This window comes from Streptodolium elevatio (genome assembly GCF_040649515.1).
Classification (GTDB): Bacteria; Actinomycetota; Actinomycetes; order Streptomycetales; family Streptomycetaceae; genus Yinghuangia; species Yinghuangia elevatio.
The window spans coordinates 1-51,607 of the sequence record NZ_JBEZFP010000058.1 but is presented as its reverse complement, the minus strand read 5'-3'; the positions used below and the strand labels follow the sequence as shown (position 1 = coordinate 51,607).

Below are 51,607 nucleotides of genomic sequence, written 5' to 3'. Positions count from 1 at the left end.
GGGGCTGCGGCCTACCGGAGGCGTCGAGCCGGTTCCACCTCTGCAGGTTCACCGCGACCGCCATCTGCCGCTTGCCGTCGGCGCGGGTCATGGCAAGCGTTCCGCCGCCCCAGACCGTGCCGCCGTGACCCCAGAAAGTGCCCGGCCCCGGGCCCTCCATCGGATGCAGGCCGAGCCCGTAGTCGATCACCTTGCCCTCCTGGGAGATGACCGGGCCGGTACGTTGCATCTGCGCCAGCGACGAAGGGCTGACGATCTCTCCGGCCAGCAGCATGCCGTAGAAGCGGTTGATGTCCGCCACGGTGGATATCAGCGAGCCGGCCAGTCCCGCGTACGACATCTCGAAGACGCTGTAGTCGCGCGGCGGGTCGATCATGCCGAACCACGCCTCGTACAGCTGCGAGTGCGGCCCGTCGACGTACGGTCCGGTGGGGAGTTCGGTGTCCCGGAGTCCGGCGCGCTCGATGACGTTCCGGGTGATGTACTGCTCGGCCGGGGTGCCGGTCACGTGTTCCAGGAGCCGACCGAGGAGCAGGTAGTTGGTGTTGGAGTACACCCCCGGCGCGCCGCCCGGGGCGCAGACGGCAGGTGCGGTCACCCCCATCTCGATCAGTTCGTCGGGGTCGAACCGCGTGTGGCGGTGGTCGTCCAGGCTCTCGGGCCCGATCTCCGCGAGGACGGGGAACGCCTTCAGCGAGGGGTAGGCGTACGGGAGGAACTCGGCGAAGCCGCTGGTGTGGTTGATCAGCATCCGGACCGTGACCGCGTCACCGCGTTGTCCGGGGACCAGCTTCGGAAGGTACCGGCCGATCGGTGTGTCGAGACCGATTCGACCGCTCTCGACCTGCTGCAGGACCGCCGCCGCGGTGAAGGTCTTGGTGACGCTGCCGACCCGGTGCCGCATGTCGGCGGTGACGGGACGACCGGTGGCGACGTCGGCGACCCCGGCGGCGCCGCGCCAGACCCGGTCGCCGTCCCGGACCTCGGCGAACAGGCCCGGTATCCCGGCGCGGTGGACGTTCTCGAGGGCGGCGTCCAGCGCCGCGGAATCCAGTGCGTTCTTCATGTCATGCGTCCTTTCGATCTGCTCGGAGTGCGCTCCACGCCGGTCGCCCGACCCGGGTGACAGGCCGCGCGTGACACGTCGACCCCTTTGCCGCCGGGTCGCTCGGCACGCCCATGTCCTCATTATGCACGCACCGCGTGCAACGCAAAGTGCAATGCCAAGTGCATGGCCGGGCGCATGGGCTAGACTGAGACCGACGAGAGGGGCGAAATGGCAGGTCGAAGGCGTTGGTCGACCGAGGAGATCCTCGACGCGGCAGCGGAGTTGCTGCGCACGAGCGACACCGAGTCGTTCAGCGTGCGCAAGCTCGCCGCGACCCTCGGGACCGATTCCTCCAGCCTCTACCGGCACTTCCGCAGCAAGACCGAGCTAATGCGGGCGGTCGCCGACCGGATCCTCCTGGCCGCGATGGACGGCTACCGTCCCGAGGGCGACTGGAAGCAGCGCATCACGTCCCTTGCCCTGCGGGTGCGGGAGGCCTTCGGACGGCAGCCCCAGCTCGCCGCGATCTGGGGACGGTACGCGTCGGGCGGCGCCGGTTCCCGGCTGGTCGCCGAAGAGGTGTTGCAGGCCCTGCGCGCGTCGGGGCTGCCCGACGAGAAAGTCCCGGCGTACTACCACCGGCTCGCGGTCCTGGTCGCCGCGCTGGTCGCCTCCGAAGCCGGAGTCAGCGCCATCACCCCCGAAGAGTACGAACAGGGCATGGAGCTGTTCCGCGTCACGGTACTCGGCGCCGACCCCGAACACTTCCCCGCGCTGGCCCACTTCGGACGCGAAGTCCGCCCTCTCGGGGCGGACCGCCACGCCGCGTTCGAAGAGATCCTCGCCGCCCACCTCACCCACATCGAGGCAGCAATTCCCCCGGCTTAGCCGGCCCGCGCGCACGCCCCCTCCCGCGATCAGGGCAGCGGAACAAGCGTGGCGAGGCGGCCCCGTTACGTCAGTTCGGGGTACGGGCCCTGGCGCCAGTCGCCCGAGACGGCGCGGCGCACGATGCGCCAATCGCCGTCCACGAGCGCGACCTCGTCGTGGTAGCGCACCCCGACGACCAGGTTCTGCGGGTGGTCGGCGCCGGCCGGCTCGCCCTTGAAGTGATACGCGACGGCGTACGTTTCGACCCTCCCGGTCCGGGCTCCCGGGTCGATCTCGGCGAGCTGGTTACCCATGAAGTGCATGGTGACCGGGAAGAACTCGACGCCGGGTCGCAGGTGTTCCAGGTACGCGTCGATCGCGAGCGCGTCGCGGGAGCCGTCGACGAACGCGTCGTCGCCGAAGCACGAGCGGACCAGGGGCCAGTCGCGCCGGTCGATGCCCCGCGCGTACAGCTTCGGCAGGCGCAGCGCGCAGCGTTCGGCCCACAGCAGTTCGGCGAGGTCGCTCATCGTCGGGTGGCCTCCAGCCAGTCGAGGGTGCGGCGCAGGGCCTCGTCCAGCCGCAGCGGGGTGTGCCCGAAGCGCGCCCGGGTCACGGTGTCGGTGTAGTAGGGCGTGGGGAACGTGCGGTTGGCGAGGGCGACGAGGCTCGGACCGGACTGACGCTGCAGTTCCGGGTCGTCGGCGAGAAGATCGGCGGTGATGTCCCGTACCCGGTGTGCGGATCCCGCGAGTTCGCCTGCGCGATTGAGGAACTCGGCCATGCTGCACACGTCTTCCGGATGCGCGAAGGCCAGGTACTTCTGTCCCGCTTGGCCGCGGTCGAGGGCGGCGACAGTGACGGCCGCGACGTCGTCGGCGTACGACCACGGGATCGGGAAGTGCACCGTGGAGTCGATCTCGCCCTTGAGGGCCATGAGGATGCGCAAATTGTAGCTGGGGGCTTCCAGCGCGCGGCCCGGCACCGGCGACGGTCCGAACGTGCCGCCGGGGATGACCACGCATGCGTCGAGCCCTGCCGCCGCCCGGCGCATGACCTCGACGAACGCGGCACGCTTGGACACCGAGTAGGGATCTCCCGGCGGTGTGTCGAGCAGCGGCGAATCCTCGCTGAGCGGGCGGTCGGTGTAGTCGAAGTACGTGGTCGTCCCCAAGGCCACGGTACGCCGCGCGCCGATGGTCTCGGCGGCGTCCAGGACGTGCCCGAGCCCTCCGGTGTTGACGCGTGCGTGCTCGTCGGCATCCTGCGACGCGCCGCCGAGCACCGCCGCGGAGTGCACGACGAACTCGGCGCCGTCCGCGGCGGCCAGCACACTCGCGCCGTCGGTGATGTCGCCTTCCACCAGCGCGACGCCGAGTTCGCGCAACGGGACGCTCTCACTGCCCGGGCGGACCAGCGCCCGGACATCGTCGCCGCGTTCGCGCAGGCGACGGCAGATGTTGGCACCGATGAGGCCGGTGGCGCCGGTGACGAAGACGGTTGGCACTGGTGCTTCCCCTTCGGGCGGCTCGAATGACCGGGTGTCGCGGGCCGTCGTCCTTCACCATGATCTCTACCCGGGTTGATCCACAGGTTCAAGAGTCATACGTGGGTTCGCGCCCGCGAGGTGTTCGTCCGCGCGGGTCCGCGCGGCGCCGCGCAGGGCAACGCAGGCCGCGCGCAATATCGAGCGGCGTTGGTCCAGTTCGTTCGCAGCAGCGATCATCAGGCGTTTGGGGGTCGGTTCCCGGCTCCTGGTCTCACCGCGCGCGTGACGGACGCGCGGCCACCGCCCTCCGGGCCTCGTCGTCCTGTCGCCACGCGTGGTGCAGCGCCGTGTTGGCCGTTGCCACCACCCCGTACACGGCCGCGAGCAGCCAGTGACCCATCGCCGCGAGCCCGACAGCCGCGGTGCCGAAGAAGGCGACCTCGACAGCCACCCGGCCGGACAAGGGCAAGTATCGCGGCGCGCGCGGCGCCACGAAGTTGCCCCAGGCCACGGCCGCGAGGGCCGGGAACGCGATGCCCAGCGCCACGCTGCCGAGCCGTCCCGGCCCGACGTGCGCACCCCACCAGGCCAGAGCCGCCAGAGCACACAGTTCCAGCGCGAACCGCCCCAACGCGTTGAGACTCCGAATCGTCATGATCACCATCGTGGCAGCAGGCTCCCGGTGACCGACGGTCGCCTGCCGGAAGGCACGTCGACGAACGGGCCGTCCTGCCCCCCGGATCTCCGGTTGCCGGTTCCCCGAACCGACGCTTCCTTCGGCCGGCGGTCGCGCGGCGCCGGCAGGCTCGGCGCCGCGCGGTGCACCGCGTGGTTCGGGGGCGGGTCACGCCGTGACGCGCTCGGGCCGAACCGCGGGGGCCGGGACCGCGATCCGGTGGCGGCGGGACGGCATCATGTTGGTCGGATGCGTGAGGCTCCAGGTGGTGGCGGAGCAGATCATTTCCTTGACGCGGGCGGCGTTTCGTCCGGTCATCGCCTTGGGCTTGGCCCGGTCGTCGCGGGTGACGTGCTGGACGATCCCGTCACGGCGGCCGAGGCTGATGCACTGGAACTTGTAGCCGATCTCGGTCTCCGGGGCCTTGCGCCCGGTCAGGCGGGCGGCGAGTCCGTCGGCGGCGAGCCAGGCCATCGGGTTCGCCGCGGCGCAGGACATGCGCAGCGGCTTGCCGCCCGCGCCGATCGCGTACGCGGCGTCGCCCACCGCGTAGACGTCCGGGTGGGAGACCGAGCGCAGCGTCGCGTCGACGACGATCCGGCCGGTGTCGGAGACCTCCAAGGCGCTGGCGGCCGCGATCGGGTGTACGGCGAAACCGTTGGCCCACACGGTGACCCGGGCCGGGATCTCCCCGCCGGCGCCGGTCCGGACGCGGTCCGCCTCGACAGCGGTGACGTCGGTGTCCTCGTGGACCGTGATGCCGAACCGGGCGAACGCACCGCGCAGGTGGTGCCGGGCCTTCTCGCCGAGCCAGTCTCCGAGGCCGCCTCGGGTGGCGATGCCGACGCGCAGGTTCGGGTACGCCTCGGCGATCTCGGCGGCCGCCTCGATACCGGTCAGGCCGCCGCCCACGATCAGCACGCTCGCCCCCGGAGCCCGTTCGGCCGGATCGGCCGGCTCAGCTCGTTCGGCGGGCTCGGCCGGATCGGCCGACGCGGCCAGTTCCGCCAGCCTCGCCCGCAGACGCAGTGCGCCCTGCCTGCCGGCGACGTTGTGGGCGTACTCGGCCACACCGGGGACCTCGCTCGCGGCGGCGGTGCTGCCGAGGGCGTACACGAGGGTGTCGTAGCCGAGGGCCTCGGTGCCGTTCTCGTCGGTGAGTTCGACGGTCTTGTGGTCCGCGTCGACGGAGCCGACCCGCGCGATGCGGACCCGCACGCCGGTGCCCGCGTAGATGTCCCGCAGCGGGCGCAGGGGGAGGTCCTGGCCGCCGGCGAGCTGATGCATGCGGATGCGTTCGACGAAGTCGGGCTCGGCGTTGACCAGAGTGATCTCCACCTCGTCGTGGTGCACGCGCTTGGCGAGACGGCCGGCGGTGATGGCTCCCGCGTACCCCGCTCCGAGGACGAGGACGCGGTGCTTGCTGTTGGTGCGGCTGGTGCGGTTCATTTGGGCGCTCCTGTCCGGCTCCGGTTGCTTGCGCTCCCTGAACCGGACAGCGGCGCGATCCCTGACAGGAATCGAATGTGACCTGGGTCACCACTCCACGGCGAGCGGCGCATGCGGCCCGGTGGCCGCCCACTGGCGGGTGATGTGCCGCAGCTTGTCGGGGTTCACCTGGACGTGGATGGCCGAGATGCCGTCCGGCGTCACATCGAGGGAGAAGACGCCGAAGACCTGGTCGCGGACCTCGATCAGGACGGACGGGGCGCCGTTGACGACGGTGGCGTAGAAGACGGGGGCGACGCCGACGAAGGCCCGCTTGTGGTCGTTCGGCCGGAACAGTCCGCGCACGTAGCGGGCGATGGCGACCGCGCCGTGGACCGGAGTCCTGCGGGCCGCGATCCGGCCGCCGCCGTCCGGCACGGTGACCGCGTCGTCGGCGAGCAGCCTGATCAACGGCTCGGTGTCGCCGCTGAGGGCCGCGGCGAGGAACTGCTCGACGATCCGCGCCGCGGCGGCCGTGTCGATCTCGGTACGGGCCCGCCCGGCGCCGACGTGCAGCCGGGCGCGCCGGTAGATCTGCTGGCAATTCGCCTCGGTGAGGTCGAGCATCTCGGCGATCTCCCGATGCGTGTACCCGAACGCCTCGCGCAGCACGTACACCACACGCTCGTTGGGCGACAGGCGCTCCATGAGGGTCAGGATCGCGATGGAGACGGATTCGCGCTGCTCGAAGGTGTCGGCCGGACCCAGCATCGGGTCGCCGGCAAGGACCGGCTCGGGGAGCCACTGGCCGACGTACGTCTCACGCCGGGCGCGCGCCGAGGTGAGCTGGTTGAGGCACAGGTTGGTGAGCACCTTCGTCAGCCATGCCACAGGGGTCTCGATCTGCGACCGGTCCGCGGCGTGCCAGCGCAGGAAGGTGTCCTGCACCGCGTCCTCGGCATCGCCCGCCGACCCGAGGAGCCGGTAGGCGATGGCCTCCAACCGGCCCCGGGAGCTCTCGAACAGATCGACCTCGTATGAACTGAGCGACATGTGGCAATGTTCGGCCATAGGCCCGGGCCGCTCGCGACCGGGCCGGGTGAACAGGCCGACCACACGCTCAAGCGTCGTCGGCAGGCCTGTCGGTGGAGGAGCTGACAAGCCAGTCGTAGAAGTCGGCCGCGCCGGGGAACGGCGTGGACGCTCGGTGCGGTACGAGCCAGACCGCGGCCATCTCCAACTCGCCGTATGTGCCGAACTCCTCGCCCTGGGCCAGGACGAGCGCGCGGTCTGCGACCCGCCACGCGGCGAAACTCCACCCGTCCGGCCCGGTGTCGTGCGTGAACCGCACCTCGGGCGCGCCCAGCGTCGCGGCGAGCATCGCTTCGGCGTCGGCCCACGCCGCGGCGAAGGCGGACGCGCCGGCTTCCCCCGCGGGGGTTGCCGCCCAGTCGGGCCAGGGGAACTGGGCACCGAGCAAGTCCTCGCTGTACTCGTCGTCGGCGTCAGGGTGGTGGTAGGCGAACTCCAGCAGGAACCCGGGATGCTCGGCAGCCGCCAGGTCGGGGTCCAACGACTTCAGAGGGTGTCCGGTGTCGGTCAGCCGCGCTCCCGGGACGAGCCCGGTGCGCCGGCCGCACTCGTCCAGGAACCGCGAGACGGTGTCCGTGTCCCAGTCGGCACGGGCCAAATCGACGAGTCGGCCGACGAGCGCGACCGACAACGGCTTGCGACGCACGGCAATGGCCTGGGATTCGTCCAGAGAAGTCATGGCCGGACGTTAGCGCCCCCGACTGTCGCCGGAACCGCAAGAACGGCGCACGTTCCGGATCGCCGTGGGCCGTACGCCGGGCGCCGCCCGCACGTACGCCGACCGGGTTGTACGGTTGCGCGCCCGGTGCGCGGGTACCCGCCGACGATGACCGACTCCGCCATTGCCGTCCTCGACATCGACGGGACGCTCATCGACTCCAACTATCAGCATGCGCTCGCCTGGTACCGGGCGCTGCGCTCGGTGGGCGAGACCTACCCGGTGTGGCGGCTGCACCGGCTCATCGGGATGGGCGGGGACCAGCTGCTCACGGCTCTCGGCGGCGAGGAGTTGGAGCGGCGGGTGGGTGACCGGGCCCGGGAGCGGCAGGGCAAGGAGGTCGACGCGCTGCTGGAGGAGATGGCGCCGTTGCCCGGCGCCCGCGAACTCCTGCTGGCCGTCAAGGAGCGCGGCCACCGGCTGGTGCTGGCCAGCTCCGGTCAGCAGCGCCACGTGGACGCCTTCCTGGACAAGCTGGATGCGCGCGGCATCGTCGACGACTGGACCACGAGCGCCGACGTCGAGGCGTCCAAGCCGGCGCCGGACCTGCTGAAGGTGGCGCTGAAGAAGCTGGGCGAGCCGGCCGACGCGTCGAGCGTGGTGGTCGGCGACTCGGTGTGGGACGTCGAGGCGGCGAAACGGGCCGGGATGCCGGCGATTGTCGTGCGTTCCGGCGGCTTCGGGGACGACGAGCTCACGAGGGCCGGCGCGGTCGCCCTCTACGACACGCCGGGCGACCTCGCGCAGGCGCTGGACGAGACGCCGCTCGCCTGACGGCACCGCCGCCCGGCCCGCATACCCGACCCAGATGCCCGGTCTTCCGCGCCGCTGATGGCACGTGGCCGCCAGCCTGGGCGACGGATCACGCGAGGGGCGGCAAGAGCGAGCTTCGGCCGTTCTTCCAGGCGGTCATGACGTGCTCGGCGAAGCGTTCCTCGACCAGTTCCGTCGCCTGGACGCCGAAGACGATGTCAGGTTCGAGCGCAGGCTCTTCGGCGAGCATTGTCGCGACGACCTCCCGGCGCATGAGTTGTTCGTGTACGGCGTCGGCCTCGACGTGCTCGGTGTAGAAGAGCGCGCATGCCGGGTCCGCCACGCCGAGCCGGTCCAGTGCCCGGGCCAGCCGTGCCGCGCTCGGCGGGGTGCTGATCTCCGCGGCTGCGAAGTGGCCGACCATCATGCCGCGACGGCCGCGGTGCCAGCCGAACGTCGACATCAGGTTGACCACGGCGAGCATCGCCGCGGGAACCCTGTCGAGGTAGTGGCCGTAACCGTCGTCCAGGCCAAGCCCCCGCATGAGATCCGCGAACAGAGTGGCGTGCATACGCTCGGCGCGGCCTCCCCCGAATTCGTCGAATTCGACGGTGACCACGGCCGCTTTGGCGCGTCCGGTCAGCCGGGGGATCAGCAGGGCGTGCGGGTCGGCTTCCTTGAGGTGGTAGACGGAGCGGTGGATCACGTACTCGCGGAACTGGTCGAGGTCGCCGTCGCGGAGGAGGTGGTGGGAGATCCCCGACCCCTCGTCCGGCTCCGTCAACAGCGGTGCGAGGACTGCCTCCGCGTCCTCGTCCGCGCCGGTTCCGGCGCGGAGGACGTCGAGGAAGGCCTCCTCGAGAGCGGCGCGTACGCGGATCAGGCCGGGATCCCATTCCCAGGCCGGGTCGACGTCGGCGAAGCCGCGGTAATGCAGTTCGTAGCAGGCGTATAGGGCGAGTTGGGCGTCGTCCGACCATGGGTCGAACGAAGCGGGAGGCGGGGCGAGGGCGCTGCCCGCGGGCCGCCGCAGCGTGTCCAGCAGAGTCTGCGAGACGGCGCCGCGGGGGCGCGGCAAACGGGGATCGGTCACGACGCCTCCGGCAACGGGTCCGCACAGGTCGATTGGGGGAGGCCGGCCAGTTCGCAGACGGCGGCGATTCCGCCGGAAGCAGCCGCCGCGCGCTGCCGTTCCGCTCCCGTGCCGCGCTCCAGTATGTGCGACACGAGGCGGTGGACCTCGTCGCGGTCGCCGAACTCGTCGAGTGCGTCGCGGACATGTGCCAGCAGTGCGTGGACCATGACAGCGGCCGGCATCTGCCGCTCGCGAGCCGGGTCGACGGCGGGCCCCCGCAGTCCGTGGCGCGCGGCGGACCACATGGCCGCGGCGATGACCGCGTCGTCCACCGGGGCGGCCTGCCGGCCCGCGTCCAGGTCCATGCGGGCTCGCACCACCAGCGCACGCACCAAGGCGGCGTGCAGCACCGCCTCGTCCGCGGTGGGCACGGCGTCGGCGGCGCGTACCTCGACGGTGGGAGCGTGCTCGGACGGGCGTGCGGACCAGAACGTCATCTGCGGGTCCACGGTGGTCCCGAACGCGGCCTGCCGGCCCATCGCCCGGTCGTAGGCGGCTGCGTCCGCGCACCAGGGCGGTGCGCCGAACCCGGGGAAGCGGCTCTGGACGACAGTTCGCCAGCTTGCGAACCCGGTGTCCCGGCCGCGGCAGAAGGCGGAATTGCCGGTCAGCACCTGCAACGTCGCCAGCCATGGCCGCAAGTGATTGACCACCGCGACCGCCGTCTCGCGGTCGGCCACGCCGACGTGGACGTGGAGTCCGCACGCGGCGTAGTCGTCGACGACACCGCGGTAGAGGCGCTCGATCGCCAGGTAGCGTTCGCCGGGCGTGAGGGGCAGCGGCCCGTCGGCCATGACGGGCGCGAACCCGACGGACATCACGGCGACGCCCTGCGTATGCGCGGACGCCGCCAACGCCGCACGGGCCTGCGTCACCTGACCGCGGACGTCGCCCAGCGTGCGGCACACGCCGGTGGCCGCCTCGACCTGGCAGGCGAGCAACTCGGGCTTCAACTCCGCGGCCGCCGCGCCGGCCGGAACCCCGCCGAGGACCGCCGCCGCAGCCGGCACCGGCATCCCGGTGCCGGGGTCGACGGTGAGGAATTCCTCCTCGACCCCGAGCGTGGCGCCCCACGGCACCACGGCGGACCCGCTCACGGCCGCCCCTCCCGGACTCGACCGACGCCGCAGGACAACCCCCGGTACGGGGATCGGCGGCGGGACCGGCTCAGAGACCTGCTTCGGGACCGAGGCAAACGGCCCGGCGGCCGACGGCCACCGCGGAACGGCACAACACGCACACGATGCATGAGCGGCAGCTACCCGCGATCTTGCCGAACACGCGCAACCCGGCGGTCCGCGCCCCGGGCCCGTAGAGCCGCCGCCCTCCCGGCGTGGCGCGGGCGAGGCGCGGGGCAGAGCAGGCGAGGCGCAGCAGGCGGCGCGGAACCCGCGCGCGAGGGAATCGGTCCCGTTTGCGTTGATCGCCGTCGGGCAGCCGCCGATCATGAATCTGCTGCGCATGCCGGGGACGTACCGGCCCCAGGCCGACACGTGGCTCCTGCTGGACGCATACCGCGACCAGCACGACCTCCACCAGGCCACCGACGTCCTGGACGTGGGGACCGGGACCGGCGCGGTCGCCCTGGCGGTCGCGGAGGCCACAAATCGCCGTTGCAGGGTCACCGCGCTCGACATAGCCCGTTCCGCGGTCTGGGCGGCTCGTGCCAACAGCCTCCGGTTCCGCAGGCGCCTCCGGGTCCGCCGCAGCGACCTGTTCACCGCCGTGGCCGGGCAGCAATTCGACGTGGTGCTCGCCAACCCGCCGTACGTCCCCTCCCCCCACGCCCAGGTCCCCCGGCACGGCCGAGCACGGTCCTGGGACGCGGGCACCGACGGAAGGGCCGTGCTGGACCGTCTCTGCGCGGACCTCCCGCACATCCTGCGCCCGGGCGCCACCGCGCTGGTGGTGCACTCGGCGCTGTGCGGAGTGGACACGACCGTGCGGATGTTCACCGCGGCAGGGCTGCGGGCCCGGGTCGTGGCGCGCAGCATGGAGCCGTTCGGACCGGTACTCACCGAACGCGCCCTCTACCTGGAAGCAGTCGGGCTCATCGAACCGGGCTGCCGCGAAGAGGAACTGGTGGTCATCCGTGCCGACAAATGACGCCGACTCCCCCGCCGGGACACCTTCGGGTCCCGTGCCCCCTTCGGGTTCCGTGCCCGCGCTCTCCGCGCCCCCGGGTCCCGGCGCCGCGGCCGCCCGGCGGGTAGAGGTGGTCCCCGGCGGGCCCCTGCTGGTGGAGGGCCCGATAGAGGTCCCCCTTGCGGACGGTGGCGTGGCCCGGTCGGACCGTGTGGTCGTCGCCGTCTGCGCCTGTCGCCGCAGCCGTCGCTGGCCCTGGTGCGACACCAGCCACCGCACACGCCGAACACCGCCAAATGCCTAGTCCGAGCGCGACGTAGCGGTCCGCAGGAGGCACAGGAGTCGGCAGTCGGGAGGCAGGCTCAGGCGGGGTGGCCCGGGTGCAGGTTCCGGACGTCCGAGAACATCAGCGGCGAGCGGTCGCGTGACGCGATTCCGTCGTCCGTGTCAGGGGCGGGATCGGCGTCGGCGTCGGTCGGGGCGAGAACGAACCCGGTGTGGTCGCCCAGGTTGTCCAATCTTTCCACGACGGTCCCGGCGAAGCGCACCCGGCAGTCCGTCAGCAGCGGCACATCCGCCGGGCCGGGTTCCCAGCGGCAGCGGTCGAACTTGTCGATGTGGTCACCGGTCTGTTCCCCGAACAGCGCCGCAAGATCGCGCTGCCCGGCCTCCAGGGAGTGGACGGCCAGCACGGGCGAGGCGACCGCGATCCGGTGCGTGTGGTTGACGACCGACAGGCAGACCAGGAACCGGGCCGGGTCGAGGCTGCACTGCGACGCGAAACCCACCAGGCACCCGGACCGCTCACCGGTGCCGGGATGCACCGCGGTCACCACCAGCATGGGGTAGTCCAGCACATCCGCGAATTGCTCAAAGGGCACCGGTCATCCTCCGCACTGCTCGTTCTCCGCACTGCTCGTTCTCCGCACTGCGTTTACACACTGCGTTTACGCGATCCTGCAACCGCCACCGGGTACCCGCGCCGACCCGCGCCGATGCGCGGTGCGGGCGCGGCGGCGCCGTCCGGTGGAGCGGCCCGCCTTCCGACGCCGGCCCGGCGTCCGGCCTCCCGCGGGTGCTCAGCGCCGTGCGCGCGCCGTCCGGTACACCACCGCCGCGACGATCACGGCTGTGACCACGGCGGCTTGCACGCGACGGTCGCGTGCGGCGCCCGCGGCCTGGCGGGCTTTGTCGGCGACCGGCGGCGGGGTGTTTTCCTTGACCGTGTCGGCGACCGTCGAGGCGGTGTCGGTCACTTGGTGACCGAGGCGCGTAGCCGCGTCGAGAACCGGGTCGGGTGTCTTGTCCCGGATGGCGTGCATCGCATGGTCGGCGGTGTCCTTGACGGCGGCCGCGGCGTCGGAGGACTTCTCGCGCACCTGCCGCTTGGCGGCCGCGGTTGTGTCCTTGGCTCGCGCCTTGACGTCTGCCTTGGCGGCAAGTGCCTCCACTGTGGCGCCGAGTTGTTCGCGGGTGCCCTCGATGCGCTCGCGCAGTTCCTCGGGGGAGGGTGCGTCCTGGTGGCGCGGGTCCTGGGAGCTGGGGTCCTGGGTCATCGGTGTGCGTGCTCCTTGATCTGGGCCACATCGGTCTTTACGCCCTCGATGGCCTGTTCGGGTACGGGCGGCACGGCGCGGGCGATGCTGCGCTTGCCCGCAAGCGCGAGCACAGCGGTGACGCCGAGCAGGACGACCGTGGTGACGAGCGCCGCGGCCCACACCGGCAACGCGGTCGCCAGCGCGGCGATCACGGTCACGACAAGCGCCTGAGCCGTGATGAAGCCAAGGGTCCCGGCGCCGCCGAGCAGGCCGCCGCCGATGCCGAACCGCTTGCCCTTCTCGGTCATCTCGGCCTGGGCCAGCCGCATTTCGTCGCGCACCAACTGCGACAGCTGCGCCGACGCATCGCTGACCAACTGGCCCACGGAAGCGTCGGCGGGCGACGTCTCGGCCGGGCTGCGGGGCTCCGCGTCAGGCGCGGAACCGGGTGGGGTGGGGCGGTTCATGGAGGGCACTCCCGTCGAGTGGTCGGGTCGGAGACGGCGGACGGCGCGGACGGGGGCCGGGTCTCACCCGGGGGGATCCTGGGCGTGCCGGCGTTCTTCGGCGGACCAGGTACGGGTGTCGCGCGGCTCGACGTACGGTTCGTCGCCGGGCGGGTGACCTCCTGCGATGGCCCGCTGCCGGGACAACTCGGCGTCGAACTCCAGGCCGAGGAGGATCGCCAGGTTGGTCACCCACAACCACACCAGGAAGACGATTACCCCGGCGAACGTGCCGTACGTCTTGTTGTAGGTGGCGAAGTTCGCGACGTACAACGCGAAGCCACCGGACGCCAGCAGCCAGATGACCAGGGCGAGGAAGCTTCCCGGGGTCACCCAGCGGAATCCGCGGCCCTTCGCGTTCGGTGCCGCCCAGTACAGGATCGCGATCATCACGACCACGAGCACCACGAGGACGGGCCACTTGGCGATGTCCCACACCGTGACGGCCGTCCCGCCCACACCAAGGGCCTCACCGGCCTGGCGCGCGATGCCGCCGGTGAACACGACCATCAACGCGCTGACACAGGCCAGCACCATCAACACGACGGTGACCGCGATGCGCAACGGGGTCAGCTTCCACACCGGACGCCCCTCGGCGACGTCGTAGACGACATTGGAAGCCCGGATGAAAGCCGCCACGTACCCGGACGCGGACCACACCGCCATCACCAGGCCGACGACCGCCAGCACCGAGCCGACCCCGGCACCCGCCTGCAGTTCGCGCACGGCATTGGTGATCACGTCGCGCGCCGCGCCGGGGGCGAGCTGATCAACGTTGTCCAGGATCTCCCGGGTCGCCGACTCCCCCGCGATGCCCAGCAACGACACCAGCACCAGCAGTGCGGGGAACAGCGACAACACTCCGTAGTACGTCAACGCGGCGGCGCGGTCCGACAGTTCGTCTTCCTTGAACTCGGCCACGGTGCGCTTGAGCACGCGCCACCACGACCGCTTCGGAAGTTCCGAAGGCTCGTCCGGGGCCTCGCGCTCTACTTCCGGGTCCGGGCCGGGGCGCGGCTCCTCGCCTCTCCTTGGTACGTCTGGCATGACCCGCCGCTATCCGAAATCCCGCCGCCCATGCCCGGCAATCCCGCCAAAAGCCTCTCCGTCGATACCGGCCTGCGCCCGGTCGCGCCACGCGGGGGCCTGCCCGGTCGTGGCGGCGCGCCACAGCCGACATCCGCCGGTCACCGAGAGGTCGGGCGTACCGGGCGCTCAGTCGAGACCGGGGACGCCGAGCTCGGCGGCGTGGGCGTTGGTCTCCGCGCGCAGCGCGGCCGGCAAGGGGATGCCGGACTCTTCCCGTACGCGGCGGCGCTCGTGCTCCAACTGGCCTGGTACCAGGATGCGGTCGACACCCTCGGCGGTCTCGCCGGAGCGGAGGTCGCGGACGAGAGTGTCCACCCGGGCGGTGAACTCGGGCAGCGGCATGAAGCGCGCCGGGTCGACGGCGATGAAGACGAACCCCTTGGCGACCCGGTCTCGGCCGTGCGCGGGGGACGCCGTGTGCTCGGTCCGCCCGAAGCTGCTTCCGGCCAGCACCCCGCCGAGCAACTCGACCAGCAATGCCAGGCCGTAGCCCTTGTGTCCGCCGAACCACTGGAGGTGGTGGACCGACGCGGCCTCGGGGTCGGTGGTGGGGACGCCCCGCACGTCGTTGGCCCATCCGTCGGGAATCCGCGTGTCACCCCGCTTCTTCGCCAGCAGCAGCTTGTTGCCCGCGACCGCGGTGGTCGCCACGTCGTACACGACCGGCGGTTCCTCCCCGGCGGGCACGGCGTACGAGAGCGGGTTGGTCGAGAACATCTGGGTGATCCCGCCGTACGGCGGGACTATGGTCGGACCGTTCTGGAAGCAGAGGCAGATCCGGCCAGCGCGGGCGACGCGTTCCGTGTACGCGGCCAGGGCGCCCAGGTGGGTGCTCTCGCGGACGGCGACGACGGCGACACCGTGTTCCGCAGAGCGCTCGATCAGCAGGCGCGCGGCCTCGAGTCCGGCGATCTGCCCGAATCCCAGACCGCCGTCCAGGAGCAGCGTCGACCCTTGGTCGTCGAGGATCCGGGGGCGCGCGGTGGGGTTGATGTGTCCGGCGCGGAGGCGCGAGACGTACAGGCCCATCAGGTGCGTGCCGTGCGAGTCCACGCCACGCAGGTCGGCCTCGACGAGCAGTTCGGCCACGGTTGCGGCGTCGGCGGTGCCGGTGCCGAGTGCCTCGAGGATTCCGGCGAGCACCTTGCGCAGGTGGCCGGCGTCCACCGGTATCGGGCCGTCCGCTTCGACCAGGGGATCCGGCATGCGGTGCTCCTTTGGCTCATGAGTGCTCAGGTGCGCAGGTCCTCAGGTGCTCAGGTGCTCGGGGACCGGCCCGCGACGGTCGGCGAGACGTCACATGTGTCTCCCCGCCTCGCGGTCCCAGGTGGCCGCACCGACCCCCCGGTCACGTAGTACGTGCTTTTGCAGCCGCAGCGACGTGGTGTTGCGCGGCAATTCGGCGACGACGTCGACGTACCGCGGCACCATGTAGCCCGGCATGCGGCCGGTCAGGAACTCGACCAGCGCCGCCGGGTCCACGGCGCCCTCGTCATCGGGTACGACGGCGACCATCACCTCGTCGCCGCCCAGGGCGGCCGGGACGGCGAACGCGGCGCATTCGGCGACCGACGGGTGCTCCAGGACGAAGTTCTCCACCTCGAACGACGAGATGTTCTCGCCGCGGCGCCGGATGGCGTCCTTCATGCGGTCCACGAAGTAGAAGCGGCCCTCCTCGTCCTGCCGGAAGGCGTCCCCGGTGTGGAACCACCCGTTGCGCCACGCCGCGGCCGTGGCCTCGGGGTTGTTGTGGTACCCGGCGTTGAGGGTCCACGGCGCCGCCGTGCGCACCACCAGTTCCCCTGTCTCGCCGCAGGGCAGCGGCAGATCGTTCGCGTCGACGACGCGCGCCTCGGCTCCCAGCGGTCCGGGGCGGACCTTCCCACTGGTCTGCCAAGGGCCGTGGTCCCAGCCGGTGGCGATCACCGCGGGCACCTCGCTCATCCCGTAGCAGGTGGCCACCCGTACTCCGAAGCGCTTCTCGAAGGCCTCCATCTCCGGGATCATCGGCCCGAGGATCAGGCTCTGCAGCGGGTTCTCGGCGTCGTCCGGGGACGGTGGCCGCGCGGCCAGGATCGCCGTCATCGGCCCGGCGATCCCGGCGGCGACAGAGCCGGTGGCCCGGACGTCCGCCCAGAAGTCGGTGCCGCTGAAGCGGTCCCGGGTGACGAAGCGGGCGCCGCGCGCGGTGGCGTACTGCAATGCGCCGAGCCCCGAGACGTGGAAGAGCGGCACGGGGGCGAACAACCCTTCACCGCACACCACGGTGTCCTCGGGCACCCAGCCCCAGTGCCCCGCCATCGCGGCCCATGGCGTCAGGACTCCCTTGGACGGTCCGGTGGTCCCCGACGTGTAGATGACGGACGCGAGTTCGTACGGTTCCGGGCCGTGGAAGCCGGGGATTCCGTCGACGTCCGCGAACAGGGAGGCGGCGGTGCGCACGTACGCCGCGGACCCCTCGGGAGCCGGTGCCTCCCCGTCGGTCACCACCACCAGGCGCATCTTGGGCAGTTCCGGGAGGAGGGCCAGAACCCGGTCGGCGAGGTCCCCGGACACGACGAGGGCGACGCTGTCGGAGTCGCCGAGGATGTGCGCGAGCATGCGCCCGAAGTAGGCGGTGTTGACGGGTACGCACACATGGCCGCCGATCCCGCAGGCGAGCCACACGCGTGCCGCGTCGAGCGGGTCGGAGAGCAGGTACGCGATGTGCTCCCCGGGTGTGACCCCGGCCCGGTGCAGTGCGGCCGCCCACGACAGTACGTCCGCCTCGGCGTCGCGATAGGTGATCCGGCGGCCGTCGCGGTGTTCGAGGAAGACCGACTCCGGCGTGTCCCGCGCCCAACGGCGCAGCGCGTTGGGGGCCAGCTCGATGCGGTCGACGAGCCCGACCGGATCAGCCTTCCGCTCCGCGGTCGATGGGTCCTGGTCGGGACGGAGCACGGGCACCTCCAAGCTGATGGCGGCGGTGGTCGCCGTCCGCACGTCGACGACTCAGCCGATCGGGACGTACACGTTCTTCGAGCGCAGGAACTCGGCGATGCCCTCCCGGCCGCCTTCCTTGCCGTAGCCGCTGTCGCGGAATCCTCCGAACGGGGCGGCGGCGGGCAGTGCGGCGAAGCCGTTCACCGACACGTACCCGGCGTCGAGAGAGGCGGCCACGCGATGGGCCCGTTGCAGGTCACGGGTGTGGACATACCCCGCGAGGCCGTAGGGGGTGTCGTTGGCGAGGGCGACGGCCTCCGCCTCGTCGCGGAATGCGGTGACCGTCAGGACGGGACCGAAGACCTCGGTCCGCGCGATGGCCGACCGCGGGTCGACGCCGTCGAACACCGTCGGCTCCACGAAGTGCCCGTCGCGCAGGCCCTTATCGCCTACGCGCCCGCCCCCGAGGATTCGGCGGCCGGCCTCCTCCTCGTCGGCCTCCCGGATGAGGCGGAGGATGCGTTCGGCGTGCGGGCGGCTGACCACCGGGCCGATCTGGGTGCGGGGGTCGAGCGGATCGCCCAGCGGCATCGCGCCGATCGCGCGTACGGCCCGCTCCAGGACCTCGTCGTGGACATCCTCGTGGACCAGGAGCCGCGTCGGCATGACGCAGCCCTGCCCGCTGTTGCGCATGCAGACCCCGCCCGCGAAGAGGCCCGCCGCGTCGAGGTCGGCATCCGGGAAGACCAAGTTCCCCGACTTGCCGCCGAGTTCCAGCACGACCGGGGTGATGTTGCGGGCGGCGCCGACCAGGATCGCGCGGGCCGCGTCGATGCCGCCGGTGAAGCTCAGCTTGTCCACCCCGGGATGCGCGACCAGGGCCTCCCCGGCCGCGACTGCGCCCGGGACGATGTTGACGACGCCTTCGGGGAACCCTGCTTCCAGCGCGAGCCTGCCGAAGATCAGCGAGCTGAACGGGGCGAGTTCCATCGGCTTGACCACGACGGTGTTGCCGGCCGCGAGGGCGGCACCGGCCTTGCGGGCGACCGACGAAATGCCGCCGTTCCACGTGGAGATCACTCCGATGACGCCGTACGGCTCCGGCAGCGTGTAGTCGAACGCCTTCTCGGGGAAGATCGGCACGACCCGCCCCTCCAACTTGTCGGCCAGCCCCGCGTAGTACTCCAGGTAGTCGGCGGCCCGGCCGGGCATGGCCCGTGATCCGGTGATCGGCGAGCCGCACTCCAGGGTCAACACCTGTGCGATGGACTCCGTCTGACGGCGGATCAGCCCGGCCAGGCGCAGCAGCACGTTGCGCCGTTCGTCCGGCCGCCATCCGCGCCACACCGCGGACGCAGCGCGCGCGGCCTCCACCGCACGGTCGACCTCGTCGGCACCGGCGAGAGGCACGCGTGCCTGGACGCGCCCGGTGGCGGCGTTGACGTGCTCGAACTCTCCGTCCGAGCCGTGCTCGTGCTCCTCCGCCCCGATTAGGACGGTCATGCGCGGCAGGAACTCGGCTGCCGCGGCCCGGTGTCGCTCCTCGTCCACCGGGACGAGGACGTCCGCAGCCGTCGTGGTCATCGTGGTGCTCCTTGGTCTCCGTCCGGCCGCCGGGGAACCTCCGGTGACACTCAGAGCCGCTCGACCTTCTGGTTCACCGTCACCGACACACGTCCTCCCGACCGTTGCCCCGCGTCCGCCAGCCTCGCACCAGCCTGCATATTGTATATTCCACATCCTCCCCACGGCACTACCCACAAACCGCAAACCCCGGCGCCGATGACCGCTCACTTGAAGCGCGCCTACGCGAAACCCGAGGCAGGCGCCACAGCGGCAAACCGGACATTCACCGCCGCACGGCAGCGCTCAGCAGACATTCGCGGTCGCCCGGGCTGATCAGCCCGTCCGGGCGCCTGATCGAACAGGGCCGGAATGTCGGCAGTACACCCGGGAATCTGCGACCAGGCGACGTCGGCGCAGCCCAGCAGTGCGGGGTGGTCGTGGAAGGCTTGCCCCGCCTTCGGATACTTGCGACGGAACCGAGCGACAGCGGCTTCTTTGGCCGCCGCGTCCAGCACGCACATCTGTCCGCCCCTCTCCCGTGACATCGCCCCCAGTGGGCGTCGCCGGAAGCGAACTCTTCTCAGTGCGCGACATCGAACGCAAGCACATTCGTCCCATCCGGGCCGACCCTCGTTGCACCGGTCGGCGGCGGCCGCGGAACTCGGCTTCTACGGTGGCCTCTTCGCGGGCTTCGCCGCCCTCACGGCTGCGGCATCAGCCGAGTTCGGGTTGCCGGGTCCAGCGTGGACCACCTCCACTGAGCCGGGTTGCCGCATCGCGGCTAGGCGCCAGGCTCTGACTTCCCCCAAGCCCTGACGCCCCGTCGGAAACCGCCGGGCATTTCGCGTACGCGATCCACTATTTTTCCGGGCAGAGCGCGCCCCGCCACCGAAACGAGGGTGGCGACACAAGGCTCCGAGCTCCCCGCCGTCCCCTGGCGACGCCGCCCTGATGGTTGCGCAGACTGACGGACGTGGGTAATCTGCGCCCAGGTAGCGCGCGCTACCATCGCATCGGGTCGCTCGGGCCGATCACTGCCAGGTGGGGGCCACGGGGCACAACTCCGCGGCCCGTCCACTCCGACTCCCTGCCGCGGGCAGGTCCGAACTGCCATGAGAGGGCTGCGTGCTGATCCGCCTCGTCCGGGCCCACCTCGCGCCCTACCGCCGCTCCGTGGCGGTGATTGCCGTGCTCCAGTTGGCGCAGACCGCGGCGACGCTCTACCTGCCCAACCTCAACGCCGACATCATCGACTCCGGCATCGCCCACGGGGACCACGGCTACATCGTCCGCGTCGGCACGGTCATGGTCGCCGTGGCGCTTGTGCAGTTGGTCTGCTCCTACCTTGCCGTCCGGATCGGGGCGCGCGTCGCGATGGCACTCGGTCGCGACCTGCGGCGTTCGGTGTTCGCCCGGGTCCAGGCGTTCTCGGTACGCGAGATGGCACGGTTCGGGGCGCCGTCGCTGATCACCCGCACCACGAACGACGTCCAGCAGGTCCAGATGCTGGTGCTCCTCACCCTGACCCTGATGGTGTCGGCACCCATCATGTGTGTCGGCGGGATCGTCCTGGCCGTCGAGCAGGACGCGCCGCTGTCCATCGCGCTCGTCGTCCTCGCACCGGTGCTCGGCATCGCCATCGGGGCGATCCTGCGCGGCCTCGCTCCGCTTTCGAACGCCATGCAGCGCAGCATCGACTCCGTCAACCGCGTCATGCGCGAGCAGATCACCGGACTTCGTGTCATCCGCGCGTTCGTCAAGGAGAACCACGAGAGCCGCCGCTTCGCCGCCGCCAACACCGAACTCACCGACGTCTCGGTACGCGTCGGCCGGCTGATGGCCCTGATGTTCCCGGCCGTCATGACCATCGTGAACGTCGCGAGCGCGGCCGTCCTGTGGTTCGGCGCCAAGCGCGTCGACTCCGGCGACATGACCATCGGCGCGCTGACCGCCTTCATCAGCTACCTGCTGCAACTGCTCATGGCCGCGGTCATGGCGACGTACATGCTGCTGTGGATCCCCCGCGCCGAGGTGTGCGCGGGCCGCATCGTCGAAGTCCTCGACACCGAAAGCTCGGTGGCTCCCCCGGCCCGCCCCGTGCGCGGCCTCGCCCGGCGCGGCCACGTGGAGATGCGCGGCGTGGGCTTCCACTACCCGGGCGCGGAAACCGGTGTCCTGGACGGCATCACCCTGTCCGCCGGCCCGGGCCAGACCACCGCGGTCATCGGCGGCACCGGCAGCGGGAAGAGCACGCTGCTCAGCCTGATCCCCCGGCTGTCCGACGCCACCGCGGGTACGGTCTTCGTCGGCGGAGTCGACGTACGCGACCTCGACCCGGGACTGCTGAGCCGAACCGTCGGGTACGTCCCGCAGCGCCCGTACCTCTTCTCCGGCACCATCGCCTCGAACCTGCGCTACGGCGCCCCCGACGCCACCGACGAGGACCTGTGGCGGGCCCTGGAGACCGCCCAGGCCCGCGACTTCGTCGAAGCGCTGGGCGACGGCCTGGACGCACGCATCGACCAAGGCGGCACGAACGTCTCCGGCGGACAACGGCAACGCCTGGCAATCGCGCGGGCCTTGGTCGGCCGACCGGACGTGTACCTGTTCGACGACTCCTTCTCCGCCCTGGACTACGCGACAGACGCGCGGCTCCGCGCGGCGTTGGCCGCGGAGACCGCGGAAGCAGCCGTCATCGTCGTGGCTCAGCGGGTGGGGACGATCCGCGACGCGGACCGCATCGTCGTCCTCGACGCGGGCCGGATCGTCGGCGCCGGCACCCACCCCGAACTCCTGCGGGGCAACGACACGTACCGGGAGATCGTGCTGTCGCAGCTGACCGAGGCCGAGGCGGCATGAGGAACCCCGACGGAAAGACGCCGTCGCCGGGGCCCGAGGATCCCGCGGCGAACCGGGCCCGGGGCGGGGCGGCGTCACGGCCCCCGGACCGGTCGTCCGACTTCGGCGCGACGGCGCGGCGTACCACGGCCCTCGTCACGCGCAGGCGCGGTCTCTTCGCCGGGGTCCTGGCCACCGGCGCGCTCGGCGTCGGCCTCACCGTGGCCGGCCCGGTGCTCCTGGGCCGTGCGACCGACCTCGTGGTGTCCGGTTCCTTCGACGACGCGGGCAACGGCATCGACTTCGGCGCGGTGGCACGGATGGTGGCGTACGCCGCCGCCGTCTATCTCGCGGCCGGACTGTGCGGCGTTCTCCAGGCCCGCATGGCAACCGTGGCCGTGCAGGGCGCCGCCGAGCGGCTGCGCCGGGACGTCGAGGCGAAACTCGCCCGCATCCCCCTCGGCTACCTCGACCGCACGCACCGCGGCGAGATCATCAGCCGGGTCACGAACGACATCGACAACCTCGCCCAGTGCGTGCAGCAGGTGCTGAGTCAGCTCGTCGTCTCGGTGCTGACCATCGTCGGCGTCGTCGCGGTGATGTTCTGGGTCTCGTGGCTCCTGGCGCTGATCGCGCTGCTCACGGTTCCGCTGTCGGTTCTCGCCGTCGCGTGGATCGGCCGGCGGTCGCAACCGGAGTTCACCCGCCAGTGGCAGCACACCGGACGCCTGAACGCGCACGTCGAGGAGATGTACACCGGGCATTCGCTCGTCAAGGCGTTCGGCCGCGAGGAGCAGTCCCAGGCGGTGTTCGACGCGGAGAACGAGCGGCTCTACGAGGCGAGCCGCCGGGCCCAGGAGGTCTCCGGACTGGTCCAGCCGCTGATGATGTTCCTCGGCAATCTCAACTACGTGCTCGTCGCCGCGGTCGGCGGCCTGCGGGTGGCCTCGGGGGCGTTGACGGTCGGCGACGTCCAGGCGTTCATCCAGTATTCGCGCCAGTTCAGCCAGCCGCTCGGCATGCTCGCCGGGATGCTCGGCATGGTGCAGTCCGGAATCGCCTCGGCCGAGCGCGTGTTCGAGCTGCTCGACGCCCCTGATCAGGCACCCGACCCGGCCGAACCGGCAAGGGCGCCCGCGGGCCTCGGCCGTGTCGCGTTCGAGGACGTGTCGTTCCGCTACGTCCTCGACACCCCGCTCATCGAAGGGCTTTCGCTGGTCGCCGAACCGGGGCACACCGTCGCGATCGTCGGCCCGACGGGCGCGGGCAAGACGACCCTGGTCAACCTCCTCATGCGCTTCTACGAGGTCACCGGCGGACGGATCACCCTGGACGAGGTCGACATCGCGGCGATGTCCCGCGCGGATCTGCGCTCGCGTATCGGCATGGTCCTCCAGGACACCTGGTTGTTCGGCGGCACCATCGCCCAGAACATCGCGTACGGCGCCGCGCACGCGACGCGCGACCAGGTCGTGGAAGCGGCGAAGGCCGCGCACGCGGACCGGTTCATCCGCACGCTGCCCGACGGCTACGACACGGTGATCGACGACGAGGGCGGCTCCGGAATCAGCGCGGGCGAGAAGCAACTGCTCACGATCGCCCGGGCGTTCATGACCGATCCGACGATCCTCGTACTCGACGAGGCCACCAGTTCCGTCGACACCCGCACCGAGGTGCTGATCCAGCAGGCGATGACCCGTTTGCGCCAGGACCGGACGGCCTTCGTGATCGCCCACCGCCTGTCCACGATTCGGGACGCGGACACCATCGTCGTGATGGCGGGCGGAGCCATCGTCGAACAGGGCTCCCACGAACAACTGGTGGGCGCGGGCGGCGTCTACAGTCGGCTCTATGCCGCCCAGTTCGCCGACGCCGCGGCCGAGGTGGACCGGCGGGCCGTGAACTGACGGAGGAGACGCAGGCGGGGTAGGACAGCCGTGGCGGCGAGCCGCACACCGTGGCTCAGTGAAGACACAGGACAGCGACATGGAACGCATCGATGCCCGTCTGGCCGACGGGCGTTACCTTGCCTACTACTTCGACAGGGCCTGCCCGGCCCAGGGGTTGCCCGCCGACCGGCGCGAGTTGCCGGAGGTGCGTACCGCTTCCGAACTGCGGTACGACGCGCTGCGGGACGAATGGGTGGTGGTGGCTGCGCACCGGCAGGGACGCACCCACCTGCCCAGTGACGACCAGTGGCCGCTGTGCCCGTCCACGGCCGAACGCGCGACCGAGATACCGGCATTCGCGTACGACGTCGCTGTCTTCGAGAACCGCTTCCCGTCGCGCGCCGGACGCGATCTGTACGCCGAGGTACTCGAGGCCGAGAGGGCCTCCGGCGAGCGGATCGTCGCCGCAACCGAGCCCGGCTCCGCCTCGAACTCTTCTCGTCCCGGCGGGCCCCGGGAAGACTCAAGTACCTCGCGGGATCGGAGTCCGGCATGGACGTCTTCGTCAACGACATAGCCCCGGAGCGGGCCGCCGCGATGCTCGGCGAGGCGGTGTCCGGCACATGAGGCCGCCGGTGACCGACGTTGGTCGGCGCCACGCCGTGGCCCGTGCGGTCACATCGGCCGCCGAGCGGAACCGCCTTGCGGAACCCGCGGTCTTCACCGTCACGCCGGCCCGAGGAGCGCGCCGCCTGCCGCTCGGCGAACGGGAGTCCGGAGCCGCGGGTTCGACCGGTGCGGCGGTGTCGGCATGAGGGCACCCGGAGAAGACGAGGTACCCGTCGACGCGGCACCGGCCGCCGGGCCCGAGGAACCGGGTGGCTGCGACGCCTTCCCTTTGCCCGTGGCCGCGCCGACGGTGTGTCAGGAACGTTTCGGTACCGCCCCGGACGGCACTCCCGTGCACCGCTGGACGCTCGCCTCTCCGTCGGGCGTCGAAGCCGCGGTGCTGTCCTTCGGGGCGGTCCTCCAGTCGTGCCGCGTCCCCGACCGCGCGGGACGGCCCGGGAACGTCGTGCTCGGGCTGCCGAGCGTGCCCGACTACGCGGCGGACGACGCGTACCTCGGCGCGGTCGTCGGCCGCTACGCGAACCGCATCGCGCACGGCCGGTTCGAGCTCGACGGGGTTCGGTACGTGCTGCCGACCAACGATCGCGGGCACACGCTGCACGGGGGGCCGGACGGGTTCCACCGGCGGGTGTGGACGGGCGCGGGCTTCGCCGACGGACGGCGCGCCGGCGTACGGCTGCGGCTGCGAAGTCCGCACATGGACATGGGCTTTCCGGGCGCGCTCGACGTCGAGGCGACCTACACCCTCGACGCCGACGGGACGCTGGCGGTCGACTACCGCGCGACGACCGACCGCCCAACTGTCGTCAACCTCACGCAACATGCGTACTGGAACCTCGACGGGCGGTCGGCCGCAGGCGACGTGCTCGGACACCGGCTGCGTGTGGACGCCGACGCCTATCTGCCGATCGACGGGGGCGGAATCCCCTACGGCGAACCGGCGAGCGTGCGAGGCACACCGTTCGACTTCGCGCCCACCCTCGAGTCCACGCCCATGTCCCTCCCCACAGGGAACGGTCCGCCGACAGGCGTCGCCCTCGGCGGCCGGACACAGTCCGCTCACCCCCAGGTCACGGCGGTGAACGGCATCGACCACTGCTTCGTCCTCCGCGACGGAATCGGCCTGCGGCGCGCCGCGTACCTCGAAGGGCCGCGGTCCGGGCGGGAGCTCGAGGTCTGGACGACCGAACCGGGGCTCCAGGTCTACACGTCCAACGCGCTCGGCGCCCCTTTCGGGCGGCACGCGGCCGTGTGCCTGGAGACCCAGAATTTCCCCGACGCACCCAACCGGCCGACGCACCCGTCACCCGTCCTGCGACCCGGCCGGGTCCACCGCTCGACCACGCAGTACCGCTTCACCCACCTGCCCTCCCGGACATAGGTACGAGCACTCGCCTCGGCTCAGCCGGCGTTCGCCAGGGCGACCTGCCCGAGCCGCCGCGTACGTCGACGCCACTCCGCACGGCGTCGTACAGGGCGGCCGGCGCGGCCGACGTGTACGCGATGCGCCACCCGTCGTCGACGGTCGCGATGCCGCTCTCGCTGACGACGATCGGGACGTCTCCCACGACGTCATGCGTGTGCCGCAGCGCGATGCCGAGCGCGTCGCCGCTGAGCTGCACGCTGCGGTCGGCCGCGGCGTGTCCGAGCTGCCATCAGGCGCCGTCGGGCAACGGCGCTTCGCTGCCTGTCGGCAGGCGTTTCCCGGGCCGCGGGACTGCCTCGTGAGGTGTGTCGTACGACACGTGTCGGCTGTCCGGCGGCCTCTGACGTTGGTCGTCCCCTGTGGTGAAAGGCCGTTCCCTGAACAGAAACGGAAAGTTTCATTCCGCACCTCCACGGTCGGCCCTACCATCGGCATGCCGTCCGACTTGATCTTCGTTGTCCGAGTTTCGAGTCCTCTTCGTCGCGGGCGCTCGCCCGCGCTCTTCAGAAAGGCCCGCGATGGGCCAGATAGACCACTTCTCGCACGGGGCCCTCACGCCCGGAATCGCGTTCGCTCTCTCCTGCGTGGGGTCGGCGCTGAGCCTGACCTGTGCGTCACGCGCCCAGGCGGTGCGCGGCGCGGCACGTACCCGCTGGTTCGTCCTCGCGTCCGTCGCCCTCGGCGGCACGGCCATCTGGGGGATGCACTTCGTCGGCATGCTCGGCTTCGCCGTCAAGGGGACCGAGATCCGCTACGACGTCCTCCTCACCGTCGCGAGCCTGTTCCTGGCCATCGTGGTCGTCGGTGTCGGCATGGCCATCGCCGGACGTCCGCGCGCCGGTACGGCGGGGCTCCTGCTCGGCGGCGTGCTCACCGGCGCCGGTGTGGCCGGCATGCACTACGTCGGCATGGCCGGCATCAACATGTCGGCGGACATCGAGTACTCCGTGCCCGTCGTCGCGGCCTCGATCGTCATCGCGGTCGTCGCGGCGACTGCCGCGCTCTGGGCGGCGCTCAACGTACGCGGCCCAGCGGCGTTCGCGGGTGCCTCGGTGATCATGGGTGTCGCGGTGAGCGGGATGCACTACACAGGCATGGCCGCGATCAGCGTCGAAGGGGGCGGTTCGTCGCAGCCCGTGCACGGCGTCGCGGCGTCCCAGTTCCTCGCCCCGGTCGTGACCGGCGTGTCCTTGTTCACCGTCGTCACGCTGCTGATCGTCGCGCTGTCCGCGTCGGTCGACGAGATCCGTGAGGAGACCGAACTCGACGCCAGGCTCAACCGGTTGAGCGAACAGCGCTGAGCCGGCGCACCCAGCCGCCGGCGGCGGGGCCGATCCTTCGCGCGAACCGCCGCACGAAGCGGCGGTGGCCGACGCTCCGCCGCCGTCAGGCGGCGGGCGGGGGCGAGGGCGGACCCAGGAGCAGTCCGCCATTGACGTCCAGGTTTTGGCCGGTGATCCACCGAGCGTCGTCGGAGGCGAAGAAGGCGACGGCGTCGCCGATCTCGTCGGGGAGGCCCGCGCGGCCCAGGGCGGTCATAGCGGCGACGCCGTCGGCGCCGGATCGCGAGGCGGACCGGCCGCATCTCGTCTCGATGCTGTTCCTCGACGAGCACTACCGCGCGCTGCACCGGGACCTCGACAGGATCGCCTCGTGCGCGGTCGCGACGCTGCGCATCGCGACCGGCGAACACCCCGGCGACCCGGGCCTGTCGGCCCTCGTCGGCGACCTCGCGGTACGCAGCGACCGATTCGCCGAACTGTGGGCGGGCCATCCGGTCGCGTCTCACGGCTACGGCACGCGCCGCCTCCGGCACCCTGAAGTCGGCGACCTCGAACTGGAACAGGAGAACGTCGCCCTCGCCGACGGCTCCGGCCACGTCCTGATGATGCACAGCGCCGCCCCGGACAGTCCGTCCCACCACGCCCTCCAACTACTCCGCATGCGCGCCGCGGACGACAACGCCCGCCACTAACGCGCTCGTGGGGGCCGATGAGTCCGTGCGGCCGCCGCAGTCCACCTTGTGCACGTGTTTGCGGAGAGGATGGCTGTGTACAAGGACCGAGCAGGCGATGCGGGTACTGGACGGCGCACCGATGACGTACGGACAAGCCGACCCGTCCCGCCCGTGACCCAAGGGGTGCCGAGCATGGCGGTGACCGAGGACGTCCAGGCGCTGGGCACCGAGCTGGAGCGCTCGTACCCGGTGTACGTACGCGGCAGGCTGAAGTTCCGCGTCGGACAGATCGTCTACGTGGCCTTCTCCCTCGACGAGACGGTGATGGGCTTCGCGTTCCCCAAGGAGGAGCGGGCCGACCTCGTCGCGGGCGCCCCGCACAAGTTCCAGTTGCCGTCGGCGTCCGACATGCGCTTCAACTGGGTGCACGCGGTACTGGCGGCGCTGGAGCCGACCGAGGCCCGAGAACTGGTCGTCGAGGCTTGGCGCATGGTCGTCCCCGCCAAGCTCTCCCGCGCCTACGACCTCGCCCACCCCGACGGCCCGGGCTGAGCGCGCACGGACCTGGGCCCGACATCCCCCACGCTCACACACTGCCGCGGTCGGCGCCGCCCGGCCGCGGCCGCCGGTCTGGGTGGGGCGAGTGGGTGAAGCCGGGGAACGCCCGGTGTGTCCCCGCATCCCACCGTTGGCAACTCGATAGTTTGTTGTCCCGGTCGGTTCGCTGCGAGGGGTTGGTGCCGATGCCGCTTGCCTATCTCCGTTCAGATGCCGACCGCGCCTTCGCCGTCGGCTGGCCACGCGTGCTGACGCGCGAAGCCGTCGGGGCGCTGCGGGACATGGGTACCGCCGCCCGGCTCGGGACCGGCACCAGCCGGGTGCGGGCGCCGTACTGGATGGCCCGCCGCCTGCTCGGCGCGGCCGGACGTCCGCTGGACGACGACGGACTGGTCCGGTTCACGTTCGCCACACCGCGCGACCGCGTGCGCGTATGCGTACGCAAGAACCAGAGCGACCTGCTGATCCTGTGGCAGATCTTCCTGCGCCGCTTCTACGAACTGCACGCCGCGTACGCGCTGCCCCGCGACATCGGCACCCTGGACACGATCGTCGACCTCGGGGGCAACACCGGGCTTGCGGCCGCCTACCTGACCGCCCGCTACCGCCCGCGCCGCCTGCTCACCGTCGAACCCATCGCGGAGAGCCGCGCGGTGCTACGCCGCAACGCCGAACTGTCCGGCACGACCTGGGACATCGACGAGCGCGCGGTCAGCGGCCGGGAAGGCGACCTGGAGTTCGCGGTCAGCGCGTTCTGGGACACCTGCACCGCGGTGCCCGCGGTGCACGAACTGCGCCGCACCCGCCCCCACCGGCTGGAGAACCTCCTCGCCCGACCGGACCGGACGGTGGCCGCGACCACCGTCGAGAAGCTGTTGGACGACCACGGCATCGACCACGTCGACCTGCTCAAGGTCGACGTCGAGGGCAGCGAGGCCGACATCTTCGCCGAACCCCAGCCGTGGATGCGGCGCGTGGACCGCATCGTCCTGGAAATCCACGACAAGTACATCGACGGCGGCCCGGTCAGGGCCACCATGCGCGCCGCCGGGCTGCACCGCGTCCCCCCGCGCACCCCGGACCCGGCGGGATCCAACCCGGTGGAACTGTACGTCCGGGAGAGCACGCCCGGATGACCGTGGGCAGCCGGCCGACCGACCGGCCGACCACGGTCACGCCAGTCGGCGACGGCACCCGCAGTTCGCGGGAGCGGTGCGCGCTGTGCAGGTGACCATCAGGTCGTCAGCACAGACTGCCGTTGTAGTAGGCGTAGATCACGCCGAACGGTCCGTAGGGCCCGAGGACGAGGTCGACGTTGGGATTGACGCAGGTGCCGCCGTTGGTTCCGTTGCCGTAGAGGATGGTGATCCGCACCGAGTACGGCTCGTTCGTGCAGTGCCGGTAGTGGGCCTCTTCGTAGACGCCAAACCGTTCCGTGTGCCATCCGCAATCCGAACCGGACGGGACGAAGGCAGCGGAAGCGGCGGGGGCGTCTGCCTGGGCGGACGGCGCGATCCACGTCAGGGACAGGGCCGCCAGGAGCGCAGCGGCGGCGGTCCCGGTCCGGAACTTCGGTCGAATCGTCACGGGCGTCATATCTCCGGTCTGTCGAATCGGTCGTGGCGGCAAGGTTGTTCGGCACAGTCGGCCGATGTGTCAGGTGGTCGGCCCAGCCGTGCGCAGCCAAGCGCCCGGTCGCGCGAACTACCCGCCTCTGCCCCGCCGTTCGGTGGAACGGGCTTGGCCCCGTCGGCGGAACTCGGCGCTCCACAACGTATTGAGGAGCCTCCAGAAAGGCTTGGAGAAAAGCGGCGACGGTGAGCGCAGGCACGGCCCGACTGAGCCTCGTCCGGGCGGCCTGGGGCCGTGCCCTCGGTCGCCGGGGGGATCGGGTTTGGGGTGTCGGAGTCTGCTTGCGGGACGATTCCCGCACGGAGCGCGGATTCCTTGAGTGTCCCTTAAGTTGCCGCTAGGCCAATATTAATCATGCGTCCGGGATTCGATAAGTCGTCCTGCCGGACGCGCTGCTAATCTTCCGCACTGTGGGAATCAACGGAATAATAATGACGCGACCGGGCGTCGTGCTCGCCACCGCCGCCGCTCTCGGCCTGGTCGGCGCAGGACCTGGTTATGCGGAGAAGGCGGACGGCCGTTCGGCGTCCTGTCCGACCATCGATAATATGCCGGGGATCGGGCATTCTCCGCGTTTCACGGACAACAATGTGGCGCTTTATGCGGGCGGCGACTACACGGTGGACGGCGGGGCCGCGGAGGCCGAGGGACTCCTTGTGGTGAACGGGCGGGCCACCTTCGCGAAGAGTCCCGCCGGGGTTTTCAACGTCGGCCGGGTGGGCGCCGGTTCGGGCATTTTGCCGACCTCCGGCAGCGTGATGCTCGCTGTCGGTGGCGACCTGTCGATCGCCGAGGGAACGAGACTCGACGTCGGTTCGGGTCTGACGGCGGGCCCTGGGTACGGGGGTTCCGTGCAGGTGGGCGGTTCCTTGGACGCAGCCGGTGAGCTGGTGACCAATGGCGGCGCCAGTCCCTCGCGCATGGGGGCCGCCAAGGCGATCGATCCGCATGGCGGCTTCGACGGGACGCTGCGCACCGAGTCCGCGTCCCTCGGCGCGCTCGAACCGACCGGGACCGCGGTACGCACCGGCACATCGGTGACGTTCAAGAGCACCGCTGCGAGCATCGGAAACATCCAGGTTTTCTCGACATCCGCGGCGGAGCTGGACGGTACGTCGACGTTCGCTTTCGAGGATGTTCCGGCAAATTCCTCGGTCCTGATAAATGTGACCGGCAACCGGGCCGTCTCCATTTCACCGCTTTCCGTGGAATTCAACGGCAACCGTGTCGACACTTATTCTTCCCCCGAATACGGTCCGGCCGCGTCGCGGATCCTGTACAACTTCCGCGAGAGCACGTCGCTGACCCTGTCGGGCGGCGGCAACTTCATCGGGTCGATCCTCGCCCCGCACGCTTCGGTGGACCTGACGGCGAGTACCAACGGGCGTCTGTACGTCGGCGGGAACGTGAAAATGCACGGGACCGGCAACGAAAGCCACAACTACCCCTGGAACGGCAGGCCCGCGTTCGCCTGCCGGCCGAAGCCCGGCCCCCTCCCTCCGACCACGCCGCTCCCGCAACCCGGTCAGCCGGGTACGCCTGCCCGACCGGGTACGCCCCCACAGCCCGCCCACCCGAACCCGCCCAGCTCTCCCGGACTCCCGACACCGTCCACGCAGCCCCCCGGCACCGTACCGCCGGCGTCGGGCGCACCAGGCGCACCGGGAGACGGCTCGTCGCTGGCCGAGACCGGCGGGTCGGACACGACCGTGCTCGCCGTCGCCGCGGCAGCCGTACTCGTAGGCGGCGCGGCTGTCCTCGCAATCGCCCGGCGGCGCCGCCGGGCGTGACAGCCCGGCGATGCCGACGACGAGCAACCGGGCGGGGCGGCCGAGGCCGCCCCGCCCGTCCCGTCCCGTCCCGCTCACGGCACCACGCATCCGGCACCGACCTCGCCTCCGACTCCGAGATTGGCGTCACCGTGAACTACACAGAACTTGCCCTCAGACAGCCGTACGTCCCGCCCGGGTCGGTGCCGTCGCCTACCACCGAGCCCGTCCCAGCCGTGGCGGGCGATGCGCCCGCCCGTCGCGCCGTACAGCTGCCGCGCGTCGTCGACGCGATTCCCCAGCCGGTCCTGCTTGTGGACGTCAACGGCACCATCGTCGGCACCAACACAGCCGCCGTCGAAGTTCTCCAGGCGCCGACAACTCACCTGCTGGGACGCGGAGTTCTCGACGTCCTCCCGCAGTTCGACCTCGCCCGCACTCCCGATGGCACAGCCGGCGACGACCGGCAGAACAACAGACAGAACGACGGTCAGGACGACCAGCCGATACCCATGGCCGTCCGGTGCACGGACGGCTTCGAGTTCACGGCCGAAGTCGCAATCCGGGTGGTGCGCCGGGCGGATGTGGACCACGAACCGGCGTCCTCCGCGGTTCCGGCAGCAACGTACGCCGCACCCGGCCCGGTCCACGAAGACCGCGGCTTCCTGATGGTCACCATCACCGATCTGACGTTGCGGCTCGCCGCGGAGCGCGCATGCCAACGTGTCCAGCGGCAGACCGAGTTGATCTTGTACGCCGTCTCCGAAGGCATCGTCGCCGTGGACGCGTTCGGCCGGATCATGCTCGCCAACCCGGCGGCAGCGCGCTTGCTCGGACGGTCGGCGGGCGAGCTGTACGGACGCGAACTCCTGTCTCTGGCAATGCACTCCGCCGCGGACGGCAAGTCCCTCCCGCCAGACGAGTCGACGCTGTCCGACACCCTGCGGTCAGGACGCAGCCACCACAACACAGGGGCCGTTCTCTGGGGCAGAGACGACACGTGGCACCCGGTCGAGCTCAGCACCGTGCCGGTGACGGACGAAGGCCGTGTCGTCGGCGCGATCGTGGCCTTCACCGAGCAGTCCGCGGCGTACGCCGCCGCGGCGCGACGCGACCGGCTCGCCGCCGTCCTCGATCACGAACTACGCGCCCCGCTCAGCCAGATGGCGCAGGTCCTGACGCGTCTCGCCGAAGACCCGGCGGGGGTGCTGTGGCCCGAGGCCAACCGCATACTGCGGCAACTCGCCGAGGAGTGCGGGCGCGCCACGACGCTGGCCGACCGGCTGCTGCTCCGACCGGCCGACGACTTGGCGCATCCGGCAGCCGACTCCGCCCTTCGGCGACCGCACGCGTCTCGCGCCGCGAACAGCGCAACCGCCCAGGCCCGGCCCGTCTCGTGGTCGTCCCGGCGAGGAGAGGACGCCGACGATCGCGACGGAAGCCTTCGCGGCGTCCGCGACTCGCCCGACGCCCTGGACAGCCGGGGTAGCCAGGACACCCGCAACACCCGCAACACCCGCGACTCGCAGCGAAGCAGCCCTTGGAACCCGCCCACGATCACCGTGCCGGGCACCGTCGTGGACACCGGGCCGCCACACCGTCGGCACCGAAAGCCGGCCGCGGTTCCGCGCGTCGCCTGCGTCCTGGAAGCCGGTACGCCCTCACCCGGGGCACCTGTCAACGACGGGTAGGCGGCGGCCGTCAACCGGCCGCGAGCCTGACACGTGTCGAAGACACGTGTGGCGGACGGCACTTGAGACCTCAGGAAGGACCGAACATGGGAGAGCACGGCCGTCGTGGCACAGCCGGGCGTCATCGGCGTCCGGCGTGGCCGCAAACCGGAGCGGCACCGCTCGGCGCGCGCCGGAGTGTGGCATGCGCCGCGAGCGTGAGCGTGCTGGCCATGGGTGTCAGTGTCGCGGTCGTCGAGCAGGTGACCGCACCACAGCACACGGCCGCCGAACCGGCACCTGCCAGGGGTGTGTTCACTCCGGCGTCCGTTTCGCGCAGCGCGTCCCAGTCGACTGCCCCCGTGGCATCGGACGCGCCCGCGTCCCATGAGCCGACCGTCCGAGCCGGTTCGCCCGCGCCCACGGCCCCGCCGCGGCAACCGCAACCCCAGCCGCAGCCGCAGCCGCAGCCGCAAGGAGAAGCGCCGCGCACCGCTCAGGCATCCCCGCCCGCCGACAGTCCCACTGACAGCCCCACCGGCCGCCCCGAACCGACGAAGGTCGCCGTCGCACAACCCGCCGAGACCCCGCCTCCGGGCTACTCGCAAGTCCGGGACGCCCCGGCGCCGCTACCGGCAGAGTCGGCGTACGAGAGCACCCTGCTGCGCATGGTCGACGAGCAGCGCGCTGCCGCCGGAGTCCCACTCCTCAGGACGGATGCCGAACTGGTGCGGCTTGCGGGCGCGGTGAGTCGGGGCAGGGCCGTACCACCGCCGAGATACACAGAGGACTCCCGTCCTGATCCCCGGGACCGATGGGACCGGGACCGGGGTCGGGATCGGGACCACAGGCCGCGAGGTTCCGGCGACCAGCCGCGGTTCGCCGGGATCGGCGGCGCCAACCTGGCCATCGGCCAGGACACCCCCGCGGCTGTACTGCAGCTGTGGATGCGCAGCCCGCAACACCGGGCGAACATCCTGGACCCGCGCTGGACGCGTGTCGGCGTCGCGGTGTACATCGACGCCGCCGGTGTCCCCCACTGGACGCTGCTCCTCGGGTACCCGGTGTACTGACCTCCGCCCTGGTCGATCACCATCGGCTCGCACGACCCGGTCTGCCGCCGCGGCCTGTACGACGACGACGCCACCGTCCCGGAAGATGCCCGCAACTACGTCAGCCTCCAGAACCGGGCGATCGCGATCCGACCTACGAACTGACGCCGAACGTACGCTCACCGACCGCGGAGCGCCCGGTTTCGGCCGGATGAAGAGCCCGCAGGCGGCCCCGCGCCCACGGCGCCGAGGGCCGTCGCCGACCGTTCGCGCGCAGGTCAGGGCGCCACCCCTTGCAACTGCGGTGCCGACCTGCGCAGAATCCTGAGTGTTCGGATTTCAAAAGATTATTTGAAATATCAAAATGCCAATATCGACGGCTCTTCGTCTCGCCCAGGCTCGGCCTGCCGAGGCTGCGATGCCGCACGTCACCCCCCCCGGGCCTCGCGCCTCGTCCCCCGCCGGAACGCCGTCGGAACTCCGTCGGAGTTCCGCAGAGGGGCGGGCTCGCGTGGCAGCCGAAGCCGAAGCCGTTCCACTGCCGCCCGCCGACCATCACTCCGAGGAGATCCATGTCCCGCACCGATGACACCGAAGTCCCGGACTATCCGGGCCGTTTGCGCCTCGACGGCCAAGGGGTCCTCGTACTGGGCGCAGGGCAGGGCATCGGACGCCAAGCCTGCCACGCGCTGGCCCAAGCCGGGGCCCGCGTGCTCGCCGTCGACCTGGACGCGGACCTGGCCCACGACGTCGCCGCCGAGGTGGGTGGGACCGCCTGGGCAGGCGACGCCAGTTCGAGGACCGACATGACGGCCCTGTGGGACGAGGCACAGTCGCGCCTGGGACGCGTGCACGCCGTGGTCGACATCATCGGTATGAGCAAGTACCAGCAGTTGCTGGACTGCACCGACGAGGACTGGGAGTGGCACCAGAACATCGTGCTGCGCCACGCCGTTCTGGCCCTCCAACTCGGCGGGGCGCACATGGCGCGGCACGGCGGCGGCACCTTCACCTTCGTGGCCTCGGTCTCCGGCCTCACCGGGGCGCCGATGCATGCGGCGTACGGGGCCGCGAAGGCGGCGTTGATCTCCCTGGTCCGCTCCTCGGCCGTCGAGCTCGGCCCGTCCGGCATCCGGGTGAACGCCGTCGCGCCGGGCGTCGTGTGGACGCCGCGGGTCTCCGCGTACCTCGGCGAACCCGGCCGTGCCGCGAATGCCGAAAACGCGCCGGTACGGGACGTGGCCCTGCCTGCGGACATCGCCGGACCACTGCTCTTCCTCGCCTCCGACCTGGCCCGCTACGTCTCCGGCCAGGTGCTCACCGTCGACGGCGGCGTCTCGGTGAAGTTCCCGTATCCGCTGCCGGACATGGAACTGGCCCCGCGCTGATCGTGCGCAAACACCCGAGGAACCCCACGGCAACCACGGCAACCCCGCATCCGCGGCCGTCGCACGAACCGCACGAACCGCACGAACCACAGGAAGAGGCGCAATGGAGACGACCGTCGACCGCGCGTTCATCCGCCGAGCCGTCGAGCTCGGCGACCTCAACGCCGTACGCGTCGCGCTGTACCAGCAGACCCACGACCCCGAGTTGGCGGCGCTGCCGGTGGCCGCGAAGCTGACCGAGCGGGACCGCGAAGTCCTCGTCACCAAGGCGGTCGACTGGCTCGAAGTGAACGCGGGTCCGGGTATGCCCGAGGAGCCGTCGCCGACGGAACTGCGTGCGCTGATGGACATGGCGACAGGCGAGGAGATGAGCGACCTCGAATTCGAGGCGCGCCGCGACATACCGGCCTTCCGGCCCTTTCCGTGGTACGCCCAGTGGTCGAAAGCGCGGCCCGAACTGCCCGAGGGCTTCAAGGCCGTCGTCATAGGCAGCGGCTTCAGCGGGTTGGCGATGGGCATCCAGTTCGAGCTCCTGGGGATCCCGTACCTCGTGCTGGACCGTCAGCCGGAGCCCGGCGGCACGTGGAGCATCAACCGCTACCCGGGCATCCGCGTCGACACCGCGTCCATCACCTACGAGTTCAGCTTCGAGAAGAACCACCCGTGGACCGAGTACTACGCGCAGGGGCCGGAAGTGCGCACGTACCTCGAACACATAGCGAAGAAGTACGGCGTCCTCGCGAACACCCGCTTCGGGCACACGCTGCAAAGCGCGACGTTCGACGAGTCCCGCAATCTGTGGCAGCTCGACGTGACCTCGCCCGACGGCGCCGAGACGGTGGAAGCGAACATCCTGGTCAACGCGCTCGGCACCTTCACCAACCCGCGATTGCCGCAGTTCGAGGGCCAGGACGGCTTCGGCGGGCAGGTGGTCCACCCGTCGCAGTGGCCCCACGACCTCGACGCGACCGGGAAGCGCGTCGCGGTGATCGGCAACGGGTCGACCGGCGTGCAGATGGTGTCGCCGATCGCCGAGAAGGCCGAGCACGTCTACGTCTTCCAGCGCACGCCGCAGTGGATCAGCCCGCGCGAGAAGTACGGCGCCGAGGTCGAGACCGAGGTTCGCTGGCTGCTCGACAGCTTCCCCGGCTACTGGCACTGGTGGCGCTACATGTCCGTCGCGGGACTGTTCGGCACCCACGGGTTCCTCGTCCCGGACGAGGAATGGCAGGCCGGCGGCGGCACGTTCAATCCGATGAGCGACAAGCTCCGCGACGACCTCACCGCGTACATCAGGGCACAGACCGAGGGCCGGCAGGACCTCGTCGACCGGCTGGTACCCGACTACGCGCCGTTTTCCCGCCGCCCCGTCGTGGACAACGGTTGGTACCGGGCGCTGACGAGCGACAACGTCGACCTCGTCACCGAGCCGATCACGCGCCTCACCGAATCCGGTGTCGAGACCGCCGACGGGGTCGTCCACGACGTGGACCTCATCGTCACCGCGACCGGCTTCGACGTCGTCAAGTACCTGTGGCCGGCCCGGTACGCGGGCAGGGAAGGCCTCGACGTCCAGGAGTTCTGGGCACCGGACGGGCCGCGGGCCTACCTCGGGATGATGGTCCCGAACTTCCCGAACATGTTCGTCCTGTACGGCCCCAACTCCCAGCCGCTGTCCGGTGGCACAAGCCTGCCGATGTGGTACGTCATCTGGGCGTCGTACGTGGGCCAGCTCGTGGTGCGGCTGCTCGAGGACGACGCGTCGAGCGTGGAAGTGACCCTCGATGCGTACGAGCGGTACAACAAGGCACTTGATGCCGAGTCGAGCAAACTTCTGCTTCTCCAGGACTACGGGGCGCCGGAAAAGAACTACTACGTCAACGAGTTCGGGCGGCTCCAGGTGAACGCGCCCTGGTACGGCCCGGACTTCCACCGCATGTGCACCCAGGTCGCCTGGGACGACCTCGAAATCTCCTGACCCCGATTCGGCCGCGCGACACCACCCGACGGCCCGCGGCACGGCGGCCCCGTCGCGAGTGCGCCCACGTACCGCATCCACACCGCGCCCGTGCAGTGGGCGTCCCCGACGCGCGCCCGCGGCTGGTTCGCGCATCAACTTGAACGATGGTACAACTTGTACATTCGTTCAAGTACTTGGGGTGTGCGATGCACGACGAACCACCGGCGCGTGCCGGACGACGGGAGTGGGCCGGCTTCGCGGTGCTGGCGTTGCCGACCGCGCTGCTGGGGCTCGACGTGACGGCGCTGTACCTCGTGGTGCCGAGCCTGGCCGCCGACCTGCGGCCCACCACGGCGGAAACGCTGTGGATCATGGATATCTACGGATTCCTCATCGCGGGTTTCCTGATCACCATGGGGACGCTCGGCGACCGGTTCGGGCGCCGCCGCCTGCTGATGATCGGCATGGCCGCCTTCGGGGCTGCCTCGGTCCTGGCCGCGTTCGCCCCCGACGCGCTGTGGCTGATCGTGGCGCGGGCCCTGCTGGGAGTGGCCGGAGCGACGCTGATGCCGTCCACCCTGGCGCTGATCGGCGACATGTTCGCCGACGCCCGGCAGCGGGCGTTGGCGATCGGCGCATGGGCCACCATGTTCGCACTGGGGATGGCGGCCGGGCCCGTCGTCGGCGGTGTCCTGACGGCCGGCTTCTGGTGGGGCGCGGCCTTCCTGATCGCGGTTCCCGTCAGCGCGGTGGTGCTGATCGCGGCGCCGAGGCTGCTGCCCGAGTTCCGTACCGACGCCGGGAGGCCCGACCTGGTCAGCGTCGGGCTGTCCCTGGCGGCGGTGCTTCCGACGGTGTACGCGGTCAAGCACGCCGCCGCGCACGGCATCGACGCCCGGGCGCTGACCGCCGTCCTGCTCGGCGGCGGCTCGGCGGTCGCGTTCGTCCGCCGCCAACTGCGCCTGGAGGAACCGCTGCTCGACATGCGGCTCTTCGCCGACCGGGCCTTCTCCGCCGCACTGGCGGTCCTGCTGGTCGGCCTGGTCGGGTTCGGCGGCATGATGCTCCTGGTCACGCAGCACCTGCAACTCGTCGAAGGACTCTCGCCCACCGCGGCGGGCCTGTGGATGGGGCCGCCGGCGCTGGCCATGCTGACAGGGGGCATCGGGGCGCCCCTGCTCGCCACGCGCGTCCCGCCCGGCGCCGTCATGGGCTCCGCCCTCGCCCTGTCCCTCGTCGGGTACGCCTCCCTCGCCCTCGTCGGGCCCGACGGCAAGGTGACCGTGGTCTCGGCCTTCGCGTTCCTGTACCTCGGCCTCGGGGTCATGGCCGCGCTGGGTACCGACATCGTCGTCGGAGCGGCCCCGGCGGAGAGGTCGGGATCGGCCGCCGCACTGTCGGAGACCGTGCAGGAGTTCGGCGTCGCGGCCGGGGTCGCACTGCTGGGGAGCCTCGCCACGGCGGTCTACCGGACATCGGTCGAGGCGGCGCCCGGGATGCCCCGCCAGGTGGCCGAGCCCTACCGCGACAGCCTCTTCGGCGCGACATCCGTGGCGGACGAACTGCCGCCCTCGGCCCTGCGGCACGCGCAGGATGCGTCCACGAGCGGACTCAACACCGCCGCGATCGCGGCGGGTGCCGTCATCGCCGCAGCAACTGTCGTCAGCTTCCGGGCGCTGCGCGGCATCCCGCCGATCGGCACAGCAGCAGCCGAAGCGAAGCCGACGACAGCTTCGGTACCGGTACGCGCGGAATTGGGCGGCGGTGAGCGCGTCCGGACGGAGCCGATAGCCTCGGCATGCGTACGCGATGATGATCGGTGAGGGCGATGGCGGAAGAACGGATCACAACAATCGATGGGCGCATCCAGCGCGGACAGCGCCGCCGAGCCCAGATCATCGAGGCGACGCTCGCGGTCGTCCGCCGAGACGGAGCCGCCGGCGTGACCCATCGGTCGGTCGCCAAAGAGGCCGGCATCACCACCAGCCTCACGCTCTACTACTTCGCCACCCTCGACGACCTGCTGGTCGCCGCCTTGACCAGCATCACCGACACGTACACCCGCCGCATTCGCCGACTGATCGACACCGAGGACGACCCGTTCGACGGGCTCGCCCGGCTCATCGCCGAATCCGCCGGGCCGGAACGCGAACGAGCACTCGCCGAACGCGAACTGTCAACCCTGGCGGCCCGCCGTCCCGCGCTGCGCCCGGCGGCGCGGGGCTGGCGCAAGAACGTGGCGGAACTCGCCCGGACACTGAACGACGACCCCGATGCCGTGCAGGCCTTCGTCGCACTGTGCGACGGCCTGTGCACGGCGATCCTCCTCGACGACCGTCAAGCCGACCCGGACCACATCCGGGTGCTCCTCAGCAAGGCACTGCTCGGAACCGCGCAATAGCCTCCCGATCTGGAGCCTCCCCGGGCGTACGCCCGGGAGTATTCCGTGCCGTAGGGGGGTAGCAGCGACGACTTCGGGCCGGCATAGCCCGGAAAGTCGTCGAGCGCGAGGGACCTGTCATGCCGGAGGCCACGGACGAGCCCGGGAAAGAACCCCGGGCCCAGCCCGGACACGGGGGCGAGGGAACGGCCGACGTCGACGGTGACGTCGAGGTCGAGGTCGAAATGCTGGTCAACGGCGAGACGCACACGATGCGCGTCGACCCCCGCGTCACCCTTCTGGACGCACTTCGCGAGCACGTCGGGCTCACCGGCCCCAAGAAGGGCTGCGACCTCGGCCAGTGCGGCGCCTGCACGGTGCTGCTCGACCGGCGACGCGTCACCTCGTGCCTGACCTTCGCGGTGATGCACCGCGGCCGTGAGGTGACCACGATCGAAGGGCTGGTCGGCCCGGACGGCGCCCTGCATCCGATGCAGCAGGCATTCGTGGACCACGACGCATTCCAATGCGGCTTCTGCACGCCGGGTCAGATCATGTCGGCGGTCGCGCTGACGGACGAGGGACATGCCGGCGGACCGGACGAGATCCGCGAATGGATGAGCGGCAACCTGTGCCGGTGCGCGGCGTACCCGAACATCCTGGACGCGGTGATCGCGGCCACGGCGGGCACGGCCGGCTCCGCGGCCGCCCCGACCACTACAACCACGACGCGGGAACGGTAGGCCGCCGTGCGATCCTTCACGTACGCCCGGCCGCACGACCTGACGCAGCTGTGGCGCGAACACGGCCCCGACGCCGCGTACATCGCCGGCGGCACGAACCTCGTCGACCTGATGAAGTGCGGCGTGGCGACCCCGCAACGCGTCGTCGACATCGGAGCACTGCCGCTGGGGGGCATCGAACTCGACGGCGACAAGCTGCACGTGGGCGCCCTCGCCACCAACAGCGACCTGGCCGCGCACCCGCTCGTCGTACGGCATCTGCCCATGCTGGCCCAGGCGTTGCTGTCGGGCGCGTCGCCTCAGCTGCGCAACCTGGCGACACTGGGCGGAAATCTGATGCAGCGGACCCGGTGCGGCTACTTCAGGGACATCGCGATGCCGTGCAACAAGCGGGAACCCGGGGCTGGTTGCGCGGCGATGGACGGATCGCACCACGGCCACGCGGTGCTGGGCACCAGCGAACACTGCATCGCCACCCATCCGTCCGATCTCGCCGTCGCACTGGTCGCGCTCGACGCGCAGGTCTCCGTCGCCGGGCCGAACGGCGCTCGCGTCGTCCCCGCCGATGCGTTCCATCTGCCGCCGGGCGACCGCCCCGACCGCGAAACACAGTTGGCGGCAGGCGAGTTGATTCTCGGCGTCGCGATTCCGCTGGAGGCGGCAGGCGCACACTCGTGCTACGTCAAGGTGCGGGAGCGGGCGTCGTACGCCTTCGCGCTCGCCTCGGCCGCGGTGGGACTCGACGTACGCGACGGCACCATCCGGGACGCACGCGTCGCCCTGGGCGGCGTCGCGACGACCCCGTGGCGCGCCCGAGCCGCGGAGCGCGTGCTTGTCGGGTCCGCACCCGGCCCGGCCGTGTTCGGGCGGGCGGCGGACGCGGCGGCCGAGGGCGCTCGGCCCCTGCGCGACAACGCGTACAAGGTCGAGCTGATCCGGCGCGTTGTGACGCGCGCCCTCACCACGCTGCCCGATGCCCCGCCCCCGGCGGCGCCGGGTCCGCTGTCCGGGGAGCCCACATGAACGCGACCGCCAACCCCAACCCCAACGGCAACCCCAGCCCGACCCCGAACCCTGTGCCGCCCCCGCCCCCGGGCCTGAACCCGAACCCGAGCCCGAACGGTGCCGCAGGCACCGCACTTGCCATCGGCGCCGCCGTCCCGCGCGCGGACGGCCCGGCCAAGGTCACCGGCGCCGCCCGCTACACCGCCGACATCGGGCTGCCGGACCTGGCACAGGCGGTGCTCGTGCAGAGCACCATCGCCAAGGGACGCATCACCGCCATGGACACCGTCGCGGCGGAGTCCGCGCCGGGCGTGCTCGCGGTGTTCGTTCCCGGCGGCCCGCTGCGCATGGCACCGGTCGCCTCCTTCTATTCGGCCGACAACGGCCCGATGGGCGACGCCCGCGCCCCTCTGTCCGACGAACTGGTCCACCACTACGGCCAGCACGTGGCCGTGGTGGTCGCCCGGACGCTCGTCCAGGCAACAGCCGCAGCCGAGTTGCTCCGCATCGACTATGCCGAGGAAGCGCCGCGCACCAGCGTCGACGACGTGTCGGCGCTCACGCCTCCCGGGCGCGACGACATCGTGCGCGGCGATTTCGCGGCCGGCCTCGCCGCCGCGGACGTCCGCGTCGACGCGCAATACAGCACCCCCGGGCAGCACATGAATGCCATGGAGCCGTGCGCCACGCTCGCGCACTGGTCCCACGACGGCGACCTCACGGTGCACGACTCCACGCAGGACGTCGGCGCGGTGCGTACCGCCCTCGCCACCGCCTTCCGCCTGCCTCGCGAACGCGTACGCGTGATCTCGGAGTTCGTCGGCGGGGGGTTCGGCAGCAAGGGCACCGTCTGGCCGCACGTACTGCTGACCGCCGCCGCGGCCAAGCACCTCGGACAGCCGGTACGCCTGTCTCTGACACGCCCTCAGATGTTCACCTCGTGCGGCAACCGCCCGGCGACGCGCCAGCGGTTCGTGCTCGCGGCCCGCCGCGACGGGGTCCTGACGGCCATCGCGCACGACTCGGTCACACCCACCTCGGTGGGTGAGGACGTCGTCGAGTCCACCGGCGGCGTGACCACCATGCTGTACGCCTGCCCGAACATCACGGTACGCCAGCGCATCGCCCGCCTCGACATGCCGCCGCCGACCTTCCAACGGGCACCGGGACGCGCCCCCGGCTCGTTCGCCCTGGAATCCGCACTCGACGAACTCGCCCACGAACTCGGCCTGGATCCCGTCGAATTGCGCATCCGCAACCATGCCGACACGGATCCGACCTCGGGCCACCCCTGGTCCGGCAAGCATCTGCTCGATTGCTACCGGATCGGCGCGGAACGCTTCGGCTGGGATGCGTACGACGCCGCGCCGGGCAGCCGCCGCGAAGGCGACCTCCTCATCGGCAGAGGCATGGCGACGGCGACCCACCAGATGGACCAGAACCAGTCCGCCGCACGGGCGGAACTGCGCTCCGACGGCACCGCCGTGGTCAGCGTCGCCTCGCACGACATCGGCACGGGCACGTACACGGTCCTCGGACAGATCGCGGCGGACGCGCTGGGACTGCCCTTCGACCGCGTCACGGTGCGGCTCGGCGACACCGGGTACCCGCAGGCACCCGCATCGATCGGCTCGCAGACGGTGGCCTACGTCGGCCCGGCCGTCCGCCGCGCCTGCGAGGCGGTCCGCGACGACCTCCTGGCCCGCGCGGTGGCCGACCCCGACTCGCCGCTGCACCGACGCCCGCTGGCGGACATCGTCCTGGGCCCCGAACTCGTCGCCGACGAACTCGACCGCATCGGCGCTCTCTCGATCTCCGCCATCGGCCACCACCGACCGGAGTCGGAACTTCCTTACGCAGTGCACTCGTTCGGCGCCCACTTCGCGGAGGTGGCCGTCGACTCCGGCACTGGCACCGTACGCGTGCGCCGCATGGTCGGGGTGTTCGACATCGGCCGCGTCGTGAACCCCCGCACCGCACGCAGTCAGCTCATCGGCGGCATGACGTTCGGGATCTCCCAGGCGCTCATGGAGCACACCGTTGTCGATCCGCTCCGCGGCCACGTCGTGGAACCCCACTTCGCGGGCTACCACATCCCGACCAACGCCGACATCGGCGAGCTGGCCGTGCACTTCGTGGACGCGCCCGACCCGCACATCAGCGACCTCGGTGCGCGCGGGGCCGGCGAGATCGGCGTCGTCGGGTCCGCCGCGGCGGTCGCGAACGCCGTCTTCCACGCCACGGGCAAACGCCTGCGCGACCTCCCGCTCACCCCCGACAAGCTCCTCGCCGACTGAGCGCGCCGGCCGGCTGAGCGGTCTGAGCGCGGTGGACCGGCAGAGCCAGAGCACCACAACCGGTCGTTCGATCGGCCGCGCGGAAAAGGCGGTTCGCGTCTTCCACGCGGCCGGTGAACGTCAGGCGATCTTCAGGACGAGCTTGCCGATGTTGTCCCCGGAGAACAGCCGCAGCAGTGTCTCGGGGAACGCCTCGATGCCGCCCTCGACGACGTCCTCGCGAGAGCGCAGCGAACCGTCGGCGAGCCAGCCGGCCATCTCGGCGGTGGCCTGGTCGTAGCGGTGCGCGTAGTCGAAGACGACCATGCCGGTCATCGAGGCCCTGTTGACGAGCAGCGAGAGGTAGTTCGACGGCCCGCGTACCGGCTCGGTGTTGTTGTACTGGGAGATCGCGCCGCAGACCACGACCCGCGCGCCCAGGGTCAGCCGGGCGAGCGCCGCGTCCAGGATGTCGCCGCCGACGTTGTCGAAGAACACGTCGACACCGTCGGGGGTCTGCTTGCGCAACTCGGCGACCAGTCCCTCGGCCTTGTAGTCCACGGCCGCGTCGTAGCCGAACTCCTCGACGAGCAGGCGGCACTTCTCCGGGCCGCCGGCGATCCCGACGGTACGGCAGCCCTTGATCCTCGCGATCTGACCCACCACGCTGCCGACCGCGCCGGCCGCGCCGGAGACCAGGACGGTCTGGCCGGGTTGCGGCAGACCGATGTCGAGGAGCCCGAAGTACGCGGTCATCCCCGTCATGCCGAGCGTGCCGAGGTGAGTCGGCAGGGGCGCGACGGCCGGATCGACGCGGCGCACTCCTGCGCCGTCGGAATCCGCGTACTCCTGCGCCCCGAACACGCCGGTCACATAGGTGTCTACCGGGAAGTCGGCGTGCCGCGAGGCGACGACCCGCCCGGCGGCACCTGCGCGCATAACGTCGCCGATGCGTACCGGCGGGATGTACGAGCGGACGTCGTTCATCCACCCCCGCATCGCCGGGTCGAGCGAAATGTGCGAGACGCGGACCAGGAAGCGGCCCTCGTCCGGTTGTTGGACGGGTTCGTCGGTGAGCTCCCAGTCGTCCGGCTTGGGCAGGCCGACGGGCCGTGCGGCGAGCCGGAGCTGACGGTTGATCAGTTCGGTGGACACGGTCGGCTCCAATGGGGTGCGAGGTCAGGGGACGATCAGGGACAGCGTGTCGGCGACGCAGGCCGGCTTCGCCGCGCCCTCGATCTCGATGGTGTGCCGCACCGTCAGCCGGACGCCCTGCGGCACCTCTTCGACGTCGAGGAGCACAGCGGTGTCGCGGACCCGCGAGCCGACGGGCACCGGGGCGGGGAAACGTACCTTGGCCGTCCCGTAGTTCACGCCCATCCGCACCCCCTGCACGGTGAACATCTGCTGGGTGAGGGCCGGGATGAGGGACAACGTCAGGTAGCCGTGCGCGATGGTGGTGCCGAACGGGCCCGCCGCGGCGCGCTCGGCGTCCACGTGGATCCACTGGTGGTCGCCGGTCGCGTCGGCGAACCGGTCGATCCGGTCCTGGTCGACGGTCAACCATTCGCTGACACCGAGCTGTTCGCCCTTGGCGGCGGCCACCGCGGCGACGTTCTCGAAGACGCGCATCATGTCCCTTTCGCTTGGTCCGGGCGGATCCGAAGGCCGCACACTCCGTCGAGCCGGCGGGCGGCGCCGCGACGCGGCGCACCCCCGTGGGGGTGGCCACAGCGCTGCACGACGAACACGACGCTCCCCCAGCACGCCTCGCACTACTCGAACCCGACCGACCCGGCGGACACCAGAACCTATCGAGCGATAGGTAGATCCGTCACGCCTTCCCACCCCACCGCAACCACCCCCGGCCCAGCCGATCCCGTCGCAGCCCACGCAACTTCAGCGACTGCGCACCCCCAACACACTCGACTCGGCAGCACACTCCACGCCCCGACCGGCCGTATGCAGGCGTGGCGCGGTGACCTGCTCGTACGCCTTACTCGGGAAAGGACTTGGAGCGCGAGATTTCACTTGACTGGAAACTCAATTCAATATGGAATGCGGTCCATGGAAAGTGAGGACAAGCGCTCGTACCGCATGGGGGCCAGGGCCGCGGCTCTGGAAGCCACCCGGGCACGCGTGATCGAGGCGGCGGCCGGCCTGTGGTCGCGCCGTTGGCACGACGAGGTCACGTTGCAGCACATCGCCGAGGCGGCCGGCGTGTCGGTGCAGACGATCGTCAACCACTTCGGCGGCAAGGACGGGCTCTCCAAAGCCGTCGCCGATGCGGTGGCGACACAGACGGAACTCGCCCGCCAGGTGCCGACGGGCGACGTGCCCGAGATCGTCGCCGTCCTCTTCGCCGACTACGAGCGGCAGGGCGACGCCAACCTGCTCTGGATCGCCCAGATGGACCGGATCCCGTCGGCGGCCCGCGCGGCCGTCCACGCCCGAAGCCTCCACCGGGCATGGCTGGAAAGGGCCTTCGCCGACCGCCTCCCCGCCGCGGGCCCGGACCGCGAGCACGCGCTCAACCTGCACTACGCCGCCACCGACGTCTACCTGTGGAAGCTGTGGCGCCGCGACCTCGGCCTGTCCCGCGAGGAAGCCGAGCGTGCCATGCGCGACCTGCTCACCGCGATCGACCCTCGGAAGGAACACCATGCCTAGCAGCTTCCTGTTCGCCACCTGGGCCGGCGGCGGAGCCGTACCTCCCGTCCTGTCGCTGGCCCGCGCACTCCGCGAACGCGGCCACGGCGTACGGGTGATGGCCGACACGTCGCTGCACGACGAGATCGCCGCCGCGGGCCTGGAGCCGATCGCCTGGACCACCGCGCCGCAAGGCGACCCCGCCGACCCGGCCAAGGACGTCATCAGGGACTTCGAGGCCCGCACCCCGCTCGGCGCTCTCGCGCGCCTGCGGGACCGCATCGTGTGCGGCCCGGCGGCGGACTACGCCCGGGACGTCCGCGCCGAGTTGCGCGCCCGGCCGGCGGACGTACTGGTCTGCGAGCACATGCTGCTCGGCGCGGTCACCGCGGGCGAGGCGGCAGGCGTCCGAGTGGCCTCGCTGGCGACGACCATCTACCCGTTCCCCACCCCGGGGGCGCCGCCGCCCGGCCCGGGCTTCGCCCCGGCCAAGGGCATACCGGGCCGGGTACGCGACCGGCTCGTGACGCGGCTGTCCGGCAAGCCGTGGGCGAAGGGGCTGCCCGCCCTCAACGCCGCCCGCGTCGCGAACGGTCTGGAGCCGCTCGGCTCGGTCGTCGAGGCGTTCGAACGCGTCGACCGGGTCCTCGTGCTCTCGCCGCGCGCCCTCGACCACGCCGGACGCCGCTTCCCCGAGCACATACGCCACGTCGGCGCGCGCCTCGAAGACCCGGCCTGGGCCGGAGACTTGACACTCCCGGACGGCGACGCCCCGCTGGTGCTCGTCGGCATGAGTTCGTCGTTCATGAAGCAGCACGATCTGTTGCAGCGCATCGCCGACGCCCTCGGCACTCTGCCGGTACGCGCCCTGCTGACCACCGGCCCCGCCGTCGACCCCGCGACGGTAGGCGCTCCCGCCAACGTCCGGGTGACCGCATCCGCACCGCACAGCCTCGCGCTCCGCCACGCCGCCGTGACCGTCACGCACGCCGGCCACGGCACGACCGTGAAGTCGCTGGCCGCCGGGGTCCCGATGGTCTGCGTGCCGCTCGGCCGCGACCAGATCGAGGTGGCGTCGCACGTCCGACTCGCGGGCGCCGGCGTCACCGTGGGCAAGGGCAGTTCGGCACGCAAGATCGCCCGCGCCGTCGAACAGGTCCTGAACGACCGCTCCTACCGCGCCGCGGCCGAACGCATGGCCGAGGCGATCGCCGCCGAGAACGCCACCGACCAGGCCGTCAACGAACTCGAGGTCTTGGCCTCCCGTCACGACAAGCCAGCGGAACCGGCAGCCCACACAAAGGAGTTCGCAAGCTGACGCCCCCACCGCCAAGCCGCGGCGCACCGTCGAGGCCCGGGCGTCTGGGCAACGGGACCGCCGCGACGGTCGCAGCGTCGCGTACGTCGCGCGTCCAAAGCCACCCGAACGCGCTGGTCCGGAAGGGAGCGTGCTTCCGCGGTCACGACGCTGCCGTGCTCCAAGCCATGGCAACGCATGGCCGTTGCCCAGGGCTTATCCGCCCTGGCGGGCGCACCGGGTCGCGCAGGTCTGCGGTGATCGACACAGTCCGAACCCGGCGACCCCGGCAGACAGGCACCGAAGCGTCCACGTCGTCGAGGTGCGTGATCCAGGGGCGTGCTCCAAGAGGGGCGATTCAGGTTGGTCGCCAAGCTGTGGTGGGTGACCAACGTGTCTAGCCTGGCGCGTAGTTCGCGCGGAACTGGGCGTACGTGAGGCGTAGCCGGGTGAGGGGGTCGGTCGGTGCGGCGGGGCTCGGCGTCGGTTGTCAGGCGGGGGCGGTTGCGGCCTCGTCCGGGCGGCCGCGCCAGTCGAGGCAGAGGCTCACGGCGTCGTCGTCGAGTTCGGTGTCGCCGCGGAAGGCCGCGAGATCGCGGAGTACGGCGCGGGCGGCTTCCGGGGCGGGGAGGAGCCGGTTGTTGCGGATCCCCGAGGCCAGCAGCCGTTCGCCGAACTGCTCCCCCGCCCGGGACTGGAAGCCGTGCACGCTGTCGCTGACCACCACGACGCGGTCGCCGGGCTGCAAGGTGAAGCGTTCCGGCCTGTACCTGGTGTCCTCCAGCGCGCCCAGCGCGAACTGCGCCTCCAGCCTGACCCGTTCGACCTGCCCGTCGCGCAGCAGCAGCACGATCGGGGAGCCCGCGTCGACGGCGTCGACGTCGCCGGTCGCGAGGTCGATCTCCAGCAGGACGCTGGCGAGGTAGGCGCTGCCGGTGTGCGCCGACCAGACGGCCTGGCTGGCGAGTTCGGCCTGGAGCGCCACGTCGGCGCCGGAGCGGCGGGCGTTGCGCAGGGCTCCGACCGCCAGGGCGGACAGGGTCGCCGCCGGGACGCCGTGGCCCATGCCGTTGGTGACGCTGACCGCGAGGGTACGCGCGTCGACGGACCAGTCGAAGTTGTCGCCGCGCACCGAGTACGCCGGTTCGAGGTGGGCGCCGAGGGCGAACTCGGGACGCTCGCAGGAACGCCCCGGCAGCAACTCCCACTGCATCTCGGCGGCCAGGGTGAGACGGCGCAGGCGGCGGCCCTGGAGGTACACGTCGGTGCTCGGGTCGGCGGCGAACAGTTCGTGGGCGAGCATCTCGGCGGCCTCCGACAGGTCGGCGACCGACAGCCCTCCCCCGTGCCCGTGCCCGGGCTGGACGACCTCCAGGACGCCGAGGCGGTCACCGCGGACCGAGACCGGCAGGTACACGGTCTCCTCGTCGTCCGCCGCGCCGCCGGCCACCACCGGCTCCTGGGAGACGAAGGCCCGGCCGGCGTCCGTACCCGCGACGGGCACGGCGGTCTCGACACCCGGCTCCAGGCCGAACGGCTGGAGGGCGCTGACCGAGTAGTCGGCGAGCAGGAGGGTGCAGGACTTCACTTTGGCCTGGTCCTCCAGGACCTGGGCAAGGACATGTGCGACGTAGTGCGGAGGGGCCGTACGCAAAGCACGGTGGAGTGCGAGGAGCCAGTCGGCGGCTGTCACCGGGGTTCTTCCTTCCGGCGCGCGGTACCTGCCCGCGACGCGGCATGAGAGAGTGAAGGGAATCATGGACAACGCGTACGGGCAGCACAGTCGGCAGTCGCCACGTGAGCCTTCGTCCGGTTATGGACCGGTCGTGGGCGTCGACGCCGACGATGCCGCAGCGCTGCTTGCGGAGGCGTTGGAGTCACTGATCACGGTCTGGGGCAGGGCTCAGGAGGCGTTCGGCACCACGGTCTCCCCCACCCAGTTGCGCGCTCTGACGATCATCTCCCGAACGCCCGGCGTTTCGCTGCACGGGCTCGCCCAGGAGATGGGCACGGTCTCGTCCGTCGCGAGCCGCCTGTGCGATCGGATGGACTCCGCGGGCCTGATGCGCCGCGAGCTGGACTCCGACAACCGCCGGAAGGTCACCCTCGCGCTGACCTCGGAGGGCGAGGCGCTGATGACCGCCATCCGCGAGCGCCGCGCGCGCGACCTGGTCACGGCACTGTCCGCCATGAGCGCGACGGACCGCGCTGCACTGGTCACCGGCATACTCGCCTTCCGGCAGGCCACCGGGCACGCGCAGACCGACAACGGCGGAGCGCACCGGGCGTCCGGCAGCCCGCAGTCCCCGACGTCGCGTCGTCTCGCCTGAATCCCACGCCCAGACTCTACCGTTGCCAAAGGGCAACAGCGAAGCAGTCCCGGTTCCACGCGGACTCCGACCACGCGTCGGACCGCCGCCCGGCTGCGTGATACCTTCCGAACTCTCTTGCCATCGGGCAATGATGTGGCGTCGGGCCTAGGCCGGAGCACCCGTTGCCACCGGGATCGAAGCCCGCCCCATCACCGGCGGAACGAGGTTCTCATGGCGACGACGGGCGAACCGGGTGCCGAGTCCGGCAGCGGGGCGCGCGGGCGGTCGCCGCGCGCGGTCGGCAAGATCGGCGAGCCGGAGTTGCGGCAGCTGCTGACCGGGCTGACGGCCGTACGCGACGGCGACTTCCGGACCCGCCTGCCGGACGACGCGGGCGGCCTGCTGGGCGAGATCGCCACCGTCTTCAACGGCATGGTCGACCAGCTCGCGCTGTTCACCTCCGAGGTGACCCGCGTCGCCCGCGAGGTCGGCACCGAGGGGACGCTCGGCGGCCAGGCCGATGTGCCGGGCGTGTCGGGAACCTGGGCGGACCTGACCGACTCGGTCAACGCGATGGCCGGCAACCTCACCATGCAGGTCCGCGACATCGCCCAGGTGGCGACCGCGGTGGCGAAGGGCGACCTGTCGCAGAAGATCGACGTTCCCGCCCGCGGCGAGATCCTGGAGCTCAAGGACACCGTCAACACGATGGTCGACCAGCTCTCCGCGTTCGCCGACGAGGTCACCCGGGTCGCCCGCGAGGTCGGCAGCGAGGGCCGGCTGGGCGGGCAGGCGCAGGTCCCGGGCGTGGGCGGGGTGTGGCGCGAACTCACGGACTCGGTGAACTTCATGGCCGGGAACCTCACCGACCAGGTCCGCAACATCGCCCAGGTGACCACCGCGGTGGCGAAGGGCGACCTGTCGCAGAAGATCACCGTCGACGCCCGCGGCGAGATCCTGGAGCTGAAGAGCACCGTCAACACGATGGTCGACCAGCTCTCCGCGTTCGCCGACGAGGTCACCCGGGTCGCCCGCGAGGTCGGCACGGACGGGCGGCTCGGCGGACAGGCCGACGTCAAGGGCGTCTCGGGCACCTGGCGCGACCTGACCGACTCGGTGAACTTCATGGCCGGGAACCTCACCGACCAGGTCCGCAACATCGCCCAGGTGGCCACCGCGGTGGCGAAGGGCGACCTGTCGCAGAAGATCACCGTCGACGCCCGCGGCGAGATCCTGGAGCTGAAGAGCACCGTCAACACCA

General features: G+C 71.2%; 49 protein-coding genes. 27 read left to right on the top strand and 22 right to left on the bottom strand.

Annotated elements, in window-relative coordinates; genetic code table 11:
* Positions 1-1,066 (bottom strand): serine hydrolase domain-containing protein (locus AB0C36_RS22350; RefSeq protein ID WP_358356606.1); only part of this gene is annotated, 1,066 nt, incomplete at its 3' end.
* 210 nt (positions 1,067-1,276) lie between these two features.
* On the opposite strand from AB0C36_RS22350, the gene AB0C36_RS22345 reads away from it, so the two are divergent.
* The gene (locus tag AB0C36_RS22345) at positions 1,277-1,936 is read left to right on the top strand and encodes a TetR/AcrR family transcriptional regulator (RefSeq protein ID WP_358356604.1); all 660 of its coding nucleotides are present in this window, start codon (positions 1,277-1,279) and stop codon (positions 1,934-1,936) included.
* Positions 1,937-2,001: 65 nt separating this feature from the next.
* On the opposite strand, the gene AB0C36_RS22340 is transcribed toward AB0C36_RS22345, so the two are convergent.
* The 6 genes from AB0C36_RS22340 to AB0C36_RS22315 all read right to left on the bottom strand — a co-directional run bounded on the left by AB0C36_RS22340 (position 2,002) and on the right by AB0C36_RS22315 (position 7,282).
* Entirely contained in the window at positions 2,002-2,448 is a 447-nt protein-coding gene (locus tag AB0C36_RS22340; protein ID WP_358356602.1) for a nuclear transport factor 2 family protein, read from the bottom strand.
* Positions 2,445-3,425, bottom strand: coding sequence for an NAD-dependent epimerase/dehydratase family protein (locus AB0C36_RS22335; RefSeq protein WP_358356600.1), 981 nt, complete (start codon positions 3,423-3,425; stop codon positions 2,445-2,447). Before AB0C36_RS22335 ends, AB0C36_RS22340 begins: the two co-directional genes overlap by 4 nt.
* A gap of 253 nt (positions 3,426-3,678) precedes the next feature.
* Positions 3,679-4,062 (bottom strand): YrdB family protein, encoded by a 384-nt coding sequence (locus AB0C36_RS22330; protein WP_358356599.1) that lies wholly within the window; start codon positions 4,060-4,062, stop codon positions 3,679-3,681.
* 189 nt (positions 4,063-4,251) lie between these two features.
* The gene (locus AB0C36_RS22325; RefSeq protein WP_358356597.1) at positions 4,252-5,532 is read right to left on the bottom strand and encodes an NAD(P)/FAD-dependent oxidoreductase; all 1,281 of its coding nucleotides are present in this window, start codon (positions 5,530-5,532) and stop codon (positions 4,252-4,254) included.
* 87 nt (positions 5,533-5,619) lie between these two features.
* The gene (gene sigJ / locus AB0C36_RS22320) at positions 5,620-6,564 is read right to left on the bottom strand and encodes an RNA polymerase sigma factor SigJ (RefSeq protein WP_358356595.1); all 945 of its coding nucleotides are present in this window, start codon (positions 6,562-6,564) and stop codon (positions 5,620-5,622) included.
* Positions 6,565-6,631: 67 nt separating this feature from the next.
* Complete coding sequence (locus AB0C36_RS22315; RefSeq protein WP_358356594.1) at positions 6,632-7,282, bottom strand: hypothetical protein; 651 nt, start codon at positions 7,280-7,282, stop codon at positions 6,632-6,634.
* A 147-nt stretch (positions 7,283-7,429) separates the two neighbouring features.
* Between AB0C36_RS22315 and AB0C36_RS22310 the strand changes: the two genes are divergently transcribed.
* A complete protein-coding gene (locus AB0C36_RS22310; protein WP_358356592.1) occupies positions 7,430-8,095 on the top strand; it encodes an HAD family hydrolase in 666 nt (221 codons plus the stop codon).
* A gap of 88 nt (positions 8,096-8,183) precedes the next feature.
* On the opposite strand, the gene AB0C36_RS22305 is transcribed toward AB0C36_RS22310, so the two are convergent.
* Positions 8,184-9,167, bottom strand: coding sequence for an iron-containing redox enzyme family protein (locus AB0C36_RS22305; RefSeq protein ID WP_358356591.1), 984 nt, complete (start codon positions 9,165-9,167; stop codon positions 8,184-8,186).
* Entirely contained in the window at positions 9,164-10,306 is a 1,143-nt protein-coding gene (locus AB0C36_RS22300; RefSeq protein WP_358356589.1) for a carboxylate-amine ligase, read from the bottom strand. The genes AB0C36_RS22305 and AB0C36_RS22300 overlap by 4 nt, the downstream gene beginning before the upstream one ends.
* 349 nt (positions 10,307-10,655) lie before the next feature.
* Here AB0C36_RS22300 and AB0C36_RS22295 point away from each other — a divergent pair, with 349 nt between their 5' ends.
* Together AB0C36_RS22295 and AB0C36_RS22290 are read left to right on the top strand one after the other, a co-directional pair.
* Complete coding sequence (locus AB0C36_RS22295) at positions 10,656-11,315, top strand: HemK2/MTQ2 family protein methyltransferase (RefSeq protein WP_358356587.1); 660 nt, start codon at positions 10,656-10,658, stop codon at positions 11,313-11,315.
* Positions 11,302-11,598 (top strand): CDGSH iron-sulfur domain-containing protein, encoded by a 297-nt coding sequence (locus AB0C36_RS22290; RefSeq protein WP_435839096.1) that lies wholly within the window; start codon positions 11,302-11,304, stop codon positions 11,596-11,598. The genes AB0C36_RS22295 and AB0C36_RS22290 overlap by 14 nt, the downstream gene beginning before the upstream one ends.
* Before the next feature lie 58 nt (positions 11,599-11,656).
* On the opposite strand, the gene AB0C36_RS22285 is transcribed toward AB0C36_RS22290, so the two are convergent.
* From AB0C36_RS22285 to AB0C36_RS22255, 7 genes are all read right to left on the bottom strand, one after another.
* Positions 11,657-12,175: a flavin reductase family protein gene (locus AB0C36_RS22285; protein WP_358356586.1), complete on the bottom strand. Its 519-nt coding sequence runs from the start codon at positions 12,173-12,175 to the stop codon at positions 11,657-11,659.
* A 198-nt stretch (positions 12,176-12,373) separates the two neighbouring features.
* Positions 12,374-12,850 carry a DUF3618 domain-containing protein gene (locus AB0C36_RS22280; RefSeq protein ID WP_358356584.1) on the bottom strand — a complete coding sequence of 159 codons (477 nt, stop codon included), beginning with the start codon at positions 12,848-12,850 and terminating at the stop codon, positions 12,374-12,376.
* The gene (locus AB0C36_RS22275) at positions 12,847-13,299 is read right to left on the bottom strand and encodes a phage holin family protein (protein ID WP_358356582.1); all 453 of its coding nucleotides are present in this window, start codon (positions 13,297-13,299) and stop codon (positions 12,847-12,849) included. Before AB0C36_RS22275 ends, AB0C36_RS22280 begins: the two co-directional genes overlap by 4 nt.
* 63 nt (positions 13,300-13,362) lie before the next feature.
* On the bottom strand, positions 13,363-14,385 hold the full coding sequence (locus AB0C36_RS22270; protein ID WP_358356580.1) for a YihY/virulence factor BrkB family protein: 1,023 nt from the start codon (positions 14,383-14,385) through the stop codon (positions 13,363-13,365).
* Between the two features lie 168 nt (positions 14,386-14,553).
* The gene (locus AB0C36_RS22265) at positions 14,554-15,633 is read right to left on the bottom strand and encodes an Ldh family oxidoreductase (protein WP_358356578.1); all 1,080 of its coding nucleotides are present in this window, start codon (positions 15,631-15,633) and stop codon (positions 14,554-14,556) included.
* Positions 15,634-15,723: 90 nt separating this feature from the next.
* Positions 15,724-17,409: an AMP-binding protein gene (locus AB0C36_RS22260; protein ID WP_358356576.1), complete on the bottom strand. Its 1,686-nt coding sequence runs from the start codon at positions 17,407-17,409 to the stop codon at positions 15,724-15,726.
* 9 nt (positions 17,410-17,418) lie between these two features.
* The gene (locus AB0C36_RS22255) at positions 17,419-18,933 is read right to left on the bottom strand and encodes an aldehyde dehydrogenase family protein (RefSeq protein WP_358356574.1); all 1,515 of its coding nucleotides are present in this window, start codon (positions 18,931-18,933) and stop codon (positions 17,419-17,421) included.
* Positions 18,934-20,040: 1,107 nt separating this feature from the next.
* Between AB0C36_RS22255 and AB0C36_RS22250 the strand changes: the two genes are divergently transcribed.
* The 5 genes from AB0C36_RS22250 (at position 20,041) to AB0C36_RS22230 (ending at position 25,653) form a co-directional block, all read left to right on the top strand.
* Entirely contained in the window at positions 20,041-21,774 is a 1,734-nt protein-coding gene (locus tag AB0C36_RS22250; RefSeq protein WP_358356573.1) for an ABC transporter ATP-binding protein, read from the top strand.
* The gene (locus tag AB0C36_RS22245) at positions 21,771-23,660 is read left to right on the top strand and encodes an ABC transporter ATP-binding protein (protein ID WP_358356571.1); all 1,890 of its coding nucleotides are present in this window, start codon (positions 21,771-21,773) and stop codon (positions 23,658-23,660) included. The genes AB0C36_RS22250 and AB0C36_RS22245 overlap by 4 nt, the downstream gene beginning before the upstream one ends.
* Positions 23,661-23,739: 79 nt before the next feature.
* Positions 23,740-24,219, top strand: coding sequence for a hypothetical protein (locus AB0C36_RS22240; RefSeq protein ID WP_358356569.1), 480 nt, complete (start codon positions 23,740-23,742; stop codon positions 24,217-24,219).
* 58 nt (positions 24,220-24,277) lie between these two features.
* Positions 24,278-24,457 carry a hypothetical protein gene (locus AB0C36_RS22235; protein WP_358356567.1) on the top strand — a complete coding sequence of 60 codons (180 nt, stop codon included), beginning with the start codon at positions 24,278-24,280 and terminating at the stop codon, positions 24,455-24,457.
* An 89-nt stretch (positions 24,458-24,546) separates the two neighbouring features.
* Positions 24,547-25,653, top strand: coding sequence for an aldose epimerase family protein (locus AB0C36_RS22230; RefSeq protein ID WP_435839097.1), 1,107 nt, complete (start codon positions 24,547-24,549; stop codon positions 25,651-25,653).
* On the opposite strand, the gene AB0C36_RS22225 is transcribed toward AB0C36_RS22230, so the two are convergent.
* The gene (locus tag AB0C36_RS22225; protein ID WP_358356563.1) at positions 25,628-25,894 is read right to left on the bottom strand and encodes a hypothetical protein; all 267 of its coding nucleotides are present in this window, start codon (positions 25,892-25,894) and stop codon (positions 25,628-25,630) included. The two genes, AB0C36_RS22230 and AB0C36_RS22225, sit on opposite strands and share 26 nt — an antisense overlap.
* Before the next feature lie 322 nt (positions 25,895-26,216).
* Between AB0C36_RS22225 and AB0C36_RS22220 the strand changes: the two genes are divergently transcribed.
* Entirely contained in the window at positions 26,217-26,999 is a 783-nt protein-coding gene (locus tag AB0C36_RS22220; protein WP_358356561.1) for an MHYT domain-containing protein, read from the top strand.
* 85 nt (positions 27,000-27,084) lie between these two features.
* Here AB0C36_RS22220 and AB0C36_RS22215 read toward each other — a convergent pair whose 3' ends face one another.
* Positions 27,085-27,237, bottom strand: a complete 153-nt coding sequence (locus AB0C36_RS22215; RefSeq protein WP_358356560.1) for an SDR family oxidoreductase — start codon at positions 27,235-27,237, stop codon at positions 27,085-27,087.
* Between the two features lie 55 nt (positions 27,238-27,292).
* On the opposite strand from AB0C36_RS22215, the gene AB0C36_RS22210 reads away from it, so the two are divergent.
* The 3 genes from AB0C36_RS22210 (at position 27,293) to AB0C36_RS22200 (ending at position 29,349) form a co-directional block, all read left to right on the top strand.
* Positions 27,293-27,673, top strand: coding sequence for an MmyB family transcriptional regulator (locus AB0C36_RS22210; RefSeq protein ID WP_358356558.1), 381 nt, complete (start codon positions 27,293-27,295; stop codon positions 27,671-27,673).
* A gap of 174 nt (positions 27,674-27,847) precedes the next feature.
* Positions 27,848-28,207: an MmcQ/YjbR family DNA-binding protein gene (locus tag AB0C36_RS22205; RefSeq protein WP_358356556.1), complete on the top strand. Its 360-nt coding sequence runs from the start codon at positions 27,848-27,850 to the stop codon at positions 28,205-28,207.
* 191 nt (positions 28,208-28,398) lie between these two features.
* On the top strand, positions 28,399-29,349 hold the full coding sequence (locus AB0C36_RS22200; protein WP_358356555.1) for an FkbM family methyltransferase: 951 nt from the start codon (positions 28,399-28,401) through the stop codon (positions 29,347-29,349).
* 106 nt (positions 29,350-29,455) lie between these two features.
* Here the strand turns inward: AB0C36_RS22200 and AB0C36_RS22195 are convergent, their stop codons facing one another.
* Positions 29,456-29,800 (bottom strand): DUF6355 family natural product biosynthesis protein, encoded by a 345-nt coding sequence (locus tag AB0C36_RS22195; RefSeq protein WP_358356553.1) that lies wholly within the window; start codon positions 29,798-29,800, stop codon positions 29,456-29,458.
* Positions 29,801-30,255: 455 nt separating this feature from the next.
* Here AB0C36_RS22195 and AB0C36_RS22190 point away from each other — a divergent pair, with 455 nt between their 5' ends.
* From AB0C36_RS22190 to AB0C36_RS22145, 10 genes are all read left to right on the top strand, one after another.
* Entirely contained in the window at positions 30,256-31,635 is a 1,380-nt protein-coding gene (locus AB0C36_RS22190) for a choice-of-anchor A family protein (protein WP_358356551.1), read from the top strand.
* 131 nt (positions 31,636-31,766) lie between these two features.
* Positions 31,767-33,305, top strand: a complete 1,539-nt coding sequence (locus AB0C36_RS22185; RefSeq protein WP_358356549.1) for a PAS domain-containing protein — start codon at positions 31,767-31,769, stop codon at positions 33,303-33,305.
* 86 nt (positions 33,306-33,391) lie between these two features.
* Positions 33,392-34,357 carry a CAP domain-containing protein gene (locus tag AB0C36_RS22180; RefSeq protein WP_358356547.1) on the top strand — a complete coding sequence of 322 codons (966 nt, stop codon included), beginning with the start codon at positions 33,392-33,394 and terminating at the stop codon, positions 34,355-34,357.
* A 551-nt stretch (positions 34,358-34,908) separates the two neighbouring features.
* A complete protein-coding gene (locus tag AB0C36_RS22175; protein ID WP_358356545.1) occupies positions 34,909-35,724 on the top strand; it encodes an SDR family NAD(P)-dependent oxidoreductase in 816 nt (271 codons plus the stop codon).
* 103 nt (positions 35,725-35,827) lie between these two features.
* Positions 35,828-37,702, top strand: a complete 1,875-nt coding sequence (locus tag AB0C36_RS22170; protein WP_358356543.1) for a flavin-containing monooxygenase — start codon at positions 35,828-35,830, stop codon at positions 37,700-37,702.
* Between the two features lie 188 nt (positions 37,703-37,890).
* Complete coding sequence (locus AB0C36_RS22165) at positions 37,891-39,507, top strand: MFS transporter (RefSeq protein ID WP_358356541.1); 1,617 nt, start codon at positions 37,891-37,893, stop codon at positions 39,505-39,507.
* Positions 39,508-39,626: 119 nt separating this feature from the next.
* Positions 39,627-40,085, top strand: a complete 459-nt coding sequence (locus AB0C36_RS22160) for a TetR/AcrR family transcriptional regulator (protein ID WP_358356539.1) — start codon at positions 39,627-39,629, stop codon at positions 40,083-40,085.
* Positions 40,086-40,204: 119 nt separating this feature from the next.
* Complete coding sequence (locus AB0C36_RS22155) at positions 40,205-40,807, top strand: (2Fe-2S)-binding protein (RefSeq protein WP_435839095.1); 603 nt, start codon at positions 40,205-40,207, stop codon at positions 40,805-40,807.
* 6 nt (positions 40,808-40,813) lie between these two features.
* Positions 40,814-41,830, top strand: a complete 1,017-nt coding sequence (locus tag AB0C36_RS22150) for an FAD binding domain-containing protein (RefSeq protein ID WP_358356537.1) — start codon at positions 40,814-40,816, stop codon at positions 41,828-41,830.
* A complete protein-coding gene (locus tag AB0C36_RS22145; RefSeq protein WP_358356535.1) occupies positions 41,827-44,109 on the top strand; it encodes a xanthine dehydrogenase family protein molybdopterin-binding subunit in 2,283 nt (760 codons plus the stop codon). Before AB0C36_RS22150 ends, AB0C36_RS22145 begins: the two co-directional genes overlap by 4 nt.
* Positions 44,110-44,229: 120 nt before the next feature.
* Here the strand turns inward: AB0C36_RS22145 and AB0C36_RS22140 are convergent, their stop codons facing one another.
* Positions 44,230-45,243 (bottom strand): NADP-dependent oxidoreductase, encoded by a 1,014-nt coding sequence (locus tag AB0C36_RS22140; protein WP_358356534.1) that lies wholly within the window; start codon positions 45,241-45,243, stop codon positions 44,230-44,232.
* Between the two features lie 24 nt (positions 45,244-45,267).
* Positions 45,268-45,720, bottom strand: coding sequence for a MaoC family dehydratase (locus AB0C36_RS22135; RefSeq protein ID WP_358356607.1), 453 nt, complete (start codon positions 45,718-45,720; stop codon positions 45,268-45,270).
* A gap of 435 nt (positions 45,721-46,155) precedes the next feature.
* Here AB0C36_RS22135 and AB0C36_RS22130 point away from each other — a divergent pair, with 435 nt between their 5' ends.
* Positions 46,156-46,758, top strand: coding sequence for a TetR/AcrR family transcriptional regulator (locus AB0C36_RS22130; protein ID WP_358356532.1), 603 nt, complete (start codon positions 46,156-46,158; stop codon positions 46,756-46,758).
* Positions 46,751-48,055 carry a glycosyltransferase gene (locus AB0C36_RS22125; RefSeq protein ID WP_358356530.1) on the top strand — a complete coding sequence of 435 codons (1,305 nt, stop codon included), beginning with the start codon at positions 46,751-46,753 and terminating at the stop codon, positions 48,053-48,055. The genes AB0C36_RS22130 and AB0C36_RS22125 overlap by 8 nt, the downstream gene beginning before the upstream one ends.
* 469 nt (positions 48,056-48,524) lie before the next feature.
* Here the strand turns inward: AB0C36_RS22125 and AB0C36_RS22120 are convergent, their stop codons facing one another.
* Positions 48,525-49,727, bottom strand: a complete 1,203-nt coding sequence (locus AB0C36_RS22120) for a PP2C family protein-serine/threonine phosphatase (protein WP_358356528.1) — start codon at positions 49,725-49,727, stop codon at positions 48,525-48,527.
* A gap of 64 nt (positions 49,728-49,791) precedes the next feature.
* Here AB0C36_RS22120 and AB0C36_RS22115 point away from each other — a divergent pair, with 64 nt between their 5' ends.
* Together AB0C36_RS22115 and AB0C36_RS22110 are read left to right on the top strand one after the other, a co-directional pair.
* Positions 49,792-50,364, top strand: coding sequence for a MarR family winged helix-turn-helix transcriptional regulator (locus AB0C36_RS22115; RefSeq protein ID WP_358356527.1), 573 nt, complete (start codon positions 49,792-49,794; stop codon positions 50,362-50,364).
* A gap of 213 nt (positions 50,365-50,577) precedes the next feature.
* Positions 50,578-51,607 (top strand): HAMP domain-containing protein (locus AB0C36_RS22110; RefSeq protein ID WP_358356525.1); only part of this gene is annotated, 1,030 nt, incomplete at its 3' end.

Excerpts from the sequence above, each read along its gene's own strand:
- AB0C36_RS22345 (WP_358356604.1), top strand. The coding sequence starts at position 1,277 with ATGGCAGGTCGAAGGCGTTGGTCGACCGAGGAGATCCTCGACGCGGCA.
- AB0C36_RS22340 (WP_358356602.1), bottom strand. The coding sequence starts at position 2,448 with ATGAGCGACCTCGCCGAACTGCTGTGGGCCGAACGCTGCGCGCTGCGC.
- AB0C36_RS22330 (WP_358356599.1), bottom strand. The coding sequence starts at position 4,062 with ATGACGATTCGGAGTCTCAACGCGTTGGGGCGGTTCGCGCTGGAACTG.
- AB0C36_RS22325 (WP_358356597.1), bottom strand. The coding sequence starts at position 5,532 with ATGAACCGCACCAGCCGCACCAACAGCAAGCACCGCGTCCTCGTCCTC.
- sigJ (WP_358356595.1), bottom strand. The coding sequence starts at position 6,564 with ATGTCGCTCAGTTCATACGAGGTCGATCTGTTCGAGAGCTCCCGGGGC.
- AB0C36_RS22315 (WP_358356594.1), bottom strand. The coding sequence starts at position 7,282 with ATGACTTCTCTGGACGAATCCCAGGCCATTGCCGTGCGTCGCAAGCCG.
- AB0C36_RS22310 (WP_358356592.1), top strand. The coding sequence starts at position 7,430 with ATGACCGACTCCGCCATTGCCGTCCTCGACATCGACGGGACGCTCATC.
- AB0C36_RS22295 (WP_358356587.1), top strand. The coding sequence starts at position 10,656 with ATGAATCTGCTGCGCATGCCGGGGACGTACCGGCCCCAGGCCGACACG.
- AB0C36_RS22280 (WP_358356584.1), bottom strand. The coding sequence starts at position 12,850 with ATGACCCAGGACCCCAGCTCCCAGGACCCGCGCCACCAGGACGCACCC.
- AB0C36_RS22275 (WP_358356582.1), bottom strand. The coding sequence starts at position 13,299 with ATGAACCGCCCCACCCCACCCGGTTCCGCGCCTGACGCGGAGCCCCGC.
- AB0C36_RS22270 (WP_358356580.1), bottom strand. The coding sequence starts at position 14,385 with ATGCCAGACGTACCAAGGAGAGGCGAGGAGCCGCGCCCCGGCCCGGAC.
- AB0C36_RS22265 (WP_358356578.1), bottom strand. The coding sequence starts at position 15,633 with ATGCCGGATCCCCTGGTCGAAGCGGACGGCCCGATACCGGTGGACGCC.
- AB0C36_RS22255 (WP_358356574.1), bottom strand. The coding sequence starts at position 18,933 with ATGACCACGACGGCTGCGGACGTCCTCGTCCCGGTGGACGAGGAGCGA.
- AB0C36_RS22245 (WP_358356571.1), top strand. The coding sequence starts at position 21,771 with ATGAGGAACCCCGACGGAAAGACGCCGTCGCCGGGGCCCGAGGATCCC.
- AB0C36_RS22240 (WP_358356569.1), top strand. The coding sequence starts at position 23,740 with ATGGAACGCATCGATGCCCGTCTGGCCGACGGGCGTTACCTTGCCTAC.
- AB0C36_RS22220 (WP_358356561.1), top strand. The coding sequence starts at position 26,217 with ATGGGCCAGATAGACCACTTCTCGCACGGGGCCCTCACGCCCGGAATC.
- AB0C36_RS22215 (WP_358356560.1), bottom strand. The coding sequence starts at position 27,237 with ATGACCGCCCTGGGCCGCGCGGGCCTCCCCGACGAGATCGGCGACGCC.
- AB0C36_RS22210 (WP_358356558.1), top strand. The coding sequence starts at position 27,293 with ATGCTGTTCCTCGACGAGCACTACCGCGCGCTGCACCGGGACCTCGAC.
- AB0C36_RS22205 (WP_358356556.1), top strand. The coding sequence starts at position 27,848 with ATGGCGGTGACCGAGGACGTCCAGGCGCTGGGCACCGAGCTGGAGCGC.
- AB0C36_RS22200 (WP_358356555.1), top strand. The coding sequence starts at position 28,399 with ATGCCGCTTGCCTATCTCCGTTCAGATGCCGACCGCGCCTTCGCCGTC.
- AB0C36_RS22180 (WP_358356547.1), top strand. The coding sequence starts at position 33,392 with ATGGGAGAGCACGGCCGTCGTGGCACAGCCGGGCGTCATCGGCGTCCG.
- AB0C36_RS22175 (WP_358356545.1), top strand. The coding sequence starts at position 34,909 with ATGTCCCGCACCGATGACACCGAAGTCCCGGACTATCCGGGCCGTTTG.
- AB0C36_RS22170 (WP_358356543.1), top strand. The coding sequence starts at position 35,828 with ATGGAGACGACCGTCGACCGCGCGTTCATCCGCCGAGCCGTCGAGCTC.
- AB0C36_RS22165 (WP_358356541.1), top strand. The coding sequence starts at position 37,891 with ATGCACGACGAACCACCGGCGCGTGCCGGACGACGGGAGTGGGCCGGC.
- AB0C36_RS22155 (WP_435839095.1), top strand. The coding sequence starts at position 40,205 with ATGCCGGAGGCCACGGACGAGCCCGGGAAAGAACCCCGGGCCCAGCCC.
- AB0C36_RS22145 (WP_358356535.1), top strand. The coding sequence starts at position 41,827 with ATGAACGCGACCGCCAACCCCAACCCCAACGGCAACCCCAGCCCGACC.
- AB0C36_RS22135 (WP_358356607.1), bottom strand. The coding sequence starts at position 45,720 with ATGCGCGTCTTCGAGAACGTCGCCGCGGTGGCCGCCGCCAAGGGCGAA.
- AB0C36_RS22130 (WP_358356532.1), top strand. The coding sequence starts at position 46,156 with ATGGAAAGTGAGGACAAGCGCTCGTACCGCATGGGGGCCAGGGCCGCG.
- AB0C36_RS22125 (WP_358356530.1), top strand. The coding sequence starts at position 46,751 with ATGCCTAGCAGCTTCCTGTTCGCCACCTGGGCCGGCGGCGGAGCCGTA.
- AB0C36_RS22115 (WP_358356527.1), top strand. The coding sequence starts at position 49,792 with ATGGACAACGCGTACGGGCAGCACAGTCGGCAGTCGCCACGTGAGCCT.